Consider the following 57,671-nt stretch of genomic DNA (forward strand, 5'->3'; position numbering starts at 1 on the left):
CACGGTCGCTAATTTCCTGATTCAGCTGGGAAATATTGTCCTTGAGCTGGACGTTAAGCTTGAGGTCGCGTTCGCGCATTTCTTCAAGCTTCTCCACCAGTCGGGAGAGACGCTGTCGTGACTCTTCCAGCTGTTCCACCACCACCGACAGGAAGTAGACCGCCCAGGGGGTAATCAACAAACCGAAGAAGATAGAACGAATAACATCAATGCTTTCAACCTGGCCGTGCAGCACCATGGTCACCGCCATCTGTACCACAATGGCCAGTACCACCAGCGCCAGCGCCAACAGTAATGAGAAACGTACCAGACCCAGCTTCATCATCAGGTCGACGTAATACTGCGCCAGCATACGGATTTGCTTCATAAGGGATTCCTTCACGACAACGTCGTTCAATCATACCCAATTCTGAGCGTAGCGCGGTAGGTTGTGCGAAAAATGCGGGGATTATCTGCTAATTGGGCCACGGAGCCATTCCCGGCGGCGCCTCGCCTGGCCGGGCTACATTGCGCGCCGCCATCCGGCAATGCGCGCAAAAGTGCCAGATGGCGCTATGGCTGCACCCACGGCTGGCCCAACGCCGAGCCCTGTACGCCGTGCTCGTTCAGGTATTTATCCAGTTCCACCATCCCGGTCCAGCGGTTCTCACACCATAGCGGGGCCAGCAGCGTCGGGCGACGTGCGCTGGCGGAAATGCGGTGATAAATCACCTCCGGCGGCGTATGGCGAATCATCTCGCCTGCGGTGACCGTATAGTCATCCAGCTCAATACCGTTCAGACGCCCGGCTTCCCAGGCTTTCGCCATGATGCTGCCGGTGACAATATGTAGCGGATGCAGCTTAATGCCATCAACGCCCGTCTCGACGACCTGCTGAAGCGTCTCCAGACATTCGCGCTGCCCTTCGCCCGGCAGACCGACAATGAGGTGGCTGCACACCTTCAGGCCGCGTTCGCGCGCCAGACGGGTGGTATTCTGATAGCAGGCAAAATCATGGCCGCGGTTAATACGGTGCAGCGTTTTATCGTGTGCCGTTTGCAGGCCGAGCTCCAGCCACACTTCATAACCCTGCTCGTGATATTCACTCAACAGGTCAAGCACCGCCTCCGGTACGCAGTCCGGGCGCGTACCGACGCACAGCCCGACGATATTTGCCTGGCTGATGGCCTGCTGGTACATCGAACGCAGCACCTGTACTTCGGCAAAGGTGCTGGTATAGGCCTGAAAGTAAGCCAGGTAGCGTTTTGCGCGATTCACCAGATTCGCCTGATGCGCCAACTGCTCGGAAATCGACTTATGCTGCTGCTCTTCATCGGCGAACGAAGCCACGTTACAGAACGTGCAGCCGCCGCGGCCGATGGTGCCATCGCGGTTTGGACAGCTAAATCCACCATGCAGCGTCAGTTTATGAACCTTTTCGCCATAACGACGCGTAAGATCCCCACCAAACATATTGACTAATTTTTGTAACTGCATAATCTGATAGACCGGCCTGAAGAAAGGGGCCAAGCCTGCCACTTTTAGTCTCGATCGGCGATGACCTGGATCAATCGCCATGTAGACCCTTTACCTCATTGCATAATCAATCAAAATAACTGCAATTTCATTCACGGCCATATAGATTATATTTACTTATGTTCAGCGGCTAATTTGCAATAATCTATCTGTCGTTGAAAAACAGAGTGATCCTATACCCCCACACTCCATGCCAGCATTAAATGCTACTTATCGTGATATAAACAGTGCATGACGATTAAAACAGCGCTTTCAGATAGTGAGACAGATCACACTCGCTAATCCCATTCAGCACGCTTAACGTCAGCCAAAAATGACATATTTTTCTTATATATCATTACTTTAATTACTCCATAGCACATTTCTGTATAAATAAGATTGCCATTTGACCTATGTATCGATTCCCGATAAGTTGGGAATCCGCTGGAAGCTTTCTGGATGAGCAGTCTGCTCATCATATTTATGCAGTAATTGAGATTCCCTCTTAAGCAAGTCCTCAAACTTGTGCGACCTACGCGAAAAGGATAAAAGAGGGCGAATGCGAGGTTAGGCAGATGAATGCCATACCCCGTCGCCATGCTCTTGCTGTGCCTTGCGCGCAATCGATTAAGGGGGCGTCCCGTAGAGCCTGGGGAGGTTCACTGATATGTTGTACGATAAATCCCTTGAGAGGGATAACTGTGGTTTCGGCCTGATCGCCCACATAGAAGGCGAACCTAGCCACAAGGTAGTGCGTACCGCGATACACGCACTGGCCCGTATGCAGCACCGCGGCGCGATCCTCGCCGACGGGAAAACCGGTGACGGTTGTGGCCTGCTGTTGCAAAAACCTGACCGTTTCTTTCGCATCGTCGCCGAAGAGCGCGGCTGGCGTTTAGCGAAAAACTATGCCGTTGGGATGCTGTTCCTGAATAAGGATCCTGAACTGGCTGCGGCATCTCGCCGTGTTGTAGAAGAAGAACTGCAGCGTGAAACCCTGTCTATCGTCGGCTGGCGCGATGTGCCAACCAATGAAGGCGTATTGGGTGAGATCGCCCTCTCCTCTCTGCCTCGCATCGAACAAATTTTTGTTAACGCCCCTGCGGGCTGGCGTCCACGCGATATGGAGCGCCGCCTGTTTATCGCGCGTCGCCGTATCGAAAAACGCCTCCAGGAAGATAAAGACTTCTACGTTTGTAGCCTGTCGAACCTGGTCAACATCTATAAAGGTCTGTGTATGCCGGCGGATTTGCCGCGCTTTTACCTGGACCTTGCGGACCTGCGTCTGGAGTCGGCCATCTGCCTGTTCCACCAGCGCTTCTCCACTAACACCGTGCCACGCTGGCCGCTGGCTCAGCCGTTCCGCTATCTGGCGCACAACGGCGAAATCAACACCATCACCGGTAACCGCCAGTGGGCGCGCGCGCGTACCTATAAGTTCCAGACCCCGCTGATCCCGGATCTGCACGACGCTGCGCCGTTCGTTAACGAAACCGGCTCCGACTCCAGCTCCATGGATAACATGCTTGAGCTGCTGCTGGCTGGCGGGATGGACATCATCCGCGCCATGCGTCTGCTGGTTCCACCAGCCTGGCAGAACAACCCGGATATGGATCCGGACCTGCGTTCGTTCTTCGACTTTAACTCCATGCACATGGAGCCGTGGGACGGCCCGGCAGGTATCGTCATGTCTGATGGTCGCTACGCCGCCTGTAACCTCGACCGTAACGGTCTGCGTCCCGCGCGCTACGTCATCACCAAAGACAAGCTCATCACCTGCGCTTCTGAAGTCGGTATCTGGGATTACCAGCCTGACGAAGTGGTTGAAAAAGGCCGCGTAGGCCCGGGCGAGCTGATGGTTATCGACACCCGCAGCGGCCGCATTCTGCACTCGGCTGAAACCGACAACGATCTGAAAAGCCGCCACCCGTACAAAGAGTGGATGGAGAAGAACGTTCGCCGCCTGGTGCCGTTCGAAGATCTGGCTGACGACCGCGTTGGCAGCCGCGAGCTGGACGACGATACCCTCGCCAGCTACCAGAAGCAGTTTAACTACAGCGCCGAAGAGCTGGATTCCGTTATCCGCGTACTCGGTGAAAACGGCCAGGAAGCGGTCGGTTCAATGGGTGACGATACCCCGTTCGCCGTGCTCTCCAGCCAGCCGCGTATCATTTACGACTACTTCCGTCAGCAGTTTGCGCAGGTGACCAACCCGCCAATCGACCCGCTGCGTGAAGCACACGTGATGTCGCTGGCGACCAGCATCGGCCGCGAGATGAACGTCTTCTGCGAAGCGGAAGGCCAGGCGCACCGCCTGAGCTTCAAGTCACCGATTCTGCTGTACTCCGATTTCAATCAGCTCACCACGATGAAAGAGGAGCACTACCGCGCCGACACGCTGGATATCACCTTCGATGTGACGGAAACCAACCTCGAAGAGACGGTGAAAGCGCTGTGCGATAAAGCCGAGCAGATGGTCCGTAACGGTACCGTACTGCTGGTGCTCTCTGACCGTAACATCGCTAAAAATCGTCTGCCGGTACCGGCACCGATGGCGGTAGGCGCTATCCAGACCCGTCTGGTTGATAAGAGCCTGCGCTGCGATGCCAACATCATCGTCGAAACCGCCAGCGCCCGTGACCCGCACCACTTTGCGGTGCTGCTCGGCTTTGGCGCGACGGCTATCTACCCGTACCTGGCGTATGAAACCCTGGGCCGTCTCATCGATACACATGCTATCGAGAAAGACTACCGCACGGTGATGCTGAACTACCGTAACGGCATCAACAAAGGCCTGTACAAGATCATGTCCAAAATGGGCATCTCGACCATCGCATCTTACCGTTGCTCCAAGCTGTTTGAAGCGGTTGGCCTGCACGATGATGTGGTCGATAACTGCTTCCAGGGCGTGGTTAGCCGCATCGGCGGCGCGTCGTTCGACGACTTCCAGCAGGACCTGCTGAACCTGTCGAAACGTGCCTGGCTGGCGCGTAAACCGCTAGAGCAGGGCGGCCTGCTGAAATACGTTCACGGTGGCGAATACCACGCCTACAACCCGGACGTGGTGCGCACCCTGCAACAGGCGGTACAGAGCGGCGAATACAGCGATTACAAAGAATATGCAGAGCTGGTCAACAACCGCCCTGCGGCGACGCTGCGCGATCTGCTGGCAATTAGCCCGAACGGCGAAACCGTCAACCTGGCCGACGTTGAGCCAGCAAGCGACCTGTTCAAGCGTTTCGATACCGCTGCGATGTCTATCGGCGCACTGAGCCCGGAAGCACACGAAGCGCTGGCGGAAGCAATGAACAGCATCGGCGGCAACTCGAACTCCGGCGAAGGCGGCGAAGATCCGGCGCGCTACGGCACCAACAAAGTGTCACGCATCAAGCAGGTGGCTTCCGGTCGCTTTGGCGTAACGCCAGCGTATCTGGTTAACGCCGACGTGATTCAGATTAAAGTTGCTCAGGGCGCGAAGCCAGGTGAAGGCGGCCAGCTGCCGGGTGATAAAGTCACCCCGTACATCGCCAAACTGCGCTACTCCGTGCCAGGCGTGACGCTGATTTCGCCACCGCCACACCACGATATTTACTCTATCGAGGATCTGGCGCAGCTGATTTTCGACCTGAAACAGGTCAACCCGAAAGCGATGATCTCCGTGAAGCTGGTTTCCGAACCGGGCGTGGGCACCATCGCGACCGGTGTGGCAAAAGCCTATGCCGACCTTATCACCATCGCCGGCTACGATGGCGGCACCGGTGCGAGTCCGCTCTCCTCCGTGAAGTACGCGGGCTGTCCGTGGGAATTGGGTCTGGTTGAAACGCAGCAGGCGCTGGTCGCTAACGGCCTGCGTCACAAGATTCGTCTGCAGGTGGACGGCGGCCTGAAAACGGGCGTCGACATCATTAAAGCGGCGATCCTCGGCGCAGAAAGTTTCGGCTTCGGTACCGGACCAATGGTCGCGCTGGGCTGTAAATACCTGCGTATTTGTCACCTGAACAACTGCGCAACCGGCGTAGCAACTCAGGATGAGAAACTGCGTAAGAACCACTACCACGGCCTGCCGTTCAAAGTGACCAACTACTTTGAATTCATCGCCCGTGAAGTGCGTGAGCTGATGGCTGAACTGGGCGTAACCCGTCTCGTTGACCTGATTGGCCGTACCGACCTGCTTAAAGAGCTGGATGGCTTCACCGCCAAGCAGCAGAAGCTGAAGCTGTCTCGTCTGCTGGAAACCGCCGAGCCACATCCTGGCAAAGCGCTGTACTGCACCGAGAACAACCCGCCGTTTGATAACGGCGTGCTGAATGCACAGCTGCTGCAACAGGCGAAACCGTTTGTGGATGAGCGCCAGAGCAAAACCTTCTGGTTTGATATCCGCAACACCGACCGTTCCGTCGGCGCATCGCTGTCTGGCTATATTGCCCAGACCCACGGCGACCAGGGTCTGGCGGCAGATCCGATTAAAGCGCACTTCAGCGGTACCGCGGGCCAGAGCTTCGGCGTGTGGAACGCAGGCGGCGTAGAGCTGTACCTGACTGGCGATGCCAACGACTACGTTGGTAAAGGCATGGCGGGCGGTCTGCTGGCGATTCGTCCTCCGGTAGGCTCTTCCTTCCGTAGCTTTGAGGCGAGCATCATCGGCAACACCTGTCTGTACGGCGCGACCGGTGGTCGTCTGTACGCCGCAGGCCGTGCGGGTGAACGTTTCGGCGTGCGTAACTCCGGGGCGATTACCGTCGTAGAAGGCATCGGCGACAACGGTTGTGAATACATGACCGGCGGTATTGTCTGCGTGCTGGGCAAAACGGGCGTCAACTTCGGTGCCGGTATGACGGGCGGCTTCGCCTACGTACTGGACGAAGACGGCGATTTCCGCAAGCGCGTGAACCCGGAACTGGTGGAAGTGCTGGATGTCGACACACTGGCCATTCACGAAGAGCATCTGCGCGGCCTGATTACCGAGCACGTGCAGCTGACCGGTTCTTCCCGCGGCGAAGAGATCCTGGCGCACTGGGAGACTTACTCCGCGAAGTTCGCGCTGGTTAAGCCGAAGTCCAGTGATGTGAAAGCCCTGTTGGGTCACCGTAGTCGTAGCGCAGCTGAGCTGCGTGTGCAGGCGCAGTAAGAGGTCATCATGAGTCAGAACGTTTATCAATTTATCGACCTGCAGCGCGTTGATCCGCCAAAGAAACCGCTGAAGATCCGTAAGATCGAGTTTATTGAGATCTACGAGCCGTTTTCCGAAGGCCAGGCCAAAGCACAGGCAGACCGCTGCCTGTCCTGCGGTAACCCTTACTGCGAGTGGAAATGTCCGGTACATAACTACATCCCGAACTGGCTGAAGCTGGCCAACGAGGGGCGTATTTTTGAAGCCGCCGAGCTGTCACACCAGACCAACACCCTGCCGGAAGTCTGCGGGCGTGTTTGTCCACAGGACCGCTTGTGCGAAGGTTCCTGTACGCTGAACGACGAGTTCGGCGCGGTCACCATCGGCAACATCGAACGCTATATCAACGATAAAGCGTTCGAGATGGGCTGGCGTCCAGATATGACCGGTGTGAAGCAGACCGACAAGAAAGTCGCCATCATCGGCGCAGGCCCGGCAGGCCTGGCTTGCGCTGACGTGCTGACCCGTAACGGTGTGAAGGCCGTGGTCTTTGACCGTCACCCTGAAATCGGCGGTCTGCTGACCTTCGGTATCCCTGCTTTCAAGCTGGAAAAAGAGGTGATGACCCGCCGCCGTGAAATCTTCACCGGCATGGGTATTGAGTTCAAACTCAACGTTGAAGTAGGCCGCGACGTTCAGCTGGATGACCTGCTGAAGGATTACGATGCCGTCTTCCTCGGCGTGGGCACCTATCAGTCCATGCGCGGCGGCCTGGAGAACGAAGACGCTTCCGGCGTATTCGACGCTCTGCCGTTCCTGATTGCCAACACCAAGCAGATTATGGGCTTCGGCGAAACCGCCGAAGAGCCGTACGTCAGCATGGAAGGCAAGCGCGTAGTGGTACTTGGCGGCGGTGATACCGCGATGGACTGCGTACGCACCTCCATTCGCCAGGGCGCAACGCACGTGACCTGTGCCTACCGTCGCGATGAAGAAAACATGCCGGGCTCCAAACGCGAAGTGAAAAATGCGCGTGAAGAGGGCGTGGAATTCCAGTTCAACGTCCAGCCGCTGGGCGTGGAAGTGAATGCCAATGGCAAGGTCTGCGGCGTGAAAATGGCGCGTACCGAGATGGGCCAGCCGGATGCGAAAGGCCGCCGTCGCGCAGAGATCGTCGCTGGTTCCGAGCACGTGGTTCCAGCCGATGCCGTGGTGATGGCATTTGGCTTCCGTCCACACAGCATGGAATGGCTGGCGAAGCACAGCGTCGAGCTGGACTCGCAGGGCCGCGTCATTGCGCCTGAAGGTATTGATAACGCCTTCCAGACCAGCAACCCGAAAATCTTCGCCGGTGGTGACATCGTGCGTGGTTCGGACCTGGTGGTTACGGCGATTGCCGAAGGTCGTAAAGCGGCTGACGGGATTATGAACTACCTGGAAGTGTAATGCGGAATGCCGGAAGGAATATCCCCTTCCGGCATTTTAACGGTCTTAAAGATAGGCAATCGTAATGACCGCTTCACCATCCAACGTAATAGTTTGATTACTATTGATATCCGGCGCGACAGTAACACTGACCTGCAACGGCACGCTAGCCGTCATAATCGGCTGCGGCGTAGTGGTTCCTTTTTGAACAAAAGTATAAAAATAATCTTCATTTGTCGGCAAAGGCAGCAGGGTACTTGTTGACCACGGTCCACTCTTATCCGCAGCCCCAGCCATATCAACCTTCACTTCGGCATCAGCATCCGCCGCCACAACGGCACCAGTATTGATTTGCACCGCATAGCTGCCAATCTTTTTCCCTTCTGAAGTGACGCCAAGGCCGAACAGGTTAGAGGTATCACTGACGTACCCGCCGCCATTAACCTGGAATTTAGCCCCTGCCGTTCCGCCTTCATCTTTCCCGGTAGCCATCGAATCTGCACGCGCATCCCGGGCCGTAATTGCCACCCCGGTTGATGACTCACAAGTGATAGTCATCGTCAGATCGCGGGTACCCAGTTGAGTGAACGCTTTTTTCGATAAGCTGCCTGCATAGCGGGTACCGAAGTCAGCAATACCATTGTTACTCAGGACGGGAGTGCATGCCGCAGCGTCGGCGGTCACCTCAACGTTGATATCGACAACGTCGTTGGCGCTGACAAGCGCGGGGGCGAGCAGCATGATGAACAGAAAGGATTTTTTCATTGTGTCACCATCCTTACCCGAAGGTTTCCACGCCAGGTGGTTCTATCTGTGATAGCGCCGCTTTTGAATTCAGGTTTAATCGTTAAAGTAACCGACGCGGTTTTTCCCTTCAGCTCCTGACCGTTAACAAAAGCGATCCCCTGATTGACCCGAGCGGTAATTTGTTCTGCGCCATTGGTTTGTAGCGGAGCATCTCCAGCATGGACTGCCGCCAAACGAACGGGGTTATCATCAACGACGGCTTGCGAAGCGGTGACTAACATAGCGCCTTGGTCGCCGAAGCCAAACGCCCCTCCTTTTGGTGATGCCGTTCCGGTAAACAGGCGAATCTGCTGGGGCTCATCACAGGTGATGTTCAATACCACGACTTTCTCTGGGAGACTCATGTTCTCGCCCTGCGCCTGACGCTCCGCGGCGCTGATACGGCCATAGCTTAAATTTTGCTTATTCTGCAACAACTGGCATTCCGCCAGTGCCTGGGCAGTACACAGCATGAGCGTAATCGCTAATAAAAATCGCTTCATTTACACACCCCGTCGGCAGTTTCATAAAAGATTTCCGGACTGGCTTCTTCAGGTAGCGTCAACATAATCTGGCAGGTACCGTTATCCAGTTGCGCCGTCAGCGTTTGTTGTGCTTTCACGCTGTTGAGGAAAACGACACCATCATCAACTGAGGTTGTCAGATAATTGCCATTATCATCAGAAACGGCGACCCCTTTTGGCAACTTCCGTCCATCGGCTAACACGACGTTCAACAGCGCCCGTCGCTCAGTAACGGTACTAAAGCCAACCCGGCCGACCGCACCACGCCCCTGCTTCAGCATGCGAGTTCCATTGCCAATATCCATATTTTTAGGCAGTGTTTCAGTGTCAACTTCCACCCGCGACGTTCGCCAGGCACCCACGGCAGGAATGACTGCCATCCCTCGATAGTCGGTCCATACCGGCCCCTGTGGCGTATCAATTTTTACACCAGGCACCGGATTATCCAGAGAAGCAATGGCGAAGGTGTCGCGTATCGCCCACGGTGAGAAGGTCACACCCTGGCTGTGGGCAGCAATACCGCCCTGCAACGTTCCGGAATAACTACGGTTGTGTTCGCTACCAACGCTGGTATTGAGACCCAGTTGGGTATAGTGAAGATTGCTGTTGATCCCGGCGTTAAAGTTGTTCTCGTTCTGCGCTTCATCACGTTCAGCGCCAACGGTATAAGAGGTATTTTCGCTGACCATTCCCATCGCCGTGGAGCCATAACGCGTTTTATGGTTGTCCCGGCGGTTATAGGCATTCACGCTATGGTTACCAAATGGGATACTGATATTCACATAAAACAGATCGCCATCGTCTTCGTTATTATCATCCCCGCTCGACAACTGATGCTGCCAGTTCACCGACGTGGAGAAATATCGAAATGACTTGCTCCACCCGGCTGAAATATAACGCGAGTCATTGAGACGGTCATAGCCTCTCGTGGCGTAATAGCTCGTATTCAACCCACCAATAATCGGATGAGACCAGTTAACCCCAATCGAGTATTCATTTTTCATGGGTTCATCAAAGTCATCGTCAAGAGAATCGCTAAATTCACGATAATCCTGGGAGAGGTAGGAATAGGATGTTGTTAAGCCGAGCCCGAATGGAGCCGTATAACTCGATGCCAGCGTATATTTTTGCCCCTGCAAAGACTGCCGTAAGTCATTGGACTGATTGACCTGCGTACTCACGGTAAGGTCAGCCAAAGGAAGCGTATCAATGCTACCAGCAATCGCATGGTATTTTTCTGCCGCCAACACCCCTGCACGGGTATTCATACGGCTGTTAAGCTGCCAGCCGCCCGCGGCACTGATGACCCATGGTTTATGGTCATAGTCATCATTGACTCGTCCAAGAGAGACATAGACCCCTCCGGCATTGCCAACGGTCTGATTATACAGGCTGGCTGGGACAATATAGCTATGCTGACTGCCGTCCGTCTCCACCACCGTCACAGCCAAATCACTGTTCAGGTTGCGCATTGGAATATCGTTCAGGGTAAATGCACCTGCCGGAACCAGCGTCGAGTAGATCAGCACATTTTGCTGGCGCACTTCGACACGCGCCTGAGGAGTATTGGCAATCCCCTGAACCAGGACATTGCCGCCCCCGCCCATCAGCGCATTTTCTGGAGCAAACTCAGCACCGTAAATTCCCGTTCCCTGAAGCAGGGGGTTATTCAACCCTACCTCACCGAAGCGAGCGGTACTTTTTATACCGGTAAAGGTACGCTGCAAATACGTTGATGAGTTTTCACTGTTAAATCTGCCCTCGGAGCGGCTTAATAGTTGATGGCTACGCAACAGCCAGTCATTAAAATTCATGCCAGCATCCAGCAGTGCCTGAGAATAATCAGAATTCCCGCCAGAAAACTCATTACGAGATGACATTAACGAATAGTTGAGCAACGCTGCTGAACCACCGGAGTTATAGCCTGATATATCCGTATCATTGCGAACGACGGCTTCAGGGGGAACCACAACGGTTAACATCTCCTGGGCTGGCGATGAATCAACGGTCGTGCCCGGATAAGCGTCTGAATAAGGGTAACAACCGCTCCGATAATCGGACGGTATTTTAAGCCCTGCCTGCTGTAGAAATTCTTTATCAAAGCAAAGTTCACCATCGTCATTAAAACGAGCGATAACGCCACCTTTATCTACGCCATTAACATTGAGTGATACGGGCGAACTTCCCGGCAAATATCGAGATTTATGCGAAAAATAGTGAGCAACATTTGGGTTTAAACCAAGAGACTTCAACGTCTCCTGATCAAAATCAACCGCCGCCAGGTCAATTCCATCGGCCCTGGCATTATGGGCAACCAGCAGACTCACCAGACAGGCCAGAAGCGTTTTTCTATGCATTACCGCTCGTCCTTATGATGAGATTATTTTAATTCCGTAATTTGACTCTGGCCTTGATAGCCATAACGACTGGCAGGATAGAATTCAACCTGGGTATCTGCCGCTGCGGGTAGCTGCACCGTAGTACTGGTATGCGGCAGCATGTACGTCTTATTGAGTGAGCCGGCTTTATTTGACGGCAACGTTTTGAACGCCTGAGTCATACGCACCACATAATCACTGGGGTTGCTGACTTTTAGGGTATTGCCCTCTTTTTTCCACTCAAGGTATTTCCAGGGTTGCGTTTCCTCTGCCAGCCCTGCGGGATGAATAATGACCGGAAGGTCCTGGCGTACCGTCACGGCAACGCGATCTTTGCCTTTCTCTTTTGGTGGAATACCTTCAAAAGTGACGCGAGCGAATGCTTCGTATTTCAGCGGCGCGGTTGTTTGCAACATAAAGCGAATGCGTTGAATCTGGCCCGCCTCTACGCGCACCACTGGCTGAGAAACAATTAAGCGTACGGATTTATCGCTGTCGGGAAGCGCAACAATATTGGTGTATAACAATGAGGGTGAAGAATCGGTGTTAGTCACGTTCATACTGGCTTCGCCTTTTCCAGCATCAACCAGTAATACCGAAGTTTCTGGCACCATACCGGTGGCAAAACTATTGATTGAATAAAACATCGCTACGAGGAGAGTTAACCCTCTGGTTCCATTTGCAATATTCAAAGCATCCATTCCTTTAGATCGGTATTTAATCATGGGTTCAGCAGAAATATTTCCCTACCACCGAACCCATTCCCTCAACTATTTGTTATCAGAGATAAACCAAGCTGATGGTCGCATTACCATCCAGGGTAATGGTGTCGTCGGTACCCAGTACGCTGTTATCCTGTACCGCAGCAGTAATCAACAAAGGTGCAGTCAGCACTTTGAACGCTTTCGGCACCAGAGAACCTTTTGTGGCGACCGTAAGGGCACGTGCGGCATCGCTACAGCCACTCGTCAGAGAGCAGAATGCACCATCATAAGTCTCCCAGGTAACAGTTGATGCATTAACGTCTTCGGTACGCAGAACGTCAACAGCAGTGCTATCAGCGGTCACTGTAGCCACATCAATGGTAATAGCATACGCACCAATGTTAATCGAACCTGCCTTGCCTAACCCAAAGCCATTCGACGTATTCGCTGCATCAGTGCCATCTGTCCATGCGCCGTCAATGAAGGAAGTTGTACCGTTGAGGCCAACATTCGAGTCGCTACGATTATCGGTAGACGTGATGCCAACGGCGATTTCATTATCACAGGTTACCGTTAACGTAATACTTTTCTGGCCTAACTGAACCAGTTTATTTGTGACACCCGTTGGGGCAATGACCTCATTACGGATAGTACCGTAATCAATAGTGCCACCATTCGGCAATGTCGGAACACAGGCACCTGGCACAATACTGCCGATAACTTTCAGCGTAACATCACTGCCAGCGGTAGCATTAAATGAAGCAAACAGCGCGGCACTTAATGAGGTGGCAATAAGAAGTTTTTTCATGTGTTAATCCTTAACGTATGAAGCATAATACATGTCATTATTATTCCCTGAAATAATGCCCCATGCATTATCGAATCAAAATAATGATATAATCAATTTAGTAAAAATAAATTCGTCATAAAAAATGACTTAACCCGAAATTCGCCAAAGAGATCTATTTTGAAATTGCCGGGTTGTCACCGTCAGCCAACGCCAAGATAAAACATTAGGAATAGGCTGATGCCCTGACGACGATCGAATGAACAAGACTATTATCAGAGATAAACCAGGCTGATGGTCGCATTACCATCCAGGGTAATGGTGTCGTCGGTACCCAGTACGCTGTTATCCTGCACTGCCGCGGAAATCACCATCGGTGCAGTCAGCACTTTAAACGCTTTTGGTGTCAGAGAACCTTTTTCAGCAACCGTAAGGGCACGTGCTGCCGCACCACAGCCGCTTGTCAGAGAACAGAATGCGCCATTAGAGGCCGCCCAGGTAACAGTAGTTGCATTCACATCGTCGGTGGTAATGACGTCAACTGCCGTACTATCAGCCGTGGCAGCTGTCGTATCAAAGGCAATAGAATACGCGCCAATATTAACCGAGTTTGTCGTGGTGCCTAACCCAAAGCCATTTGAAGTCGCATGAACATCTGTGGCCCCATTATCATATCCATCTTCAATATAAGAGTTGGTGCTATTAAGGCCGACATTCGAGCTGCTACGGTTATCGCTGGAAGTCACCGCAACGGCGATCTCATTATCGCAGGTCACCGTTAAGGTCATGCTTTTCTGACCTAACTGAACCAGTTTATTCGTGACCCCCGTTGGAGCAATTGCTTCATTACGAAGAGTACCGTAATCAATAGTACCGCCATTCGGCAATGTAGGAACACAGGCCCCCGGAACAATACTACCGATGACTTTCAGCGTGACGTCACTCCCCGCGGAAGCATTAAATGAAGCAAACAGCGCGGCGCTTAATGAGGTGGCAATAAGAAGTTTTTTCATGTGTTAATCCTTAACGTATGAAGCATAATACATGTCATTATTATTCTCTGAAATAATGACCCCATGCATTATTGAATCAAAATAATAAAATAATCAATTTAGTAAAAATAAATTCGTCATAAAAAATGACTTAACCCGAAATTCACCAAAGAGATCTATTTTGAAATTGCCGGATTTTCACAGTCAGCCAATGCCGTGATAAACCATTCGAAATTGGCTGATGCCCTGACTACGACCAGGTGAACAAAACTATTATCAGAGGTAAACCAGGCTGATGGTCGCATTACCATCCAGAGTAATAGTGTCGTCGGTACCCAGTACGCTGTTATCCTGCACTGCCGCGGCAATCACCATCGGTGCAGTCAGCACTTTAAACGCTTTTGGCGTCAGAGATCCTTTTTCTGCAACCGTAAGAGCACGTGCTGCTACGCTACAGTTGCTCGTCAGAGAACAGAATGCGCCATTAGAAGCCGCCCAGGTAACAGTAGTCGCATTCACATCGTCGGTAGTAATGACGTCTACTGCCGTACTATCAGCAGTGGCAGCTGTCGTTTCAAAAGCAATAGAATACGCGCCTATTTTAACCGAGTTTGCCGTAGTACCTAACCCAAAGCCATTTGAAGTCGCATGAACATCTGTGGCCCCATTATCATATCCACCGTCAATATAAGAGGAGCCATTAAGAACGACATTCGAGCCGCTACGGTTATCGCTGGAAGTCACCGCAACGGCGATCTCTTTATCACAGGTCACCGTTAGGGTCATGCTTTTCTTACCTAACTGAACCTGTTTATTCGTAACCCCCGTTGGGGCAATTGCTTCATTACGAAGAGTACCGTAATCGATAGTACCGCCATCTGGTAACGTTGGGACACAGGCACCAGGCACAATATTGCCGATAACTTTCAGCGTGACGTCACTGCCAGCGGTCGCATTAAATGAGGTAAAAAGAGCGGCACTTAGTGAGGTTGCAATAAGGAGCTTTTTCATATGTTAATCCTTAAACATGAAATGAAACGTAATACATTTAATCAGGAATTAGTTATATCGTCTCCAAATAAAATGTTTGCCAATTATCGGATTAAAATAACAACGCATTCAAATTAGCAAAACTAAATACCTGTAAAAAACAGACTTAACTTATCAATATAAAAAATTATTTAATCATACACAAAATAAATAAAGAAAATTAATAGAGCATCAATTAATTAACTAAAAACATCACGTAAAAAAGATAGTAACGTCATGAAAAATTTAATTTTTTTCACATAACGAAAAGTAAAATCCAGAGGAAATAAATCACCGCAGAAATATATTATTTGATTTTTTTCATATCTGACTTTAATCGCAAATCCAAAAACACGAAGTAAACATAATATTATAACTATTTAGAATTCATTATTACGGTCCGTTTTCATATCTTTTTAGTCGTAAACGATAATATCTACTCGTCGAATAACCGCAGATCAGAAAAGAAAAAAGGCCCTTATCAAGGGCCTTTTTTTATCTTACTTCACTACACGTAGCGCCGGGCGCCCACCGCGAGGTGGTGGTGGAGTATCATCCGGGTCGTTGTCATCGCTGATATCCGGCTTATCGCCATCAATCACTGACATCACCGTTTCGCTTCCACCGTTATCCACGTCCTGGTCGTCGTTGAAACTGTCCACATTTTCATCGTATGCAGTTTCAGGTTCAAACATGGTTCCGGCGCCGTTCTCACGGGCGTAGATAGCCAGCACGGCGGCCAGCGGGACGGAAACCTGACGCGGTACGCCGCCAAAGCGCGCGTTAAAGCGCACTTCATCGTTGGCCAGCTCAAGGTTGCCCACCGCGCGCGGCGCGATGTTCAACACGATCTGCCCGTCACGCGCGTATTCCATTGGCACGTTCACGCCTGGCATCATGATATCGACGACCAAATGCGGCGTCAGCTGGTTATCCAGCAGCCACTCGTAGAACGCACGCAGCAGGTACGGACGGCGTGGAGAAAGCTGTGATACTTCCATTCAATTAACCCCGGCCAAGGCGCATTTCGCGCTCGGCTTCCGTTAAGGACGCGAGGAAAGAGTCACGTTCGAAGACACGAGTCATATAGCCTTTCAGCTCTTTCGCACCTGCGCCAACAAGCTCGATACCCATTACCGGCAAACGCCACAGCAGTGGAGCCAGGTAGCAATCGACGATGCTGAACTCATCGCTCAGGAAGAACGGCTTCTGGGTGAAGACCGGCGCAATGGCCAGCAGCTCTTCACGCAGCTGTTTACGCGCAGCGTCAGCCTGAGCTGCGGAGCCGTTCATCACCGTGTTCATCAGTGAGTACCAGTCTTTTTCGATGCGGTGCATGTACAGGCGGCTTTCACCACGTGCGACCGGGTAAACAGGCATCAGCGGCGGATGAGGGAAACGCTCATCCAGATATTCCATAATGATGCGTGACTCCCACAGAGTCAGTTCACGATCCACCAGTGTCGGTACGCTTTGATTCGGGTTGAGGTCAATCAGATCCTGCGGTGGATTGTCCTTTTCCACGTGCTCTATCTCAAAGCTGACGCCTTTCTCAGCCAGCACGATGCGGACCTGATGGCTATAGATGTCAGTAGGACCAGAAAACAGCGTCATTACCGAACGTTTGTTGGCAGCGACAGCCATGAAAACCTCCAGGTATATTCAGAATTTTTACTGCTACCAGCCACAACGGCGGCTAGCCAGATGATTAGCCCTATCTGCACGCTGAACAACATTCTCGTTCACGAATCAAACAAAAAATGAACAATCGCGCGCGTTTGGGCAGAAAATTGGATGATAGTCTACCAGATTTTGAACGGCTTGTGGTGAGGGGATTCCGGAAAAGCGGAAAAAGAGCCCAGCGGTCATCGAATTGCGGATATAAAAAAACCCGCCGGAGCGGGTTTTTTTCGCCAATTGTTGTCTGCCGAAGCAGAAACAAATTAACGCTTGGAGAACTGAGGACGACGACGTGCTTTACGCAGGCCGACTTTCTTACGTTCAACCTGACGAGCATCACGAGTAACGAAGCCAGCTTTACGCAGTTCGGAACGCAGGGACTCATCGTACTCCATCAGAGCGCGGGTGATACCGTGACGGATCGCACCAGCCTGACCAGAGATACCACCACCTTTAACAGTGATGTACAGATCCAGTTTCTCAACCATGTCGACCAGTTCCAGCGGCTGACGAACTACCATGCGGGCAGTTTCACGACCGAAGTACTGTTCCAGAGAACGTTGGTTGATAACGATTTTGCCGTTGCCCGGTTTGATGAAAACGCGAGCTGCGGAACTTTTGCGGCGACCAGTGCCGTAGTATTGATTTTCAGCCATTGCCTATAATCCCGATTAGATGTCAAGAACTTGCGGTTGCTGTGCCGCGTGGTTGTGCTCGTTACCCGCGTAAACTTTCAGTTTACGGAACATTGCACGACCCAGCGGGCCTTTTGGCAGCATGCCTTTAACCGCGATTTCAATCACACGCTCAGGATGGCGAGCAATCATCTCTTCAAAGGTCGCTTCTTTAAGACCACCGACGTAGCCAGTGTGACGATAGTACACTTTGTCAGTACGCTTGTTGCCGGTTACAGCAACTTTATCAGCGTTCAGAACGATGATGTAATCACCAGTATCTACGTGCGGAGTGTATTCCGCTTTGTGCTTACCGCGCAGGCGCAGAGCCAGTTCGGAAGCCAGACGGCCCAGAGTTTTACCGGTCGCGTCAACAACATACCAGTCGCGTTTTACGGTTTCTGGTTTAGCTGTAAAAGTTTTCATTAAAAGCTTACCCAAATAAATTAGTTACACGTTGGTGAACACCCAAACGTTTTGTCAGTTGAGGTTCACACGACATTGTCCAGCAAACCTACCCCTTCGAATAGCCTATGCCGGCGCAGAGAAAGTTTTGGGAAAAAAACTCTCTTGTAACGTGGGGTCGCAAGATTATAGAGAAGTCGGGGTCAAAGATCGACCCCTTTATGAGATTTGCCGCGGGTTTTTCGGGGTTTGGGGATATGCGGCCTGAGGCCCTCACCCCCAGCCCCTCTCCCACGGCGAGAGGGTGGCATTTATGGCATGTGCGGGCGCTTCAGGTACTCTTCGCTCTGCATCTCCTGTAAACGCGACAGGCAGCGCTGGAACTCAAACTTCAGGCGCTCGCCCTGATAGATGTTGTAAAGCTCCACCTCGGCGCTGACCACCAGTTTCACGTGGCGTTCATAGAACTCATCCACCAGCGCGATAAAGCGGCGGGCCTCGCTCTCCAGCAGCGGCGTCATCACCGGTACGTCGTAGAGCATCACGGTGTGGAACAGGCGCGAGAGCGCAATGTAGTCGTGCTGGCTGCGCGCATCGACGCACAACGTGGTGAACGACACCGCCAGCGTCTGGTTCTCAACGCCCAGCGTCGGCAACTGACGGTGGTTAATCTCCAGCGTCGTCTGGTTCTGCTGTGCGGTACCCGCCAACGCAAGCCACAACTTGTTCATCTGCTGACGCGTATCGGCATTCAGCGGTGATAGCCACAGGTGCGCCTGGGTTAACGTACGCAGACGATAGTCGATGCCCGCGTCAACGTTCATGATGTCGCAATGTTCTTTAATCGCCTCAATTGCCGGGAGGAAGCGCGCACGCTGCAGGCCGTTGCGGTAGAGCTCATCCGGCGGAATGTTGGAGGTTGCCACCAGCGTAATACCGCGGGCAAACAGCGCCTTCATCAAGCCGCCAAGCAGCATGGCATCGGTGATATCGGAAACAAAAAACTCATCGAAGCACAGCACGTCAGTTTCCGCTTTAAACCGTTCGGCGACGATTTCCAGCGGATCGCTATGCCCCTGTAACTCGCCCAGCTCTTCATGTACCCGCAGCATAAAGCGGTGGAAGTGCAGACGCTGTTTACGCGTGCCCGGCAGACTCTGATAGAACATATCCATCAGCCAGGTCTTGCCGCGCCCTACGCCGCCCCACATATAAAGGCCGCGCACCGCAGGCGGGGTGTCAGCCTCTTTCTTACCCAGCAGCTTGCCAAAACGCGCGCGCAGGCCACCGCCAGAGGCAGGCGCAGGTGCGGGCGTTTTGTTTTGCAGTTCCTGGTAAATGGTGTCGAGGCGGTTGACCGCCTCACGCTGAACGTCATCGGGTTGATGACTGCCCTCTTCAAGAGCCTGAAGATAGCGCGATGTGGGGGACTGGCTTTGCATGATCTAATTGTTATTCCTTTGAAAACCGGTATGTCTTACTTCACGATTGACTAAAAAAAGTCCGTTCTACACTACGCGATGATGCGTCAGGATTCCACTTCTACGGGATTAGCGGTTATAGTGGCACTATCGGGCGCTGGCATGGAGCTGCCGAAGCTGCCAATACCCTATGGAACTATAAAACAACGGGAGATGTTCATGACCTGGGAATACGCGCTAATTGGGTTAGTTGTCGGTATCATCATCGGTGCCGTGGCCATGCGTTTTGGTAATAGCAAATTACGTCAGCAGCAGGCGCTGCAGTACGAGCTGGAGAAAAACAAAGCCGAGCTGGAAGAGTATCGCGAAGAGCTGGTCAGCCATTTCGCCCGCAGTGCGGAACTGCTTGATAACATGGCAGACGATTACCGCCAGATTTATCAGCACATGGCGAAAAGCTCCAGCAACCTGCTGCCGGGCATGTCTCCAGACGCCAACCCGTTCCGTAACCGTCTGGCCGAATCCGAAGCGGGTAACGACCAGGCGCCGGTTCAGATGCCGCGCGACTATTCTGATGGCGCATCCGGCCTGCTGCGCGGGAGCGCAAAACGCGATTAATCTGCATTCCATAAATATTTCACGGGCGCATCATTTGCGCCCGTCCTCTTCTGCTCACGCCGACTATATTTACTTCAATAACATCAGTCTTTTCGGGAAGTATTGTCCTTGCATACAGGGTCATGAGGGCCAGCATCAATGAAGAAATCGACTTTACTGTTAAGTGCACTGGCGTTAAGCATCGGGTTATCACTCGCCGTACCGGCTCCGGTACTGGCCTCGCTGCCTACGCAGGTTCCGGGCCAGGGTGCTCTGCCGAGCCTCGCGCCGATGCTGGAGAAAGTGCTGCCCGCCGTGGTGAGCGTAAAGGTGGAGGGCACCGCACCGGTGAATCAACAGGTTCCGGATGAGCTGAAGAAATTCTTTGGCGATGACGGCAGTAACCCGGCAAATGAACCCACACAGCAGTTTGAAGGGCTGGGCTCCGGGGTCATCATTGATGCCATCAAAGGCTATGTGCTGACCAACAACCATGTGGTGAGCGACGCGCAGAAGATTAGCGTCCAGCTCAACGATGGTCGCGAATTTGAAGCCAAGCTTATCGGCAGCGATGACCAGAGCGACATCGCCCTGCTGCAAATCCAGAAAGCCAGCCACCTGACGCAAATCGCCATCGCCGACTCCGACAAGCTGCGCGTGGGCGATTTCGCCGTCGCGGTCGGTAACCCGTTTGGTCTCGGTCAGACCGTGACCTCCGGGATTGTCTCGGCGCTGGGCCGCAGTGGCCTGAATCTTGAAGGGCTGGAAAACTTTATTCAGACCGATGCCGCCATTAACCGCGGTAACTCCGGCGGCGCGCTGCTTAACCTCAACGGCGAGCTGATTGGCATCAACACCGCCATTCTGGCGCCCGGCGGCGGCAGCATCGGCATCGGCTTTGCCATCCCGAGCAATATGGCGCAAACCCTGGCGCAGCAGCTGATTCAGTTTGGTGAAATCAAACGTGGCCTGCTCGGCATCCGCGGTATGGAAATGACCGCCGATATCGCGAAAGCGTTTAATCTTGACGTACAGCGCGGCGCCTTCGTCAGCGAAGTGCTGCCAAACTCAGGCTCAGCCAAAGCCGGTATTAAGTCCGGTGACGTAATCACCAGCCTGAACGGTAAACCGCTGAACAGCTTCGCCGAACTGCGTTCCCGCATTGCCACGACCGAACCAGGTTCGAAGGTGAAGCTGGGCCTGTTGCGCGACGGCAAACCGCTTGAAGTTGAGGTCACGCTGGATAAGAGCACCTCATCCACTGCCAGCGCACAGCTGATTATCCCGGCGCTGGAAGGGGCAACCCTGAGCGATGGTCAGGCGAAAAGCGGCACCAAAGGGGTGGTGATTTCCAACGTTGAGAAAGGCAGTCCGGCCGCTCAGGTAGGTCTGCATAAAGATGATGTCATTATCGGCATCAACCGCCAGCAGACCGAATCGATTGCCGAGCTGCGTAAGGTGCTGGAAACCAAACCGGCGGTGATTGCACTCAACGTTATGCGCGGTAACGAGAGCATCTACCTGCTTATGCGCTAATACTCGGAAACCGGACATAGCATGCAATGTATGTCCGGTAAACTCGTGGTATGCTTCGCCCAGTTTTCTCATCAACGATGATGCTTGTATCATGCTTCTAAAGCTCTTACGTTCCGTCGCACTAGGTTTACTGGTTGGCGGCATATTGATTGTGACCGTTCCCTCTTTGCGCCAGTGGAATCCATTAGCCACTCAGCGCTTTAGCAGCACGGACGAAACGCCTGCCAGCTATAATCAGGCGGTGCGCCGCGCCGCGCCTGCGGTAGTTAACGTCTATAACCGCAGCCTGAACAGCAGCACCCATAGCCAGCTGGAGATTAAAACGCTCGGCTCCGGCGTGATTATGGATCAGCGCGGGTACATCATTACCAACAAGCATGTGATCAACGATGCGGACCAGATTATCGTCGCGCTGCAGGACGGCCGGGTGTTTGAAGCGCTGCTGGTTGGCTCCGATAGCTTGACCGACCTCGCGGTACTGAAAATTAACGCCACCGGTGGTCTGCCGGTGATCCCGATTAACCCCACGCGCATACCGCACATCGGCGATGTGGTGCTGGCTATCGGCAACCCGTATAACCTCGGTCAGACCATCACCCAGGGGATTATCAGCGCCACCGGTCGTATTGGCCTGAACCCAAGTGGCCGACAGAACTTCCTGCAAACCGATGCCTCCATCAACCACGGTAACTCCGGCGGCGCGCTGGTGAACTCGCTGGGCGAACTGATGGGTATCAACACCCTCTCTTTTGATAAGAGCAACGACGGCGAGACGCCAGAGGGGCTGAGCTTTGCGATCCCATTCCAGCTGGCGACCAAAATTATGGATAAGCTCATCCGTGACGGTCGCGTAATCCGTGGCTTTATCGGCATTAGCGGTCGTGAAATTGCGCCGCTGCGCGCGCAGGGTGGCGCTATCGATCAGATTCAGGGGATTGTGGTTAACGAAATCGCCCCGGATGGCCCGGCCGCGCAGGCTGGCATTCAGAACAACGACGTGATTATCTCAGTGAACGGTAAACCGGCGGTTTCCGCGCTGGAGACCATGGACCAGGTTGCGGAGATCCGCCCAGGTTCAGTGATCCCAGTGGTGGTAATGCGTGAAGATAAGAAGTTAACGATGCAGGTGACGATTCAGGAATATCCGGCGTCGAACTAAATCACCAAAAGCAAAGGGGCCATCGGCCCCTTTGTTCTATTCCACGCTCAGGTTTTATTTATTAATAAAATCTTCACCAAGCTGAATATCTTTTCTCAGCGTATCCAGCATCCCTTCCAGCGCTTGCTGCTCGTAAGCGCTCAGTTTGCCAATAGACTGACGTTCTTCAATCCCGTTTTTACCCAGCAGCAGCGGCTGCGAGAAGAAACGAGCGTATTCGCCATCGCCTTCAACATAGGCGCACTCAACCACCCCTTTCTCGCCCTGCAAAGCGCGAACCAGAGACAGCCCAAAGCGCGCTGCAGCCTGGCCCATGGACAGCGTAGCTGACCCGCCACCGGCTTTTGCTTCCACCACTTCGGTACCCGCATTCTGGATACGTTTGGTCAGGTCATTCACTTCCTGCTCGGAGAAACTGACCCCTGGGATTTGCGACAATAAAGGAAGAATCGTGACGCCAGAGTGGCCGCCGATAACCGGAACTTCAACGTCGCCGCATTTTTTACCTTTCAGTTCAGCGACGAAGGTATTGGAGCGGATGATATCCAGCGTGGTCACGCCGAACAGTTTATTTTTGTCGTACACGCCCGCCTTTTTCAGCACCTCAGCGGCGATCGCCACGGTGGTGTTAACCGGGTTGGTAATGATACCAATGCAGGCCTTAGGCGCGGTTTTTGCGATTTGTTGCACCAGGTTTTTGACAATCCCGGCGTTAACGTTGAACAGATCGGAGCGATCCATACCGGGCTTACGGGCCACCCCAGCAGAGATCAGGACAACATCCGCCCCTACCAGCGCAGGCGTCGCATCTTCACCGGAGAAACCTTTGATGTTCACATCAGTAGGAATATGGCTGAGATCGACAGCCACGCCAGGCGTGACGGGGGCAATATCATAGAGGGAGAGTTCTGAACCTGAAGGCAGTTGGGTCTTTAGTAGTAGGGCAAGCGCCTGGCCAATACCGCCGGCGGCACCAAGGACTGCGACTTTCATCCTAAACTCCTTATTATGGTTAATGACATTCAGGTAATAACCTGTCGTGGACCGCATAACCGACGCAAGAGATACCTGTTGTTACTCCGTTGCGGCGACCTTAATTCACAAGGTAAATAATTACAATATAATTGCTTACAGAATGCGGCGCCTCCAGCAGCATTGCTGGCGTTACCGCACTACTCCCAGAAAAAGGTCTATCTACGAAACCAAACTTTCATCAACTATCGATTACAATATACTCAGCACGTTGCGTAAAACAACAGCAATTTAATAACAATTCATTTACTTTTAACTTATTTGGATCCCGTGATATAGGCATGTTTCTTAGGTCTAATTTTTGCTAAAATCCCGCCTTTCTCTATTTGGCCTAGCCTCTTGGGATAAATTGTTTTGCATAAAAATTCACCTATATGCATAATAATGTTAATTTCACCACCATAGTCAGGTGACTTATGCGAAGTTCCACTAAACAAGAAGAATTAGTTAAAGCCTTTAAAGCCTTACTGAAGGAAGAAAAATTTAGCTCTCAGGGCGAAATTGTTCAGGCCTTACAGGAAGAAGGCTTCGATAATATCAACCAGTCCAAAGTCTCCCGTATGCTGACGAAGTTTGGCGCAGTGCGTACCCGCAACGCCAAAATGGAGATGGTTTACTGCCTGCCTGCTGAGCTGGGCGTGCCGACCACCTCCAGCCCGCTGAAGAACCTGGTTCTGGATATTGACTACAACGACGCCGTCGTCGTCATTCATACCAGCCCTGGTGCGGCGCAGCTAATCGCGCGTCTGCTGGATTCGCTCGGCAAAGCAGAAGGTATTCTCGGCAGCATTGCCGGTGATGACACGATCTTCACCACGCCTGCCCGGGGTTTCACTGTTAAAGATCTCTACGAGGCCATTCAGGTTCTGTTCGAACAGGAACTGTAATCCCTCGCAATACTCCTCTGGTTCCTCCGGAGGAGTCTGTTTTCCCGCCAACGCTCCGCCGTTTTCACTGCCGTTTCGTTAACATTTAGTGCGATTCTTCACGTCATTACATAGATACAGTGAATATATCCCGACTTAAGCGCACAAAACATCAAATTATCCTATCTTTTTGATTTTACGCATTATTGGCCGACAGCTTTGCCGAAATATGCGTTTTTTTATACGTATATGTTCTAAAAATGACGATTCCTGACAAGTAATTACACGAGAAACAATTAGCGGGGTATTAATATTTCATGTGATTAGTGTATACTTAATTTCGTGATGAGGGTCACAAAACAAAGGCCTTCCAAAAAAATTCGACGAGGTGAGTATCATGAAAATCAAAACTACCGTTGCCGCTCTGAGCATCCTATCCGTTATCTCGTTTGGCGCTTTCGCCGCTGATTCTATCAACAGCGACCAGGCACAAACCCGCCAGTCAATCGGCACCGTTTCCATTGGTTCCGTCGGTTCAACCCCGATGGATATGCATGAGATGCTGAACAAGAAAGCGGAAGAACAAGGTGCATCGTCTTACCGCATCATTGAAGCGCGTACCGGCGATCGCTGGCATGCAACGGCTGAACTGTATAAATAAGACATAGTACGTCGGTATTGAGTAAAAAATATCCCCAGCGGTCCCAGGAATAAGCATCAGCATCCTCTCACCGCTGCAAAATAAGGTGAGGAGTAAAGTATATGAAACGCGCAATTATCATCGCATCCCTTGGTCTGGCATCCGTACTCTCTTTCGGCGCAAGCGCCGCAGTACATCAGGTGAGCGCAGATCAGGCACAGAACCTTCAGTCCATCGGCACCGTTTCCGTTTCACAGATCGGTAGCGACCCAATGGATATGCGTAGCCAGTTAGCCGCAAAAGCAGAGAAAGAAGGCGCTAGCAGCTACCGCATTATCGAAGCCCGTACCGGCGACAGCTCGCACGCTACGGCTGAGCTTTACAAATAAACCCTCGTCGTCTTGTCCGACGACTTGCCCTCGCCTTTCGGCGAGGGCTTTTTTATCCGCGCTGAACGTTAAAGCGCAGCATGCCTTCCAGCTCCTCTTCCGCTTCATCAAACAGCAGAATCAGCGCGCCGTAGCGTCGTCGCTGCTTATCGTCCATGTGCAGGAATTCAATCTCCAGCGGTAGCGGTATTACATTGCCGGTCACCACGTTCCAGAGCGCATCCAGATCGCGAATCGACTCACGATCGAGGGCAAAAAGACGGGCGAACTCCCGATAAAAATCGCCCTGATCCTCTATCTCGTCAAAATCAAAAGTATAGATTTTCATCTTACGCCCTCTCCCCTATTCAACAGACTAAAGTCCCCCAATGTGCAGCGTTTTCACCTCGAGGTACTCTTCCAGCCCCAGCACTGAACCTTCGCGCCCAAGCCCCGACTCCTTCACACCGCCAAACGGCCCCAGCTCGGTTGAAACGGCACATTCGTTAATGCCAATCATACCGCTCTCCAGCGCCTGCGAGACGCGGAAGACGCGAGACAGGTTCTGGGTGTAGAAATAGGCCGCCAGGCCGTAAGGCGTATTATTCGCGCGCTGAATAACTTCATCTTCATCGCTAAAACGGAAGCAGGCTGCCAGCGGACCAAACGTCTCCTCCTGCGCCAGCAGCATTTTTTCCTGACAGTCGCCCAGCACCGTCGGCTGCCAGAAGTTACCGCCCAGCGCATGCGGCTGCCCACCAGCCAGCACTTTGGCTCCTTTCGCTACGGCATCCTCAACGTGTTCACGCACTTTTTTAACCGCCGCGGCCTCAATCAATGGCCCCACGATCACGCCGTCATCCAGCCCGTTCCCTATCTTCAGCGCCTTCACGGCAGTGGCAAGCTGGCTGACGAAGCGCTCATATACGCTGTCGTGAATATAAAAACGGTTTACGCTCACGCACACCTGCCCGGCGTTGCGGAACTTATTGGCGATTGCCCCCTGTACGGCGGCATCAATATCCGCATCTTCAAAGACGATATACGGCGCGTTGCCGCCGAGCTCCATAGAGACTTTCTTCATGGTTTCCGCAGCGTTACGCACCAGCGTTTTGCCTACTGAGGTTGAGCCGGTAAAGGAGATTTTGCGCACATCATGGCTTGCCATAATCGCGTCGCTAATTTCCAGCGTATTCCCCGCCACGGCGTTCAGCACCCCGTCCGGAATCCCCGCCTTCTTCGCCAGCGCCAGCAGCGCGAACGCGCACAGTGGGGTGTTATTGGCGGGTTTAATCACCCCGGTACAGCCAGCCGCCAGCGCTGGACCAAGCTTACGGGTGAGCATCGCCATCGGGAAGTTCCACGGCGTAATCGCCGCCACCACCCCGATAGGCTCACGGGTTGCCAGAATGCGAGAACCGGGTTTCGCCGGCGGAATGATCTCGCCGTTAGCCCGTTTCCCCTGTTCGGCAAACCACTGGATAAAGCTCGCCGCGTAGTCCACCTCGCCCTCCGCCTCTCTCAGCGGTTTGCCCTGTTCGATGGTCATCAGCTTCGCCAGCCAGCTTTTATGTTCGATGATGAGCTGGTACCAGCGATACAGCAGCTCCGATCGCGCCTTCGCCGTTTTCGCCCGCCAGAGTGGGAACGCACGGGCGGCGGCGGCAATCGCCTGCTCCGTCTCCTGTTTCCCGGCCTTCGCGACTTTAGCGACGACTTCACCCGTCGCAGGATTAAGCACATCAAAGGTGGTGTCGAGCTGATGCCATTCACCGTTCACCAGATAGCCTGTCTGAAAGAGATCGTTGTCCTGCCATGCTTGCGTGGTCATTACACCCTCCTGAAAAGTGTTTCCGTTTAAGTATAGCTATCGCTTTCGGCGTAATAGTTGTCAGAATAACGATAGTCTTATTAACGGAAAGGAGCCTGCGGTGAAACGTGAATATCCTGTTTTTGATAAGCTGTGCCACGAGCTTGGGCTGGCACATCTGGCGAGCGATCGCGTGACGTTCACCGGTACAGAACCGGTCTATCCGACGCCGTTTGCCATCGGAGAAGCGGCCGCTTCCACGCTAGCGCTACAAGGGCTGATGCTCGATGTGCTGCGAGGTAAGCAGCAGAAAATTACCGTCGATTACCATAGCGCTGCGGCTTCAACCCACGCGGTCACCTTCCAGCAGCAGAACGGCTATAACTGGCAGTACAACGACCCGGACTACCCCACCACCGATTTCTACCTCACCGCCGACAACCGCTGGATTTTCCTGCACGGCGGCTATCCGCGTTTGCGCGATGGCATTCTGGATATTCTCGACGTGCCTAATAACCGTAGCCGCGTGGCGCAGGCCGTGGCGAAGTGGGAAGCGCAAAAGCTGGAGCAGACCATTGCCGACGCTGGGCTGTGCGCCGCCATTGCCCGCAGTCGTGAAGAGTGGCTGGCGCATCCGCAGGGGCTGGCGGTAAGCCAGGAGCCGCTGATTCGCCTGACGCGGATGACCGATAGCGCACCGAAAGCCCGCCGTTACGGCACGCCACGGGTGCTGAAGTCACTGCGCGTACTGGACGTTACCCACGTGATCGCTGGGCCAACGGCGACTCGCGGCCTGGCGCAGATGGGTGCCGATGTACTGCACCTTTCGTCCCCTTATCGCCCACGAATTTTGCCGTTCGACGTTGATACCAACCACGGTAAGCGGAACGCGTATCTTGAACTCTCCACTGCCGAAGGTCGCGAGACGGCGGCGAAACGGGTCCGCGAAGGTGATGTGTTTGTGCAAAGCTACCGTCCCGGCGCGCTCGCCCGCTATGGCCTGAGTGATGAAGAGATGGCGCAGATCAATCCCCAAATCATTACGGTTAACCTGAACTGCTACGGCCATCGTGGGCCGTGGAAAACACGGCCGGGCTTCGAGCAGCTTGCTCAGACCGTGACCGGTATGGCAGTAGCACAGGGCGGCGCGGGCCAGCCGGTGCTGGGGCCAACCTATCCGAATGATTATCTGAGCGGCTATCTCGCCACGCTTGGCGTGTTGATGGCGCTGGAACGTCAGCGTAATGAAGGCGGTGCATGGCGGGTAGATGTGTCATTGTGCCGGACGGCGACGTGGCTGCAACAGTTGGGCAAGCAGGCGGATTATCAGACGATTGCGCCACCAGGCGAAGCGGCGATTACCCGTTGTATGGTGACCGAGCAGGGACCATTCGGCGAGTTACGTTACTTCAACAGCGCGCTGGAACTGGGAGAAACGCCGATGGCATTTGCGCTACCGGCCATGCCGCTAGGTGCACATCCCCCGACGTGGTGATAGGCTTCCCCGGAGTCGCAGCGACTCCGGGGAAAACGCTTAACTGCTCGTCAGTGCACCCTGATATTTATGCAGCATCGACACCAGCCGTTCGACCGGCTGGGTGACCTGTTCAGGCGCTTCCCAGACCCGCAGTTTTTCCTGATAAACCCCCAATTCTTCCAGCAAGCGCGTGAAGTAGTATCGGCGTTTGTCATCGCTGCTGGCCGAGATCACCTTGTCAGCCGTGCGGCGCAGCTGCCGGTGAAACGCCGACAGATCGTCATTCACCGGAATAGGCGCATCGCGCAGACGCTGGTGCGCAATAATCAGCGTCAGCGCCAGACGGAACTTGGCGATATCACCAGGGAACTTGTTCAGCAGTAAGAACAGCTGCTGGTAGAGCCCCGGTAGATGGTTCTCTTTCCGCCGCGCCATATTGGTGGTCATCGCCGATACCGCCGCAAACACAAACTGGTTCAGCAGCACGCGTCCGGTACGCAGGCGGGAATTATCGCGGATCAGCAGAATGACAATAAACGCCATGAAGCAGCCGACAATCTGCCCTAACGCGCTATCAAGGAACTGGCTGAAGTGGAAGGTCATCGGGTTATCCAGTACCAGAATGTTGATGGTACTGGCCAGCGCCCCCATCGAGCCCAGCCGCCGTTTTTGCACTTCAATACCGATAAAGAAGCACATCACCGCCAGGCTGATACACAGCAGCAGCATGCTTTGCTGGGTCGCGGGAATGATGATCAGGAAATAGAGCGCCCCCAGCGGTAGCGCCGCAATGGTGCCGTAAATAAAGTCTATCGCCACCATGCGCGGGTTCGGCAGGCGCATCGCCAGTGAGGTGACCACGGCGATCATTACCATCGCCCCGCTACCGGATGTCCAGCCGGTCCACAGCCAGAACAGAATGCCCAGCGCACAGGAGAGCGTGGTGCGCCAGAAGTTAATCATCGCGTGGTGACGCTCGGCGGATTCCGGACGCACCACTACTTCACTTTGCAGGATCTCTTCTTCGCGGGCGCTGATTTTGGCATTGCCAATCACCCCGCGTTTGAGCAGCAGATAACGCGTCGCGGCCCCTACCCAGCTGTAAATTGTGACCGGCGTATCGTGCTCGCCCGTCCACGCCAGCACGCGGCGCATCCGTTTAAGCTGACGATGAACATCCTGCACCGTCTCAACCGGCTCTTCGAACAGCTCGCGATAGGCGTCAGTGACCAGCTCAGGCCGCGAGTTTTGCATGATGAAGGTTTCACAGGCCTGAGTCACCATAGTCAGCGAAACGGTGTTCAGCGCCTTCAGGCGGCGGTTGGCCCACGCCCAGCGTGAGGACTCCATATTCAGGTTGCCGCGCATCCCTTCCAGCGCCGCCGTGCGACGCAGCAGCGCCAGCCAGGCCTTGTCCATTTCATCGCTGTCGCCGTGCTTAATACACAGCTGCATCAGGCGATATTGATCGATGAGAATGCCGTCGAGTTCGTTATCGATCTCTTTTTTGATCGATCGCGGCGAAAACAGGAGATCGGCGACGATCGCACAGATAATCCCCAGCACAATCTCGCTGCAGCGCTCAACGGCAAACTGCGGCGTCAGCAGCGGTTCGGCCTGAATGGTGATGACGATAATCAGCGCCGTGTAGCCGGAGAGCCCCCAGGCATAGGAGTTCTCCACGCGCACCAGCGACGAAACCCAGGTACAAAAGCCGGCCCAGATACTGCAAACCAACAGCATCAGCAGCGGCGCGCGAATCATGGTGATGATAATCACCAGCGCCGCAATACAACCGATAAAGGTGCCGACAATACGCAGCATCCCACGATAGCGAATCGCCCCTGCATAGGGTTCCCCACCTGCAGCAAAGGCCGGACCAGCCGCCACGATGGCGGCGGTCAGTACCGCCCAGCGGGGCGTTTCAAGCTGAAAGTGAAAGCCGACAAACAGCGCCAGCACCACCGCGCATGCCAGTTTGACGGCAAAGCGGATGTGCTGGTTGGCAATACTAAAAATGCCCATGGCGATTAACCGAACTCACGCAGGCGCAGCGCTAACTTCTGGAAGAAGCCCATGCGGCTGGCATCGCGATCTTTCTCACCGGTAATGACCACCGTGGCGGTAGTACCCGCAGGCCACAGGTTCCCCGTCTCTTCATCCAGACGAATACGCACCGGCACACGCTGGGCCAGACGAACCCATTCGAGGTTGGAGTCGATGGTCGCCATCCCCTTGCTATCAACACTGCTGCTGGCGTTAGTCACGCCCGCCGCGACGCTATCAACGGTGCCTTTAATTACGTGGTTGCTGCCCAGCGGGGTAATTTCGGCACGGTAGCCCGGACGGACGCTTGAGAGCTTGGTCTCTTCAAGGTAGGCCATCACGTAGAAGGAGTGCTGTTTGACCAGCGCCACCGCCGTCGAACCGCGGGTGATAAACTCACCGGCATAGACGTTAAGGTTAGTCACCCAACCATCTGCTGGAGCGCGAATCACCGTTCGATCAAGGTCGAGGCGCGCCAGGTCGCGGGTCGCCTGCGCTTTAGCAAGCTGGTGCAGCACGGTTTGCAGAACGTTATTGGATTGGTCAATCTCTTCGCGCGACATCGCGATGACGCCCAGCTTATTACGGCGCCCGGCTTCACGACTTTTTTCATCGGCCAGCGCTTTGTAATAGGCCACGTCAGCGTCGGCCTCTTCCAGCGCCTTCTTGTAGCGCGGCTGGTCAATGATAAACAGCACCTGATTTTTGCTAACCAGTTGGTTATCCTTGACCTGTACGTCGGTAATCAGGCCGGAAACGTCAGGGGCAATGGCGACAACGTCCGCGCTGAAACGCGCATCGCGCGTCCACGGAGATTCGGTGTAATAGACCCAGGCGCGGAAAATAGCGATGAACGCCAGGATAACCAGTATCACCGTAATAGCGGTGCGGGAGATTTTTCTTGTTAGTGTTTTCACATCTACCTCAGACGAACAAACGTGATATTAGATAAAACAGGCAGCAGTACAGTGCGGTGTTGAACAACGCAGGATGCCAGACAAAGTCGTAGATCCCGGTCGGCGTCAGCACGCGACGCACCAACCAAAAAATGGCGAGCGATAAGAGCAGCTCAAAGAAAATCGGCGGGAATGAGAGACCGAAAATCACGATGACAGGAAACAGGCTCATGTTGACCTTACTAGACTAGCGTGCAGGTGAGATTGGAACTTTAATTATTCAGCTAACAGTATTTTAACGTAACTGTTATAGCCTTATCTACATAGTGTGATGCAAATCACTTTTAAGCCAGAGTGAACAATGGAACGACTAAAACGGATGTCGGTGTTTGCCAAAGTGGTCGAGCAAGGCTCCTTTACCGCCGCGGCGCGCCAGCTACAAATGAGCGTTTCGTCCATCAGCCAGACTGTCTCTAAACTGGAAGATGAGCTACAGGTCAAACTGCTTAACCGCAGTACTCGCAGCATTGGCTTAACCGAAGCCGGTAAAATTTACTACCAAGGTTGCCGCCGCATGCTGTTCGAAGTTCAGGATGTTCACGAGCAGCTTTACGCCTTTAACAACACGCCAATTGGTACGCTGCGCATTGGTTGTTCTTCAACTATGGCACAAAATGTCCTCGCTGCCATGACGGCGGAGATGCTGAAAGAGTATCCCGGATTAACCGTCAATCTGGTGACGGGCATTCCGGCGCCGGATCTGATTGCCGACGGCCTGGATGTGGTGATCCGCGTGGGCGCGCTGCAGGATTCAAGCCTCTTCTCCCGACGCCTAGGCAGCATGCCGATGGTCGTCTGCGCGTCGAAGAAATACCTCGCGCAGTATGGCGTGCCCGAAAAGCCGGCGGACCTGAGCAACCATTCGTGGCTGGAATATAGCGTGCGTCCCGATAACGAATTTGAGCTGATTGCCCCCGAAGGGTTGTCGACCAGGCTGCTGCCGGAGGGCCGATTCGTTACTAACGATCCGATGACCATCTCTCGCTGGCTGGTGGCCGGTGCGGGCATTGCCTACGTACCGCTGATGTGGGTGATCAATGAGATCAACAGCGGTGAGCTGGAGATCTTATTCCCACGCTATCAGTCCGATCCTCGCCCGGTCTACGCGCTGTATACCGAAAAGGACAAGCTGCCGCTGAAGGTGCAGGTCTGTATTAACTATCTGACCGACTATTTTGTCGAAGTGGCGAGGCTATTTCAGGGAATGCGGGGAAGAAGGAAGGAATAATCGTAGGCCGGATAAGCAAAGCGCCATCCGGCCTACAAACGGACATCAATGCACCTCTCGATGAGGTGCATTTTTTCAGATCAGGCGGTACCGCCCACCGTCAGATTATCCACTTTCAGGGTTGGCTGGCCAACGCCGACTGGCAGGCTCTGACCTTCTTTGCCACAGACGCCCACGCCGTTATCCAGCTTCAGATCGTTACCGACCATGGAAACCTGCTGCATGGTTTCGATACCGGAACCGATAAGCGTCGCCCCTTTCACCGGCTTGGTCACCTTACCGTTTTCAATCAGGTAGGCTTCCGAGGTGGAGAAGACGAACTTACCGGAGGTGATATCCACCTGGCCGCCGCCAAAGTTTGGCGCGTAGAGGCCGTACTCGACGGATTCAATGATTTCCTGCGGCGTGGATTTCCCGGCCAGCATGTAGGTGTTGGTCATACGCGGCATCGGCAGATGTGCGTAGGATTCGCGGCGGCCGTTACCGGTAGGCGCAACGCCCATCAGACGCGCGTTAAGCTTGTCCTGCATATAGCCTTTGAGGATCCCGTTTTCGATCAGCACGTTGTACTGGCCCGGCGTCCCTTCATCGTCGATCGCTACGGAGCCGCGACGATCGGACATCGTGCCATCATCCACGATAGTGCAGAGTTCAGAAGCTACCAGCTGGCCCATCTGGCCGCTGAAGACCGAGGTGCCGCGACGGTTGAAGTCGCCTTCCAGACCGTGACCGACCGCTTCGTGCAGCAGTACGCCCGGCCAGCCCGCGCCCAGCACAACCGGCAGCGTGCCGGCAGGTGCAGCCACCGCAGAGAGATTCACCAGCGCCATGCGCACCGCTTCTTTCGCCCAGGCGTCAGCGCGCACTTCGCCGTCGAGGTCAGCAAGGAAGTAGTCATAGCCAAAACGACCGCCACCACCGCTGGCGCCGCGCTCGCGTTTACCGTCATCTTCCACCTGCACGCTAACTGACAGGCGTACCAGCGGACGTACATCGGCGGCCAGTGTGCCGTCGGTCGCGGCAACCAGAATCAGTTCATAGACGCCGGTCAGGCTCGCCGTCACTTCCTGCACGCGGTTGTCCGCCGCGCGCGCGACGCTGTCAACGCGGCGCAGGATATCCAGCTTCTCTTCGCGGGTCATGCTTTGCAGCGGATCCAGCGAGGTATAGAGCGCAGGGTGTTCTACCGCACCCAACGTCTGCACTTTACCGTTGCCCGCATCGCGCACGATGGTACGCGCTGCCTGCGCACTCTGCTCCAGCGCCAGCAGGCTAATCTGGTCGGCGTAGGCGAAGCCGGTTTTCTCACCGCTCACCGCACGTACCCCAACGCCCTGGTCGATATTGTAAGAACCATCTTTAATGATGCGATCTTCTAAAACCCAGGATTCGTGGTAGCTGGACTGAAAATAGAGATCGCCATAGTCCAGACGACGCTCCGTGAGTTGACCAAGAATGGCGAACAGATCCTGATGGTTCAGGCCGTTCGCTGCCAGCAATTGTTCACTTACCAGGTTTAGACTCATTATTTCGCTACTCGTTAATGGCCCGCGCGCCTCACGCATTTCGAGCCGGTATTCCGGGTGTTTGTCTTATGAGATTGAGGCAATTCAAGACTTGCGTCAAATCATGGCTTTTTGTCGCTGCGCGCCTGGCGCAGCACTTCGTTAATTTGTGGCTTATCAATCGGGCCGGTGATGCGATAGCGCAGTATCGATACTTTGTTCCACAGCGGCCCCAGCACTTTGGTCGCGGCAAACACCGCTGCGCCGATAATCGGGTTCACTGCGAAAGCCGTTGCCACGCTGACCGTCGCCGAAATTTCCGGCGCAACGATGGCTTCCATGTCCAGCTCGCGGCGCACCAGGTTAACCGACCCTTTCATGGCGATGTCCGCCTCCAGGCCGTCCACCAGCGTATCATCCGTGTTCAGTACGCCGTCTTTGATCCACGCGGTGCTGCGGATGGAATCAAAGTAGAATCCTTCGCTGAAGGTGTCGCTAAAGTCAAAACGCAGCTTACGCAGCAGAGCATCAACGCTCAGCAGGCGCAGCAGCTGCCCGGCATGTCCGGTCGAGAGATCGGTGAACTGCCCTTTGCCAACGTGCGATTTCAGGATGCCGTTAAGCGAAGCAACGTCCGGCTGCCACGGTTTATCGCGCCAATGTAAATCGTAGTCTACATCAACGGAAGAATCGCGAATCGGCGTCGAAACCCCGAAGAAAGCCGTAGCATCATCAATCTTATTGCCATGAATTTTGCCTTTCAGCGAGGTACGCTGCCCGGACGGTGAGTTTACCCAGACGCCATCGGCGGTTAAGCGGCCAAAGCCGGTATCCACCAACCCGTTGGCCAACGTTAAGGTGTCGCCCTTCACGTTGAAATCACCGTCGATACGCCCATATTTCTGTCCCCACAGCCAGCATTCGGCGCAGCGCAGCTGTAGATCAGGCCAGCCGCGGAAATCGATGGCGCTGCTGGTCGCAGTGCTGCTGAGCATCTCGCTTGAGGTTGCCTGCGCCAGCGGGTTCGCTGATGGGTTGTAGTAGAGATAGCGCACGGCGGCCTGCCACGGCGCGTGATTTTTCATCGTCAGGCTGGCGTTAATTTCACGCCCCTGCGCTTCCACACGGGTGCCATCTACTGTCGGCTGAGACACCACGCTCAGGTTATTCCACTGCTGACCCGCAAAGGTCAGTGACGGGGTGCGCAGCGTGACGTTCTCCGGGAACGCGGCCGCAGAGCTCACGCCATCGGCCGCGCCGCGCTGGAACAGCGCCAGCCACTGCGCACCGTCCATTGGCGGCATATTCAATTCCACGCCCGGCGTTTGCGGTAGCGGCGGAATCGTCCGGCTATCCGAAGCCCAGATAGCGCTCTCCAGCGTCAGCTTTTTCCCCAGCAGCCAGCGGCTATTGAGATGGTTTTCTGGCCCGACGTTACCCGTCAGATCAAAGCTGTGCAGGTTCCCGTCGACGCTAAGCTTCACGGGCAACGATTTACCCGCCACTTTATCTGCCGGGGACGGTAAGCTACTGCTCACATTTTGCAGATCGCTGGTGATGCCCACCTTGTAGCTCGCACTGCCGTGATACGGTAGTTCAATCGCGACGTTACCTTTCCACGGCACGCTGCCTTTAAGCGCGTCGTTAAGCTGTTTTGGCAACACGCCCGTTTTCGCTGGCTGCCAGTCCGCCTGCATGTTGACGCCCACCTGATAAGATTTCTCACCCTCTTTGGTGGTGAAATCGACGTTCAGTGGCTGATTGAACCAGGTGGCGGTTAGCGGTTCGCTCGTCAGGTTGCCGTTATCAAAGCTAAAGCGGCCTTTAAGGTTATGCAGCGTGCTGTCGAGCGGTTTGATAAACAGGCTGTTGTTGTTCAGCGCGACGTTACCGGTCGCTTTTACCAGCTCGCCGTCCAGCGGAATATCAAGATGTAAGCGGGCGCTCACATCGCCATCAAGCTGGAGTTCTTCAAGGGTGGCACCAAGAGATTTGTCGAGCGGCGTCTGCTGGAAATACGGGCCGACGGCGTTGCCTGGGCCATTGATATCAGCATCAATCAGCAGCTTCTCTTTGGCATAGTCCGGAATCGCCGCGTCCAGATTGCTGGCGGTTACGCCGCCAAGCGTCGCTTTATCCGCCTTCATCCACAGGCCGGCATTGATAAAGTTCAGCTCGATATTCAGGTTGGTCAGCGCTGGCCAGTCCGGCTGGAAGGCGAAGGTCGCATCGTGCAGCGGCACATAGACCTGGAACTGGCCTTCGTTATGCTCGTACGGGAACAGATGTGGGTTGCCGCCGTAGACCAGGGTAGCGTTCTCTGCCTTACCGGCTTTGATGGCACCGCTGAGGTAGTCGACCAGCTTCGTCCCCATCAGGTTTTCCGGGAAGTAGCGCCAGGCCTGCCCGCCGTCGTCGGTGCTGATACCGGCCAGAATGCCCAGCCACGGCTGATCGTCCTTCGGCTGCAGATAGCGGAAACCACCGGCGGCGCGAACGCCCGTCGCCGTCACGTCAATGTCACGCCCATCGAGCATGAAACCTCTATCGTCATTGACCCAGTTGAGGGTCGCGGCACCTTTGGCAATCTCCAGCGGCGCGCGGAAGACGTGTTCGTACGGCATCTTCGCGTCTTTCATCGCCACATGCAGCGAACCATTCTCTACGCCGCCGGTAATGTACCCGGAGACATTCTCGGCGCCGGGCAGCAGCTTCCACTGCTTCCAGCCGAGGTTATTCCAGCTCGCGTTAAAACGCGTTTTACCGGTGTCCTGCAGCGGAATATCAATTGCCAGCGTATCGACCATGCCCGCAGGCTGGGCTGTGCGCCAGATATCGGCAACCTCAGGCGAGAGTTTTTCAGCAATCGGCAGCAGGCCGTTCAGCCCGGCGGGTGAAAGATGGCTGGCGCGAATGCGCAATTCGTCACTACGCTGATGATTCGGGCCACCCACCTCTTGCGCCGGGATCCACGCCAGCGCCAGCGCGCCGCGTGGCCACGGCGTATCGTCGATAGTGATGCGGGTATCAGGGATACGGAACTCCCAGCCCTCTTTTTCACGCGACAAGTGCGCGGTGAGGTTATCTACCGCCAGACGATGTTCCTGCTGGTCGCCCTGCCAGCTGGCACCGCCCTGCTTAAGCAGAACGTCGCCGCTGGCGATTTCGCCTTTATCCAGCGAAGCCCAGCCTTCAAGGCTGAAGCGGGCGCTGGTCAGCGCAATGTTGTCCTGCATCCACTGCCCGAGCCACGGCTTCACGTCGATATCGTCGGCCTGAAGCCATAAGCGCCCTTTGTTCAGCAGGCCGTTTTCATCACGCAGGTCCATTCGAACCTTCATCACCCCGTGCTGCCCGGTAAGGCTGGAGAGGCTCAGCTCACCTTCGGCACGGTGGCGGTTATCATCGTTCACCCAGGTCAGTTGGGGAATGGCCAACTCGGCGCGTTGCCCGGAGAGGGTCAGGAAGCTTAAGTGGCTGTCGCGAAGGATGAAGTGGTCAAACTGGCGCAGGAACAGATCGCCGAGGCGATCGCTCTTAAGGCTATCGCCACCGTCGTTATTTTGCAGCGGGGTATTGGTATGGATTTGCAGCTGCCAGAAGGTCAGCTCACGAAACTGCCAGCGCATGTGCAGCAGGCTTTGCCAGACATCCAGCGCCATGGAAGCGCGTTTGATATCCAGCGTGCCGCCATCGTGCATGGCGACATGAATATCGCGCACGTCCAGCGTCGGGCCAAAGTTTTGCCAGCTGGCGTGTAGCTGTGAAGCGGACACCGGCAGCCCGGTCACCGCTTCAATTTTGGTCAGCAGTTCAGGGCGCCATTTATCCAGATGCGGCAAGGCGAGACGCAGGCCGCTCACCAGCAGCGCGACAACGACAATCAGTGTGGCTACGGTGAGCAGTAAAATCCCCGGCAATCGCCTCACGCATCTCTCCTTGGGTCGCAGCAGGCTGCGTAATTACATCATAACCACATCAAACTGCTCCGGGTTATAGAGCGGTTCAATCTGGACTTTAACCTGCTTACCGACAAAAATTTCCACTTCTGCCAGCGCATGGGACTCTTCGCCCTTCAGCGTTTCGGCCACGGAAGGAGAAGCGTACACCAGGAAGCGATCGGAATCATAAGCGTGATGCACGCGGACGATTTCGCGCATAATTTCATAGCATACCGTCTCAACGGTTTTCACCGTACCGCGACCGCTACAGGTCGGACATTCGGTGCACAGTACGTGCTCGACGCTTTCACGCGTGCGCTTACGCGTCATCTCCACCAGCCCCAGCGGTGAGAAGCCGTTCACGCTGGTTTTGACGCGGTCTTTGCTTAGCGCCTGTTCCAGCGAGTGCAGCACACGGCGGCGATGGTCTTCATTGTTCATATCGATAAAGTCGATGATGATAATGCCGCCAAGGTTACGCAGGCGCAGCTGACGCGCAATCGCCTGAGTGGCTTCGATGTTGGTATTGAAAATCGTATCATCAAGGTTGCGGTGGCCGACAAAGGCCCCGGTATTGATGTCAACGGTGGTCATTGCTTCGGTCTGGTCAATCACCAGATAGCCACCAGACTTGAGTTCAACTTTACGCTCCAGCGCACGCTGGATTTCATTCTCAACGTCGAAGAGATCAAAGATAGGCTGACGACCGCTATAGTGCTCAAGCTTACTGGTCATTTCAGGCATATATTCAGCCGTGAATTCCATTAACGCTTCGTAGGTCAAACGGGAGTCAACGCGAATTTTATCCAGCTGGGCGTCAGCAAAGTCACGGAGCACACGCTGTGCCAGCGCCAGTTCACCGTACATCTGGTAGCGGGTTTGCGGGCGCTTCTTACGCTCCATGACCTTGGTCCAGACGCGTTTAAGGTAAGCGGCGTCAGAGGCTAAATCCTCTTCACACACCCCTTCTGCTGCGGTACGAATGATAAAGCCGCCCTGCTCATCGCAATAATCCGCGACCACTTTCTTTAAGCGTTCACGCTCGGCTTCACTTTCGATACGCTGCGACACGCCGACGTGCGAGGCGCCGGGCATAAAGACCAGATAGCGGGAAGGTAAGGTGATGTCGGTGGTCAGACGCGCGCCTTTGGTTCCCAGCGGATCTTTCACCACCTGAACCATCAGGTCCTGGCCCTGACGCACCAGTTCAGAAATATCGCGGACGGTGAACTGCTTTTGCTCTTCACCCGCCACGCATTCGGTATGCGGCATGATATCGGAGGCGTGAAGGAACGCCGCCTTATCGAGACCAATATCTACAAAAGCCGCCTGCATACCCGGTAAGACACGACTAACACGACCTTTGTAGATATTGCCTACTATTCCGCGTCGCGCTTCACGCTCAATATGAATTTCCTGCAAAATGCCGCCATCGATATACGCCACTCGCGTCTCCGATGGCGTCACGTTCACTAATAGTTCAGCCGTCATGTGTATCCCTTTTTTCACGTAGCGAGTTAAAGTTACTCAGCAACTCATACGTTTCCACCAGCGGTAAGCCGACTACGGCGTGATAGCTGCCATTTATCTTCCTGACGAAACAGCCACCCAGCCCTTGAATACCGTATGCACCTGCTTTATCTAAAGGTTCGCCGCTCGCAACATAGTCTGCAATGTCTTCTTCGGAAAGCGTCCGGAAGGTCACTTCAGTCATCACCAGACAGTCGAGCGTGTGCTGGCTATCAGCCAGCGCAACGGCGGTCATCACCTGATGGGTTTTCCCTGATAGCTTACGCAGCATCGCTGCCGCATGAGCCGTATCGCGCGGTTTCTCCAGCACTTCACCGTTGAGGACAACAATCGTATCAGCCCCGAGAACAGGAAGGTCGTGGCGAGTTAACGCAACGCCTGCCTGCGCTTTCTCTCGCGCCAGGCGCGCCACGTACTGCTGCGCCGGCTCTTGTGGACGACGCTGCTCTTCAATGCCGGGAACCACTTTCTCAAACGTCATGCCTAGCTGAGTGAGAAGTTCCTGACGACGCGGGGAACCTGAAGCAAGATAGAGAGATACCATAACGACCTTATTGAACGGCAAATTGCTGGCGAACTTTCCGCATCAGAAGAAATATCCACGGCCAGAGCACGCCGTTTACTACACTACTCCAGAACACTTCAGGTCGGAAAGAGACGTTGATCACTAAAAACTCTGCCCAGAAAACAATAATATCCGTCGCGAGCGAGAGCAGCATAACCACCAGCGCCTGTTGCCAGAGCGCCAGGTTACGGAACAGCTGATACTTCAGCGCCACCAGATACGCCACAATGCTCAACGACAGCGCACGCACGCCAAGCGTTGAACCACTGATGAGATCCAGTATGGCACCCATCACGAGGCCCGTGCCAACATTCACGCGGTGCGGCAGCGCCAGTGACCAGTAAAGCAGGATAAGCAGCACCCAGTTTGGCCGGAAAACGATAAGGTCGTCCGGCCAGGGCATAACCTGTAGCAACAGTGCGATAAGAAACGAGAGCCAGATTACCCAGCGTCCCTGGCTACGGTAACTTGCCACTATTGCCCCCCTGCGGAGGGTTGCGGTGGCGGCGTACCCGCAGGCGGCGTGGTTAACCCGGTTGCTGGCGCGGGAAGCTGCGGCCCCATGGTTTCAGGAGACGGCAGCACCTGAGGCATCATCTGCATCAGACGTTCGTTGGCGACGCGATGCACCTCTTCCGGCGTCATCGGGTTGGTCCCGTTTCGATCCGCGCCCCACAGCAGCAGCAGATAGCGTAAACGCTGCAGGCCTGCCGTTGGACGAGCCTGAATCACCGTGTACGCGCGCTGCGTATCCAGCTTAACAGACGAGACAACGCCAACCGGATAGCCTTCCGGGAAACGTCCGCCCAGGCCGGATGTTACCAGTACATCACCCACACGAATGTCGGTGTTGGCCGGCAGATGCTCCAGCTGCAGATCGTCCGTGCAGCCGTTACCGGCGGCGATCACACGAATATCGTTACGCAGAACCTGGATCGGCAGCGCATGGGTGGCATCGCAAATCAGCAGCACGCGGCTGGTGAGCTTAGCGACGGCCACAACCTGACCCACAACGCCTTTATCGCTGATCACCGGCTGGCCTTCGTAAACACCGTTCACGCTGCCTTTGTCGATAACCACCTGGTCGCTGTAGGGATCGTTAACCGTTGAGATCACCTGCGTCACCATTTTCTGTTCGTCCTGGCGCAGCGGTGAACCCAACAGTTCACGTAAACGGGCATTTTCTTGCTTGTACTGACCGAGCATCAGCAGGTCGCTGTTTTTCAGCAGCAGTTCCTGGCGCAGCGCACGGTTTTCGAGTTCGAGCTGATCGCGTGAAGCCAGCGTTTGCGAGACGCTATCGAGCAGTTCACGAGGACCATTGGAAACAAAGTAGAAAGGACTGACGGCAGTATCCATGTACGTTCGGATTTGACTGAACATACCGAGACGGCTGTCGGCAATAATGATACCCAGCGCCACCAGCACCGCCAGAATAAGGCGAATCTGCAGCGACGGGCCACGGCTAAAAATGGGCTTCATAGGCTATGCGTATTCTCGTGTCAGTGAAATTGAGGGTAGCCTTCTGGCTACCCTGAACCTCATGCTGACTACTCTTCGCTGAACAAGTCGCCGCCGTGCATGTCGATCATTTCCAGCGCCTTGCCGCCGCCACGCGCTACGCAGGTCAGCGGATCTTCAGCAACGACAACTGGAATACCGGTTTCTTCCATTAACAGACGGTCGAGGTTGCGCAGCAGTGCGCCACCACCGGTCAGAACCATACCGCGCTCGGAGATGTCGGAAGCCAGCTCTGGTGGGCACTGTTCCAGTGCAACCATCACTGCGCTCACGATGCCGGTCAGCGGCTCCTGCAGCGCTTCGAGAATTTCGTTGGAGTTCAGCGTGAAGCCACGCGGAACGCCTTCTGCCAGGTTACGGCCACGAACTTCGATTTCACGCACTTCGTCGCCCGGATAAGCGGAACCGATTTCGTGCTTGATACGTTCTGCGGTTGCTTCACCGATCAGAGAGCCGTAGTTACGACGAACGTAGTTGATGATCGCTTCGTCGAAGCGGTCGCCACCGATACGTACGGAGGAGGAGTAAACCACGCCGTTCAGGGAGATAACGGCCACTTCAGTGGTACCACCACCGATATCCACAACCATGGAGCCGGTTGCTTCAGAAACCGGCAGGCCTGCACCAATTGCGGCAGCCATCGGTTCTTCAATCAGGAACACTTCACGAGCGCCAGCGCCCTGAGCAGATTCACGGATCGCACGACGTTCAACCTGCGTTGCGCCAACCGGTACACAGACCAGTACGCGCGGGCTTGGGCGCATAAAGCTGTTGCTGTGAACCTGTTTGATGAAGTGCTGGAGCATTTTTTCGGTCACGAAAAAGTCAGCGATAACGCCGTCTTTCATCGGGCGAATAGCCGCGATGTTACCTGGCGTACGGCCCAGCATCTGTTTTGCGTCATGTCCCACGGCGGCTACGCTTTTCGGCGAACCGGCACGATCCTGACGAATGGCGACCACGGAAGGCTCATTCAATACGATGCCTTGTCCTTTTACATAAATCAGGGTATTCGCGGTACCCAGGTCAATGGACAGGTCATTGGAAAACATGCCACGAAATTTTTTCAACATACTAAGGGATAATCCTGAAAGCTGGGGCGGAAAAATAAAATCCGCTTACTTTACCAACCACACGCAGCAGCGACAAGGCGCAAAAATCATCTGCAACGGTGAAAATTAGTGCAGTTCGTTACCTCTGTTACAAATCCAACCTGAGTCCTTCAGTGCAGGAAGACTCACTGCCGCTCCATCCTGGATTTGTACCTGTCAAAGGTCGCCACATGCATGGTGCGTCTTTTTTCCCGGCGAGCAGACATGCACACTCCCGGAAAAAACCGCGCGCGTTATTCTACGTGATAAACACGTTAAACAGCAGGTCAAACCGAATATCTTTGCGAATATTTTTTCACATTTGAGTCAAGTGGCTGGGAAGCAGCAAAAAAATCGCCCTGACCGCCGAAAACTCCGCATTTGGTCAGCTCCTGCCATTCGCCCCGACTGCGCACGCCCGCCGCGAAAACCTGTATCGATGTTCCTTTACAGGCCTCTACCAGACTTTGTACCAACAGCTGGTTTTGACTGCGTTTTTCAATATTTCGCACCAGCACCGGATCTATCTTAATCAGCTCAACGTCGAGCTGCTTAATCCAGGTGGTACTGACTAAAGCTAAACCGGCCTGCGTTACCGCGACCCGAACGCCTAATGCATGGATTAAACGGACGACTGGCTGTAAACGCGTCATATGTTGACAGACATCTACCTCTGCAAGTTCAAAAATAATCCGTCGGCGATGCGATTTTTCACACTGCATCAAGGTATCGCGCAGCCAGCGCTGGAAACGCGGGCGGATCAGCGACTCGACCGTCACCTGAATGGCCAGGTTTTCCTCCGGCCAGAAGCCAAGAAATGGAATCAGGCGGGTGATCTGCTGGCGGTCGTACTCTTCGCCGAGGCCAAACTCCAGCACCATCGGCAGGTATTCTGCGGCAATCACCTCTTCTTTACCGTCAAAGATACGGCACATCAGTTCACGGTGGTGAACGCTGCCGTCGAGGTTGACCGCCGGTTTTTGATACAGGCGTGGGCCGCCACGGCTGAGCATCTGCTCAATCAGGGTGCGCCAGCGGACGTTGCCGCGCCCTTTCTCCGGTAATGAATCATCGTAAATCGCCCAGCTGTTGCTGCCCTGCAGCACGGCATTGCGTACGGCGGCCTCCGCGTGTTCCATCACCTGTTCGGTCGTCTGCCCACTGCGCCAGGCGCAAATGCCGATGTGCATCATGTCATCACGATCGAGGATTTTCGCTAGCGGCAGCCCATCAATGGCTTTGAGTAACTGCCCGGCGATGCTGTCAGCTTCTTTTAACGTGCGGTGCGGCAGCAGAACGGTAAAGTCGCTGCGGCGATAGCGTGCCAGCAGCGCGCCGGGGTAGCGCATAATAAAGGTAGAGAGCAGATTGATAAGGGTAAAGACATGCTCTTCCGCTGCGGCGCGGCCCCAGTTGTCGCGCAGGAAGTCAAAGTCCGGCAGACGGATCATCATCACGATACCGTGGGAGCCGACGTTTTCCTGGTCATCAAGCAGCGTCGCCAGCTGATTATCAAAGAACAAACGGTTGCTGAGGCCGGTTTTAGAATCCTGGGCCGCATAGGAGCGGATCAGCGTATCCAGGCGGCTGCGCTGCTCGCCGGCAAACTGGATTTCCGAAAGCAGCATATCCAGCGCCGAACTGGTACGGGCGGGCCATTCATGAATATTACCTTTGGCTTTCGGCCCGCGCTCACCGTTAAGAATGCGAATTGAGCGCAGCTCCAGCAGCTCTTCACCGGCCAGCTGTCGCCGTAGCCAGCGTACGGCGATAAATACCACCAGCACCATAAAGGCAATGGTGATAGTCAGCGGCGCGGTAGTCATGAGTGAGCGAAAGTAGTTGGCCATCGGGTCCTGATAGACCAGGTGAATCATCATGCCGGGGTGTTTAAGCGACGGGACTTCCATTTCGCGGAATTGATAGTGGCTGCCAGCTGGCTGATAGCTGCTGCCGCGGCTATGGTGGAACAGCGCTTTTCCGTTGAGCGTGAAATCGACGCGAACAATATCGAGCGGCACCATGATCTCATCAAGCTGATAGTCGAGCTTGTCGAACGGCGTATTAACCAGGCGGTTATCCAGCACGGTCGCGACGGCCTGCACACGATTGGCTATCTTGTACTGTATGCCGTTATAAAAACTCAGCGAGGAGCCGATTAACGTCACAAAGATGGTAAGCCCGGTTAAGAGCGTAAAAAAGGCTGAGAACTTCGTCGTTAATCGCATCCCTGTGTTAACTCCGTAGGTTAATCGTCCCCGATGAGTGTCGGGCGCCTGCGTCCGTACATTACTATTAGAAGTAAGCACTAACATATCAAACCAGGGCGGCATACTACCAAACCTGGAGGATCTGGCAATTTATTGCGCCAAATCGCCAACAAATAATGATAAACGAGTATAGTCCCCGGTAACTTTTTTCACTATCAGTCCATGTAAGGAAGGGTTATGCAGGCACTCATCTTAGAACAGCAGGATGGCAAAACTATCGCCGCAGTGAAGGCCGTCGACGACAGCCTGCTGCCGCAGGGTAACGTCACCGTCGATATCCAGTGGTCCAGCCTGAACTATAAAGACGCGCTCGCTATCACCGGGAAAGGGAAAATTATCCGTAACTTCCCAATGGTGCCGGGCATCGACTTCGCCGGTACGGTTCATACCAGCGATGACGCGCGCTTTACCCCAGGCCAGCAGGTGCTGCTGACCGGCTGGGGCGTGGGCGAAAATCATTGGGGCGGTTTGTCCGAGCGCGCACGCGTCAACGGTGACTGGCTGGTTCCGCTGCCGGCAGGCCTTGATGGCCGTAAAGCCATGATCATCGGTACCGCAGGCTTCACCGCTATGCTGTGCGTGATGGCGCTGGAAGACGCAGGCATACGTCCTGAAGAGGGTGAAATCGTGGTAACCGGCGCCAGTGGCGGCGTGGGCAGTACCGCTATTGCCCTGCTGCACAAGCTCGGTTACCAGGTGGCAGCAGTGTCAGGCCGTGAAAGCACCCATAGCTATCTGCGCGCGCTGGGCGCGAGCCGTATTCTGGGCCGTGATGAGTTCGCGGAAACCCGCCCGCTGGAAAAACAGATTTGGGCAGGTGCGGTCGATACCGTGGGTGATAAAGTGCTGGCCAAAGTGCTGGCGCAGATGAACTACGGCGGCTGCGTGGCAGCCTGCGGTCTGGCCGGCGGTTTTGCGTTGCCGACCACCGTGATGCCGTTCATCCTGCGTAACGTTCGCTTGCAGGGTGTGGATTCGGTCATGACCCCGGCAGCACGTCGCGCCGAGGCCTGGAAACGTCTGGTTACCGATTTGCCTGAGTCCTTCTTCGCACAGAGCGCAACCGAGATCAGTCTTTCTCAAGCTCCTGAATTTGCGGATAAAATCATCAGCAATCAGATCCAGGGCCGTACCCTGGTCAAAATTGACTAAGCACTTATTTTTCAAGGCGCACTCGCGTTAATTTGACTCCTCCGCCATGCTTATCAAAAGCCTGCCGGAGGTAGTCATGAAAGCCCGTAAATTAACTGAAGCAGACGTCACCGCCGAGTCTGTTTTTATGCTCCAGCGCCGCCAGGTGCTGAAGATGCTTGGTATCAGCACCGCTGCCGCCTCACTTCCACTGCACGCCTCCAGCCTGACGGACTGGTTTAAAGGAAACGATCGCCCACCAGCCCCTTCCGGGCAACCGCTGACCTTCAATAAGCCCGATGAATGGCAGAACAAGCTGACGCTGACGCCAGAAAACAAAGTCACCGGATACAACAACTTCTATGAGTTTGGCCTTGATAAAGCCGACCCTGCCGCGAACGCCGGAAGCCTGCCCATTAATCCATGGAAGCTGACCATCGGCGGCGAGGTGGCGAAGCCGCTGACGCTCGATCATGACGATTTAACCAAACGCTTCCCGCTGGAACAGCGTATTTACCGCATGCGCTGCGTGGAGGCCTGGTCCATGGTGGTACCGTGGATTGGTTTCCCACTGCATAAACTGCTCGCCGCCGTCGAGCCCACCAGCAACGCGAAGTACGTGGCCTTTAAAACGCTCTACTCCCCAGAGAACATGCCTGGACAGAAGGACCGGTTTATCGGCGGCGGCCTTGCCTATCCTTATATAGAAGGGTTGCGTCTGGACGAAGCCATGAACCCACTTACGCTCCTGACCGTCGGCGTTTACGGCAAAGCGCTGCCGCCGCAAAACGGTGCGCCGATTCGTCTAACCGTGCCGTGGAAATACGGGTTTAAGGGAATCAAGTCGATTGTCAGTATTATGCTGACCCGCGAGCGCCCGGACTCCACCTGGAATCTGGCCGCGCCGGATGAATACGGCTTCTTTGCCAACGTGAATCCACACGTCGATCACCCGCGCTGGTCTCAGGCGACGGAGCGTTTTATCGGTTCTGGCGGTATTCTCGACGTACAGCGTCAACCGACGCTGCTGTTTAACGGCTATGCCGATGAAGTGGCTTCGCTCTATCGTGGGATGAATTTGCGGGAGAATTTTTAATGCGTTTAACGGCAACACAGGTCACCTGGCTGAAGGTTTTCCTGCATCTTGCGGCATTTTTACCATTTGTCTGGTTGTTCTGGGCCGTCTCTCAGGGACAGTTAAGCGCCGATCCAGTGAAGGACATTCAACATTTTACCGGTAGGATGGCTCTGAAATTGTTGCTGGCAACCTTGTTGGTCTCCCCGCTGGCGCGCTACGCTAAACAACCGTTGTTGATTCGCACCCGTCGATTACTGGGACTGTGGTGCTTTGCCTGGGCGAGCATTCACCTCACCAGCTATAGCGTTCTGGAACTGGGTATTCACAATCTGTCGCTATTAGGTCAGGAAATTGTTACTCGCCCCTATCTTCTGCTGGGATTTGCCTGCTGGCTGATTTTATTGGCCCTGGCGGTGACATCTACCCAGGCTATGCAGCGAAAATTAGGCCGACGCTGGCAGCTTTTGCATAACTTCGTCTATCTTGTGGCGATCCTCGCGCCGATACATTTCCTCTGGTCGGTAAAGATTATTTCACCACAACCGGTTATCTACGCGGCCATCGCGATCGTGCTTTTAGCCTGCCGTTATAAGAAGTTTCGCCAGTGGTGGCGCTAGTTTCGTGATATGTGCGGTTTACCGCAATTCTCTTATAGTCAGACGTTCTTTACACGATAGCAGTTGATAATCTTCCCTGATAAGACCAGTATTTAGCTGCCAAATGCTACGAAATAGTTATAATGTGCGACCTTGGTTTTCCTGACAGGGTTTTTACCCCCCTGAAAAGGTGACAATCGCGCATCGAAGGTATATTTTGTTTTTTACCCGAGAATTGCAGGAGATAGCAGCACAATGACTGACAAGTTTCGCATTTTGCTTTTGAACGGTCCGAACCTGAATATGTTAGGCACCCGTGAGCCAGAGAAGTACGGCACGCTGACGCTTTCCCAGATCGTAAGCCGCTTAACCGCGGAAGCTGAAACCCTGAACGTCACGCTCGACAGCCTGCAATCCAACGCCGAGTACGTCCTCATCGACCGTATTCATCAGGCTAAAGACAATATTGACTATATCCTGATTAATCCGGCCGCGTTCACGCACACGAGCGTTGCCCTTCGCGATGCGTTGCTGGCGGTGAGTATCCCGTTTATCGAGATCCACCTGAGCAACGTTCATGCGCGCGAACCATTCCGCCATCATTCGTATCTGTCTGATATCGCCTCTGGCGTTATCTGCGGACTCGGCGCTGACGGCTATTCATACGCTTTACAGACGGCGGTAAAACGCCTGTCACAATCAAACTAAACAAAGAGTACGGAACCCACTCATGGATATTCGTAAGATTAAAAAACTGATCGAGCTGGTCGAAGAGTCTGGCATCAACGAACTGGAAATTTCTGAAGGTGAAGAGTCAGTGCGCATCAGCCGCTCTGCTCCAAACACCGGTATTCCAGTGATGCAGCAGGCCTACGCAGCGCCTGTAATGCAAGCGCAAGCACCTGTTGCAGCAGCACCAGCTGCAGCTGAAGCTCCGGCTAAAGCTGAAATCAGTGGTCACATCGTACGTTCCCCGATGGTTGGTACTTTCTATCGCACACCAGGCCCGGATGCTAAAGCATTCGTGGAAGTTGGTCAGAAAGTTAACGTGGGCGACACCCTGTGCATCGTTGAAGCGATGAAAATGATGAACCAGATCGAAGCTGACAAAGCAGGGACTGTGAAAGCAATCCTGGTAGAAAGCGGTCAGCCAGTTGAATTTGACGAGCCTCTGGTCGTCATCGAGTAACGAGGCGAAGATGCTGGATAAAATTGTCATCGCCAACCGCGGCGAGATTGCACTGCGTATTCTTCGTGCCTGTAAAGAACTGGGCATCAAGACCGTGGCTGTGCACTCCACTGCGGACCGCGATTTAAAACACGTACTGCTGGCGGATGAAACGGTCTGTATTGGCCCGGCTCAGTCCGTAAAAAGCTATCTGAATATCCCGGCTATCATCAGCGCTGCTGAGATCACCGGGGCTGTTGCGATTCACCCAGGCTATGGCTTCCTCTCCGAGAACGCCAACTTTGCCGAGCAGGTTGAACGTTCCGGCTTTATCTTCATCGGCCCGAAAGCCGACACTATCCGCCTGATGGGCGACAAAGTGTCCGCGATCACCGCGATGAAGAAAGCGGGCGTACCAACCGTTCCGGGTTCTGACGGCCCGCTGGGCGAAGATATGGATGTTAACCGCGCTCATGCTAAACGCATCGGCTACCCGGTTATCATCAAAGCCTCTGGCGGCGGCGGCGGTCGCGGCATGCGCGTCGTGCGCAGCGACGCAGACCTGGCGCAGTCCATTGCCATGACCAAAGCGGAAGCCAAAGCGGCTTTCAGCAACGACATGGTTTACATGGAAAAATACCTGGAAAATCCTCGTCACGTCGAGATTCAGGTACTGGCTGACGGTCAGGGCAACGCTATCTATCTGGCTGAACGTGACTGCTCCATGCAGCGTCGTCACCAGAAAGTTGTCGAAGAAGCACCTGCACCGGGCATTACCCCGGAACTGCGTCGCTACATCGGCGAACGCTGCGCGAAAGCGTGTGTGGATATCGGCTACCGCGGCGCAGGGACTTTCGAGTTCTTGTTCGAAAACGGCGAGTTCTACTTCATTGAAATGAACACCCGTATCCAGGTAGAGCACCCGGTTACCGAGATGATCACCGGCGTTGACCTTATCAAAGAGCAGCTGCGTATCGCTGCCGGTCAGCCGCTGTCCATCAAGCAAGAAGAAGTCCATGTCCGTGGCCATGCGGTAGAATGCCGTATCAACGCCGAAGACCCAGACACCTTCCTGCCAAGCCCGGGTAAAATTACCCGTTTCCACGCGCCGGGCGGCTTTGGCGTTCGTTGGGAATCTCATATCTACGCTGGCTACACCGTACCACCGTACTATGACTCAATGATCGGCAAACTCATCTGCTACGGTGAGACCCGTGACGTGGCAATTGCTCGCATGAAGAACGCGCTGCAGGAACTGATCATCGACGGTATCAAAACCAACGTTGATCTGCAGATGCGTATCATGGCCGACGAGAACTTCCAGCATGGTGGTACCAACATCCACTACCTGGAGAAAAAACTCGGATTACAGGAAAAATAATCCTGTTATCGCAGCAAAAGGCCGGATTTTCCGGCCTTTTTTCTTTTTCTCTCCCCTCATCTTTTCCTTGCGGTACAATCCCCGCTTTCTTCATCCACAAGGGACAAAAAATGGACAAGCGTTTTGTTCAGGCCCATAAAGAGGCGCGATGGGCGCTGTGGCTAACCCTTCTCTATCTTGCTGCGTGGTTAGCGTGTGCTTACTTACCTGACTCCACGCAGGGTATCACCGGCCTGCCGCACTGGTTTGAAATGGCCTGCCTGCTGATGCCGTTGGTTTTTATTTTGCTGTGCTGGCTGATGGTCCGCTTTGTCTTCCGCGACATCCCTCTGGAGGATAAAGATGCAAACTGAGATTATCGTGGTTCTCGTGCTTTACCTGTTCGTGGTGTTCGGCCTGTCGCTGTACGCCATGCGTAAACGCAGCACCGGTTCCTTCCTCAGCGAATATTTCCTCGGCAGCCGCTCGATGGGTGGCTTTGTGCTGGCCATGACGTTGACCACGACCTACATCAGCGCCAGTTCGTTTATCGGTGGGCCGGGAGCCGCCTATAAATACGGGCTGGGTTGGGTGCTGCTGGCGCTGATCCAGGTGCCGACGATTTGGCTGTCGCTGGGGGTACTCGGTAAGAAGTTCGCTATTCTGGCGCGACGCTATAACGCCATTACCCTCAATGACATGCTGCAGGCGCGCTACCAAAACCGCGCGGTGGTGTGGATTGCCAGCATCAGTCTGTTGGTGGCTTTCGTCGGGGCGATTGCGGTGCAGTTTATCGGCGGTGCGCGTCTGCTGGAGACGGCTGCGGGCATTAAGTATGAGAACGGTCTACTGATCTTCGGCATTACCATTGCCCTGTACACCGCATTCGGCGGCTTCCGCGCCAGCGTGCTCAACGACACGATGCAGGGCATGGTGATGCTGATTGGCACCATCGTGCTGCTGGTTGGCGTGGTGCACGCCGCAGGCGGGCTGCATAACGCGGTGGATACGCTGGAGCAGATTAACCCGCAGCTGGTCTCGCCACACGGCGCAGATGACATCCTGACGCCGACCTTTATGACCTCCTTCTGGGTGCTGGTCTGCTTCGGGGTGATTGGCCTACCGCATACCGCCGTCCGCTGTATCTCCTATAAAGACAGCAAGGCGGTGCATCGTGGGATTATCATCGGCACTGTCGTTGTGGCGGTGCTGATGCTGGGGATGCATCTGGCGGGGGCGCTAGGCCGTGCCGTGCTGCCGCACCTGACCGTGCCAGATCTGGTGATCCCAACGCTGATGGTGCAAGTATTACCGCCGTGGGCCGCCGGTCTGTTCCTTGCCGCGCCGATGGCCGCTATTATGTCGAACGTAAACGCCCACTTACTGCAAGCGTCGGCGACCATCATTAAAGATCTGTGGCTTAGCGCAAGCCCGACTAAAATTCGTAATGAACACCGCATTAAGCGCATCTCCACCTGGACAACGCTGGTGCTCGGTATTCTGATGATGCTTGCCGCCTGGCGTCCGCCAGAGATGATTATCTGGCTGAACCTGCTCGCCTTTGGCGGGCTGGAAGCGGTATTCCTGTGGCCATTAGTGCTCGGTCTGTACTGGGAGCGTGCAAACGCTGCCGGGGCGCTGAGTGCGATGATTGTCGGCGGTGTGCTGTACGCCGTGCTGGCCACATTTAACGTTCAGTACCTGGGCTTCCATCCAATTGTGCCCTCGTTACTGCTAAGTTTGCTGGCGTTTGTCGTCGGGAACCGTTTTGGTCAACCCGTCATACAGGCTGCCGTCATTTCTTCTGATAAATAAAGAGTTTTGCCATGCCGTGGATCCAACTGAAACTGAACACAACCGGCGCCAATGCCGAAGATCTTAGTGATGCGCTGATGGAAGCCGGTTCGGTCTCCATTACCTTCCAGGATACGCATGACACGCCGGTCTTTGAGCCGCTGCCGGGTGAAACGCGTCTGTGGGGTGATACCGACGTTATCGGCCTGTTCGACGCAGAAACCGACATGAAAGAGGTGGTTGCCATCCTGGAACAGCATCCGCTGCTGGGCGAAGGTTTTGCCCACAAGATTGAGCAGCTGGAAGATAAAGACTGGGAGCGCGAGTGGATGGATAACTTCCACCCGATGCGTTTTGGCGAGCGTCTGTGGATCTGCCCAAGCTGGCGCGATGTACCGGATCCAAATGCGGTTAACGTGATGCTCGATCCAGGCCTGGCCTTCGGTACCGGGACTCACCCAACCACCTCTCTGTGCCTGCAGTGGCTGGACGGGCTGGATTTAACCGGTAAGACGGTGATCGACTTCGGCTGTGGCTCCGGGATCCTCGCGATCGCCGCGCTGAAGCTGGGCGCCGCCAAAGCGATCGGGATCGATATCGATCCGCAGGCCATTCAGGCCAGCCGCGACAACGCCCAGCGCAACGGCGTTTCCGAACGTCTGGAGCTGTATCTGCCGCAGGACCAGCCAGAAGCCATGAAAGCCGACGTGGTGGTCGCTAACATCCTGGCTGGCCCATTACGCGAGCTGGCACCGTTAATCAGCGTGCTGCCGGTTACAGGCGGTCTGCTGGGACTTTCCGGTATCCTGGCAAGCCAGGCAGAGAGCGTCTGCGAAGCCTATACCGATCTCTTTGACCTCGACGCCGTCGTGGAGAAAGAAGAGTGGTGCCGTATTACCGGCCGTAAGCACTAATCCCCTCCTTGTGGCCTCTTTGCAGGCCACATTTTTCCCTCTTTTTGTACACTACCGTCCCATGCCTCGCGTTAAAATAAAGACTTAACTTATTGAAGCTAAACAATAAAAATATATTAACTATTCATTGGACGAATTGTATGAAAACAACGTTTGGCAAGGCGGCGATCCTGGCCCTCAGCATCATGCCCATCACGGTCTTTGCTTCCCACTGGAGCTACGAAGGAGAAGGCTCCCCCGAGCACTGGGGTGCCCTCAGCGAAGAGTACAAAACCTGCCAGACCGGCATGACCCAATCCCCTATTAACATCGACACCGCGCTGGCGGCGCATATCTCGCCGCTGGACGTCCGCTATACCGACGGCCCTGTCACGCTCATCAATAACGGACATACCGTCCAGGCTGGCCTGAAGAGCACCACTAGCGATACCATCACGATTGACGGCACGCCGTTTATCCTCCAGCAGGTCCACTTCCATGCGCCAAGCGAAAACACCGTTCACGGCAAACACTTCGCCATGGAGGCTCATCTGGTGCACAAAGATGCGAAGGGCAATACCGCGGTCGTGGCGGTGATGTTTGACGTAGGAGCAGAAAATACAGCGCTGAAGGCGTTGTGGGCCGCTGTGCCGGAGAAAACAGAGCAGGAAGTCAGTATCCCTGCGCAGTTAGACCTCAATACGCTCTTGCCTACCGATAAGCACTACTGGCGATTCAGCGGTTCCCTGACCACGCCACCATGCTCTGAAGGCGTGACCTGGATTGTCCTCAAGCAGTCGATGACCCTTTCCGACGCGCAGCTGAAAAAATTCGCCCAGACGATGCATCATGACAACAACCGGCCGACCCAGCCGCTTAACGGCCGCGTCGTCGTTGAGTAGCCTGAAAAAGCATCACGATCATATTCTGAATATGGGAGCATAGTCACACTATGTCACAACAATCTGCTGATTTAATCAGCAGATTATCTTGCCAAATCTCCTGCGGATGAAGAAAAAATGAGAAGTTACGCAAAAATATGCGCGTAGATAAAATAATCATATATTTCTAATATAATGATTTATATGACTAATTCCCAATTACCGTTTACGCTTACTACGATTCTTTGATCCACCTCAGGGGATTGGTTAAAGTTTGGCCTTTCATCTCGTGCAAAAAATGCGTAATATACGCCGCCTTGCAGTCACAGTATGGTCATTTCTTAACTCATGCGTATCGGACAACACCAGCTCAGAAATCGACTGATCGCAGCGCCTATGGCAGGTATTACCGACCGGCCGTTCAGGACGTTGTGCTACGAGATGGGAGCAGGTTTAACCGTTTCCGAGATGATGTCGTCTAACCCGCAGGTCTGGGAAAGCGACAAGTCCCGCCTTCGGATGGTGCACATTGATGAGCCAGGTATTCGCACCGTGCAAATTGCCGGAAGCGTGCCTGAAGAGATGGCGGATGCCGCGCGTATCAACGTGGAAAGTGGCGCCCAGATTATTGATATCAATATGGGTTGCCCGGCCAAAAAAGTGAATCGCAAGCTTGCAGGTTCAGCCCTTCTGCAATACCCCGATCAGGTGAAGTCAATCCTGACGGCGGTTGTCAGCGCAGTGGACGTTCCTGTTACGTTAAAGATTCGCACGGGTTGGTCGCCGGAACACCGTAACTGTGTAGAGATTGCCCAACTGGCCGAAGACTGTGGCATTCAGGCCCTGACCATTCATGGACGCACCCGCGCCTGTTTGTTCAATGGTGAAGCTGAATACGACAGCATTCGGGCAGTTAAGCAGAAAGTTTCCATTCCGGTTATCGCGAATGGTGACATTACTGACCCGCTTAAAGCCAGAGCTGTACTCGACTATACGGGGGCTGATGCCCTGATGATAGGACGTGCCGCTCAGGGAAGACCCTGGATCTTTCGGGAAATCCAGCATTATCTGGACACTGGGGAGCTGCTTGCCCCGCTGCCATTGGCAGAGGTTAAGCGCTTGCTTTGTTCGCATGTTCGGGAACTGCATGACTTTTATGGTCAGGCAAAAGGGTACCGAATTGCGCGTAAACACGTATCCTGGTATCTCCAGGAGCACGCTCCAAATGACCAGTTTCGGCGCACATTCAACGCCATAGAGGATGCCAGCGTACAGCTGGAGGCGTTGGAGGCATACTTCGAAAATCTTGCGTAATGAAATAAAGAGCTGACAGAACTATGTTCGAACAACGCGTAAATTCTGACGTACTGACCGTTTCTACCGTTAACTCTCAGGATCAGGTAACCCAAAAACCCCTGCGTGACTCGGTTAAACAGGCACTGAAGAACTATTTTGCTCAACTGAACGGTCAGGACGTTAATGACCTGTATGAGCTGGTACTGGCTGAAGTAGAACAGCCCCTGTTGGACATGGTGATGCAATACACCCGTGGTAACCAGACCCGCGCAGCCCTGATGATGGGCATCAACCGCGGTACTCTGCGTAAGAAACTGAAAAAATACGGCATGAACTGATTGATTCTTATATATCAATGAGTTAAATCATATTTGTAAGATATAAACCCGGAATAAAACCCGGGTTTATTTATTGCCTATTTTTTGACCACATCAAAAGACACACATCATTACTCGGCCCTTACCAGCATGTTATCGACAAAAATCCACTCAGGGTGAGAGGTGGGCGCTGGCATTTTTGTTTTACGTTCGCGCCGTGGATCTGCGATTTCAAATGCTGTCGTCATAAAGCGATAAGTCGCCGCCTCAGCCCATGCCTGGGTAAAGCCATACCGTCGTAGCTCATGTATTAGCGCCTCTTCATCAAGTTCCAGTCCGTACACCTCTTCAGCAATAGCGGCGGCAATCTGTAGGCGGGTGCTGTTGGGCAAGCGGTTCACATTCAGCATGACAGGCTCCATCAGGTCAAAAGAAACCGCCTTTCGGCGGCGCTTGGCAGTGAGGGAAGGTTACGGGCAGATAAGCATCAGGTAGCAGTACAGCATCACACAGAGCGCATATGCCTCAGTCATGATTTCCCCGCATAGAACCGGGCATTAAATGCCTTTTGGTTCATCGGCTCGTTACTGTCGGTTTTGCTGACCCCATCTGTTTTGGTGACGCGGCCAGCGTAAAAATTTTTGTTAAATTCGGCCTGACCAGTACCGCCAAAGATATTGCCTTCACGCGCTTCACGCGCCTTTCTCAATGCCGCCATTACAGATTCTTTGCTCATCGTGCGAACCCTCGTGTAATACTGGTGTAACCTCGACCGGCTGCTTTGCTCAGTTCATTCAGGCCATTGGTCACAACATTCGATTCCCAACCGATAACCCCATTAATAGAGCGCGGCAACGGGAAGTTCCCGTCCCTGCTCCATTCCTTCAATTTGTCAGTGGTGAGTGCTTTGCCATATTGGCGCTGATATCTCACACAAACATCATCAGGGCTTACCAGAACCACCTTACTGAGACCCAGCGGGGAGTGAAGCTCTTCGATTCGCTCCACATACCACCCATCACCCGCATAGTACAGGCCGGATGGATGGCGCTTCTTCTCATTAGCCAAGCGGCGTTGTTCTGCGGCTCTTTTCTGCTCGGCCAGAATTGAATCTACTTCGTTCATCGCTATCACCATCATTTTGAAGAATTGACGGCTTATTGTACTATCGTACTGGTTCATGAGTACATAAAGAGATAGTATATATTTGTCGGCCATCCTTCCGACCATCAAGCGCAGAATGACGAAACGGCCCCTACAGAAATGTGGGGGCTTTTTCGTTTTAGGAATTAACTTTGAGAAGTTTTGATTTGAGTAGACTGCTAACTATTGCTAACTAAAATAGTCATAAAATGTAAGCATCACCCTGACATTACCCTGACCAGAACGAAGGCTTTCTCTATCGAGCGACGATTAATCTGACGTCAGTAGGGCATCAAAAAACGTTGATTCTCACTCCATGCTGAACGCCTGTATCAGGATCATTCCGGCCCGCTGGTTCCGAATGGGAATGCGATTGTTAAATACATGTTATGAAAACCCCTTTCCCTGCCTAGCGACGGCGTAGCCGTGTTGTTTGTCTTTCACCCTGCCAAATCTCAAAAGAAGTT

At 54.2% G+C, this 57,671-nt stretch carries 53 protein-coding genes (1 of these 53 running past the window's edge); 22 read left to right on the top strand and 31 right to left on the bottom strand.

The window, feature by feature from the left end:
- A protein-coding gene (gene arcB / locus V6940_RS13980) for an aerobic respiration two-component sensor histidine kinase ArcB (protein ID WP_333496265.1) crosses the window boundary here: on the bottom strand, positions 1–367 show its 5' end (the start). Its footprint begins 1,973 nt before the window's first position; only the first 367 of its 2,340 coding nucleotides appear in the window; the start codon lies at positions 365–367; the stop codon falls past the left edge of the window.
- Between the two features lie 185 nt (positions 368–552).
- Positions 553–1,476, bottom strand: a complete 924-nt coding sequence (locus V6940_RS13985; RefSeq protein WP_333496266.1) for a TIGR01212 family radical SAM protein — start codon at positions 1,474–1,476, stop codon at positions 553–555.
- A gap of 685 nt (positions 1,477–2,161) precedes the next feature.
- On the opposite strand from V6940_RS13985, the gene gltB reads away from it, so the two are divergent.
- Together gltB and gltD are read left to right on the top strand one after the other, a co-directional pair.
- A complete protein-coding gene (gltB, locus tag V6940_RS13990) occupies positions 2,162–6,622 on the top strand; it encodes a glutamate synthase large subunit (protein WP_333496267.1) in 4,461 nt (1,486 codons plus the stop codon).
- 9 nt (positions 6,623–6,631) lie between these two features.
- Positions 6,632–8,050 (top strand): glutamate synthase subunit GltD, encoded by a 1,419-nt coding sequence (gene gltD / locus V6940_RS13995; RefSeq protein ID WP_185667787.1) that lies wholly within the window; start codon positions 6,632–6,634, stop codon positions 8,048–8,050.
- A gap of 45 nt (positions 8,051–8,095) precedes the next feature.
- Here gltD and V6940_RS14000 read toward each other — a convergent pair whose 3' ends face one another.
- From V6940_RS14000 to zapE, 12 genes are all read right to left on the bottom strand, one after another.
- Positions 8,096–8,794, bottom strand: coding sequence for a DUF1120 domain-containing protein (locus tag V6940_RS14000; protein ID WP_333496268.1), 699 nt, complete (start codon positions 8,792–8,794; stop codon positions 8,096–8,098).
- Positions 8,791–9,318, bottom strand: a complete 528-nt coding sequence (locus V6940_RS14005) for a hypothetical protein (RefSeq protein WP_333496269.1) — start codon at positions 9,316–9,318, stop codon at positions 8,791–8,793. The genes V6940_RS14000 and V6940_RS14005 overlap by 4 nt, the downstream gene beginning before the upstream one ends.
- Positions 9,315–11,696 (bottom strand): fimbrial biogenesis usher protein, encoded by a 2,382-nt coding sequence (locus V6940_RS14010; RefSeq protein ID WP_333496270.1) that lies wholly within the window; start codon positions 11,694–11,696, stop codon positions 9,315–9,317. Before V6940_RS14010 ends, V6940_RS14005 begins: the two co-directional genes overlap by 4 nt.
- Before the next feature lie 23 nt (positions 11,697–11,719).
- The gene (locus V6940_RS14015) at positions 11,720–12,409 is read right to left on the bottom strand and encodes a fimbria/pilus chaperone family protein (RefSeq protein ID WP_442910821.1); all 690 of its coding nucleotides are present in this window, start codon (positions 12,407–12,409) and stop codon (positions 11,720–11,722) included.
- Between the two features lie 88 nt (positions 12,410–12,497).
- Positions 12,498–13,229: a DUF1120 domain-containing protein gene (locus V6940_RS14020; RefSeq protein ID WP_333496271.1), complete on the bottom strand. Its 732-nt coding sequence runs from the start codon at positions 13,227–13,229 to the stop codon at positions 12,498–12,500.
- A gap of 254 nt (positions 13,230–13,483) precedes the next feature.
- Positions 13,484–14,221, bottom strand: coding sequence for a DUF1120 domain-containing protein (locus V6940_RS14025; RefSeq protein WP_333496272.1), 738 nt, complete (start codon positions 14,219–14,221; stop codon positions 13,484–13,486).
- A gap of 255 nt (positions 14,222–14,476) precedes the next feature.
- Positions 14,477–15,211 carry a DUF1120 domain-containing protein gene (locus V6940_RS14030; RefSeq protein ID WP_333496273.1) on the bottom strand — a complete coding sequence of 245 codons (735 nt, stop codon included), beginning with the start codon at positions 15,209–15,211 and terminating at the stop codon, positions 14,477–14,479.
- 518 nt (positions 15,212–15,729) lie between these two features.
- Positions 15,730–16,230 (bottom strand): ClpXP protease specificity-enhancing factor, encoded by a 501-nt coding sequence (gene sspB, locus V6940_RS14035; RefSeq protein ID WP_333496274.1) that lies wholly within the window; start codon positions 16,228–16,230, stop codon positions 15,730–15,732.
- Positions 16,231–16,234: 4 nt separating this feature from the next.
- Positions 16,235–16,873, bottom strand: a complete 639-nt coding sequence (gene sspA / locus V6940_RS14040; protein WP_185667785.1) for a stringent starvation protein SspA — start codon at positions 16,871–16,873, stop codon at positions 16,235–16,237.
- A 299-nt stretch (positions 16,874–17,172) separates the two neighbouring features.
- Complete coding sequence (gene rpsI / locus V6940_RS14045) at positions 17,173–17,565, bottom strand: 30S ribosomal protein S9 (protein WP_000829818.1); 393 nt, start codon at positions 17,563–17,565, stop codon at positions 17,173–17,175.
- A 15-nt stretch (positions 17,566–17,580) separates the two neighbouring features.
- Positions 17,581–18,009, bottom strand: a complete 429-nt coding sequence (rplM, locus tag V6940_RS14050; protein WP_185667784.1) for a 50S ribosomal protein L13 — start codon at positions 18,007–18,009, stop codon at positions 17,581–17,583.
- A 290-nt stretch (positions 18,010–18,299) separates the two neighbouring features.
- Positions 18,300–19,430, bottom strand: a complete 1,131-nt coding sequence (zapE, locus tag V6940_RS14055; protein ID WP_185667783.1) for a cell division protein ZapE — start codon at positions 19,428–19,430, stop codon at positions 18,300–18,302.
- A gap of 198 nt (positions 19,431–19,628) precedes the next feature.
- Between zapE and zapG the strand changes: the two genes are divergently transcribed.
- From zapG to degS, 3 genes are all read left to right on the top strand, one after another.
- Positions 19,629–20,027: a Z-ring associated protein ZapG gene (zapG, locus tag V6940_RS14060; RefSeq protein ID WP_035891191.1), complete on the top strand. Its 399-nt coding sequence runs from the start codon at positions 19,629–19,631 to the stop codon at positions 20,025–20,027.
- A 138-nt stretch (positions 20,028–20,165) separates the two neighbouring features.
- The gene (gene degQ, locus V6940_RS14065) at positions 20,166–21,542 is read left to right on the top strand and encodes a serine endoprotease DegQ (RefSeq protein ID WP_333496275.1); all 1,377 of its coding nucleotides are present in this window, start codon (positions 20,166–20,168) and stop codon (positions 21,540–21,542) included.
- A gap of 91 nt (positions 21,543–21,633) precedes the next feature.
- Positions 21,634–22,701: an outer membrane-stress sensor serine endopeptidase DegS gene (degS, locus tag V6940_RS14070; protein ID WP_333496276.1), complete on the top strand. Its 1,068-nt coding sequence runs from the start codon at positions 21,634–21,636 to the stop codon at positions 22,699–22,701.
- A 54-nt stretch (positions 22,702–22,755) separates the two neighbouring features.
- On the opposite strand, the gene mdh is transcribed toward degS, so the two are convergent.
- Positions 22,756–23,694 carry a malate dehydrogenase gene (gene mdh / locus V6940_RS14075; protein ID WP_185669808.1) on the bottom strand — a complete coding sequence of 313 codons (939 nt, stop codon included), beginning with the start codon at positions 23,692–23,694 and terminating at the stop codon, positions 22,756–22,758.
- 455 nt (positions 23,695–24,149) lie between these two features.
- Between mdh and argR the strand changes: the two genes are divergently transcribed.
- The 3 genes from argR to yhcN (V6940_RS14090) all read left to right on the top strand — a co-directional run bounded on the left by argR (position 24,150) and on the right by yhcN (V6940_RS14090) (position 25,628).
- The gene (argR, locus tag V6940_RS14080; protein WP_185669807.1) at positions 24,150–24,620 is read left to right on the top strand and encodes a transcriptional regulator ArgR; all 471 of its coding nucleotides are present in this window, start codon (positions 24,150–24,152) and stop codon (positions 24,618–24,620) included.
- A 376-nt stretch (positions 24,621–24,996) separates the two neighbouring features.
- Positions 24,997–25,260 carry a peroxide/acid stress response protein YhcN gene (yhcN, locus tag V6940_RS14085; RefSeq protein WP_185669806.1) on the top strand — a complete coding sequence of 88 codons (264 nt, stop codon included), beginning with the start codon at positions 24,997–24,999 and terminating at the stop codon, positions 25,258–25,260.
- Positions 25,261–25,361: 101 nt separating this feature from the next.
- Complete coding sequence (yhcN, locus tag V6940_RS14090) at positions 25,362–25,628, top strand: peroxide/acid stress response protein YhcN (RefSeq protein ID WP_333496277.1); 267 nt, start codon at positions 25,362–25,364, stop codon at positions 25,626–25,628.
- A gap of 52 nt (positions 25,629–25,680) precedes the next feature.
- On the opposite strand, the gene V6940_RS14095 is transcribed toward yhcN (V6940_RS14090), so the two are convergent.
- Together V6940_RS14095 and V6940_RS14100 are read right to left on the bottom strand one after the other, a co-directional pair.
- The gene (locus tag V6940_RS14095) at positions 25,681–25,956 is read right to left on the bottom strand and encodes a barstar family protein (RefSeq protein WP_333496278.1); all 276 of its coding nucleotides are present in this window, start codon (positions 25,954–25,956) and stop codon (positions 25,681–25,683) included.
- A 27-nt stretch (positions 25,957–25,983) separates the two neighbouring features.
- Positions 25,984–27,438 carry an NAD-dependent succinate-semialdehyde dehydrogenase gene (locus tag V6940_RS14100; RefSeq protein WP_333496279.1) on the bottom strand — a complete coding sequence of 485 codons (1,455 nt, stop codon included), beginning with the start codon at positions 27,436–27,438 and terminating at the stop codon, positions 25,984–25,986.
- A gap of 100 nt (positions 27,439–27,538) precedes the next feature.
- Here V6940_RS14100 and V6940_RS14105 point away from each other — a divergent pair, with 100 nt between their 5' ends.
- A complete protein-coding gene (locus V6940_RS14105; RefSeq protein WP_333496280.1) occupies positions 27,539–28,912 on the top strand; it encodes a CoA transferase in 1,374 nt (457 codons plus the stop codon).
- 39 nt (positions 28,913–28,951) lie between these two features.
- Here V6940_RS14105 and aaeB read toward each other — a convergent pair whose 3' ends face one another.
- From aaeB to aaeX, 3 genes are read right to left on the bottom strand one after another with little or no spacing between them, the layout of a single operon-like run.
- Entirely contained in the window at positions 28,952–30,919 is a 1,968-nt protein-coding gene (aaeB, locus tag V6940_RS14110) for a p-hydroxybenzoic acid efflux pump subunit AaeB (RefSeq protein WP_333496281.1), read from the bottom strand.
- A gap of 5 nt (positions 30,920–30,924) precedes the next feature.
- A complete protein-coding gene (gene aaeA / locus V6940_RS14115) occupies positions 30,925–31,857 on the bottom strand; it encodes a p-hydroxybenzoic acid efflux pump subunit AaeA (protein ID WP_333496282.1) in 933 nt (310 codons plus the stop codon).
- A 7-nt stretch (positions 31,858–31,864) separates the two neighbouring features.
- Positions 31,865–32,068 (bottom strand): p-hydroxybenzoic acid efflux pump operon protein AaeX, encoded by a 204-nt coding sequence (gene aaeX / locus V6940_RS14120; protein ID WP_035891204.1) that lies wholly within the window; start codon positions 32,066–32,068, stop codon positions 31,865–31,867.
- A gap of 129 nt (positions 32,069–32,197) precedes the next feature.
- Between aaeX and aaeR the strand changes: the two genes are divergently transcribed.
- A complete protein-coding gene (aaeR, locus tag V6940_RS14125; protein WP_333012155.1) occupies positions 32,198–33,124 on the top strand; it encodes an HTH-type transcriptional activator AaeR in 927 nt (308 codons plus the stop codon).
- Positions 33,125–33,204: 80 nt separating this feature from the next.
- On the opposite strand, the gene tldD is transcribed toward aaeR, so the two are convergent.
- From tldD to csrD, 8 genes are all read right to left on the bottom strand, one after another.
- Positions 33,205–34,650, bottom strand: a complete 1,446-nt coding sequence (gene tldD, locus V6940_RS14130; protein WP_333496283.1) for a metalloprotease TldD — start codon at positions 34,648–34,650, stop codon at positions 33,205–33,207.
- Positions 34,651–34,751: 101 nt separating this feature from the next.
- Entirely contained in the window at positions 34,752–38,558 is a 3,807-nt protein-coding gene (gene yhdP / locus V6940_RS14135) for an AsmA2 domain-containing protein YhdP (protein ID WP_333496284.1), read from the bottom strand.
- A gap of 33 nt (positions 38,559–38,591) precedes the next feature.
- Positions 38,592–40,061: a ribonuclease G gene (gene rng / locus V6940_RS14140; protein ID WP_185669796.1), complete on the bottom strand. Its 1,470-nt coding sequence runs from the start codon at positions 40,059–40,061 to the stop codon at positions 38,592–38,594.
- Positions 40,051–40,644 (bottom strand): Maf family protein, encoded by a 594-nt coding sequence (locus V6940_RS14145; RefSeq protein WP_185669795.1) that lies wholly within the window; start codon positions 40,642–40,644, stop codon positions 40,051–40,053. Before V6940_RS14145 ends, rng begins: the two co-directional genes overlap by 11 nt.
- Before the next feature lie 7 nt (positions 40,645–40,651).
- Positions 40,652–41,140: a rod shape-determining protein MreD gene (mreD, locus tag V6940_RS14150; RefSeq protein ID WP_185669794.1), complete on the bottom strand. Its 489-nt coding sequence runs from the start codon at positions 41,138–41,140 to the stop codon at positions 40,652–40,654.
- Positions 41,140–42,147, bottom strand: a complete 1,008-nt coding sequence (mreC, locus tag V6940_RS14155; protein ID WP_185669793.1) for a rod shape-determining protein MreC — start codon at positions 42,145–42,147, stop codon at positions 41,140–41,142. Before mreC ends, mreD begins: the two co-directional genes overlap by 1 nt.
- Positions 42,148–42,215: 68 nt before the next feature.
- Positions 42,216–43,259, bottom strand: coding sequence for a rod shape-determining protein MreB (gene mreB / locus V6940_RS14160; RefSeq protein WP_000913396.1), 1,044 nt, complete (start codon positions 43,257–43,259; stop codon positions 42,216–42,218).
- 305 nt (positions 43,260–43,564) lie between these two features.
- Positions 43,565–45,505, bottom strand: coding sequence for an RNase E specificity factor CsrD (csrD, locus tag V6940_RS14165; protein ID WP_333496285.1), 1,941 nt, complete (start codon positions 45,503–45,505; stop codon positions 43,565–43,567).
- 219 nt (positions 45,506–45,724) lie between these two features.
- On the opposite strand from csrD, the gene acuI reads away from it, so the two are divergent.
- The 12 genes from acuI to fis all read left to right on the top strand — a co-directional run bounded on the left by acuI (position 45,725) and on the right by fis (position 56,082).
- Positions 45,725–46,699, top strand: a complete 975-nt coding sequence (acuI, locus tag V6940_RS14170) for an acrylyl-CoA reductase (NADPH) (protein WP_333496286.1) — start codon at positions 45,725–45,727, stop codon at positions 46,697–46,699.
- Positions 46,700–46,775: 76 nt separating this feature from the next.
- Positions 46,776–47,774, top strand: coding sequence for a protein-methionine-sulfoxide reductase catalytic subunit MsrP (msrP, locus tag V6940_RS14175; RefSeq protein ID WP_333496287.1), 999 nt, complete (start codon positions 46,776–46,778; stop codon positions 47,772–47,774).
- Positions 47,774–48,373: a protein-methionine-sulfoxide reductase heme-binding subunit MsrQ gene (gene msrQ / locus V6940_RS14180; RefSeq protein ID WP_333496288.1), complete on the top strand. Its 600-nt coding sequence runs from the start codon at positions 47,774–47,776 to the stop codon at positions 48,371–48,373. The genes msrP and msrQ overlap by 1 nt, the downstream gene beginning before the upstream one ends.
- A gap of 234 nt (positions 48,374–48,607) precedes the next feature.
- Positions 48,608–49,060: a type II 3-dehydroquinate dehydratase gene (aroQ, locus tag V6940_RS14185; RefSeq protein WP_035891225.1), complete on the top strand. Its 453-nt coding sequence runs from the start codon at positions 48,608–48,610 to the stop codon at positions 49,058–49,060.
- 22 nt (positions 49,061–49,082) lie between these two features.
- Positions 49,083–49,541, top strand: a complete 459-nt coding sequence (gene accB, locus V6940_RS14190; protein WP_035891227.1) for an acetyl-CoA carboxylase biotin carboxyl carrier protein — start codon at positions 49,083–49,085, stop codon at positions 49,539–49,541.
- A gap of 10 nt (positions 49,542–49,551) precedes the next feature.
- On the top strand, positions 49,552–50,901 hold the full coding sequence (accC, locus tag V6940_RS14195) for an acetyl-CoA carboxylase biotin carboxylase subunit (RefSeq protein ID WP_185669787.1): 1,350 nt from the start codon (positions 49,552–49,554) through the stop codon (positions 50,899–50,901).
- 110 nt (positions 50,902–51,011) lie between these two features.
- Positions 51,012–51,254: a YhdT family protein gene (locus V6940_RS14200; RefSeq protein WP_333012142.1), complete on the top strand. Its 243-nt coding sequence runs from the start codon at positions 51,012–51,014 to the stop codon at positions 51,252–51,254.
- A complete protein-coding gene (gene panF, locus V6940_RS14205) occupies positions 51,244–52,695 on the top strand; it encodes a sodium/pantothenate symporter (RefSeq protein ID WP_333496289.1) in 1,452 nt (483 codons plus the stop codon). Before V6940_RS14200 ends, panF begins: the two co-directional genes overlap by 11 nt.
- Before the next feature lie 11 nt (positions 52,696–52,706).
- Entirely contained in the window at positions 52,707–53,588 is an 882-nt protein-coding gene (gene prmA, locus V6940_RS14210; protein ID WP_333496290.1) for a 50S ribosomal protein L11 methyltransferase, read from the top strand.
- 140 nt (positions 53,589–53,728) lie between these two features.
- Positions 53,729–54,469 carry a carbonic anhydrase gene (locus V6940_RS14215; protein WP_333496291.1) on the top strand — a complete coding sequence of 247 codons (741 nt, stop codon included), beginning with the start codon at positions 53,729–53,731 and terminating at the stop codon, positions 54,467–54,469.
- 327 nt (positions 54,470–54,796) lie between these two features.
- Positions 54,797–55,762: a tRNA dihydrouridine synthase DusB gene (dusB, locus tag V6940_RS14220; protein WP_333496292.1), complete on the top strand. Its 966-nt coding sequence runs from the start codon at positions 54,797–54,799 to the stop codon at positions 55,760–55,762.
- A 23-nt stretch (positions 55,763–55,785) separates the two neighbouring features.
- Positions 55,786–56,082, top strand: coding sequence for a DNA-binding transcriptional regulator Fis (gene fis / locus V6940_RS14225; protein ID WP_000462905.1), 297 nt, complete (start codon positions 55,786–55,788; stop codon positions 56,080–56,082).
- A gap of 110 nt (positions 56,083–56,192) precedes the next feature.
- Here fis and V6940_RS14230 read toward each other — a convergent pair whose 3' ends face one another.
- From V6940_RS14230 to V6940_RS14240, 3 genes are all read right to left on the bottom strand, one after another.
- Positions 56,193–56,471: a hypothetical protein gene (locus V6940_RS14230; protein ID WP_333496293.1), complete on the bottom strand. Its 279-nt coding sequence runs from the start codon at positions 56,469–56,471 to the stop codon at positions 56,193–56,195.
- A gap of 119 nt (positions 56,472–56,590) precedes the next feature.
- Positions 56,591–56,797 carry a hypothetical protein gene (locus tag V6940_RS14235; RefSeq protein ID WP_044071072.1) on the bottom strand — a complete coding sequence of 69 codons (207 nt, stop codon included), beginning with the start codon at positions 56,795–56,797 and terminating at the stop codon, positions 56,591–56,593.
- Positions 56,794–57,279 carry a hypothetical protein gene (locus V6940_RS14240; protein ID WP_225622919.1) on the bottom strand — a complete coding sequence of 162 codons (486 nt, stop codon included), beginning with the start codon at positions 57,277–57,279 and terminating at the stop codon, positions 56,794–56,796. The genes V6940_RS14235 and V6940_RS14240 overlap by 4 nt, the downstream gene beginning before the upstream one ends.
- Between the last annotated feature and the right edge of the window lie 392 nt (positions 57,280–57,671).

Origin of the sequence: Kluyvera sp. CHPC 1.251, assembly GCF_036759945.1 — a bacterium.
Lineage (GTDB): Bacteria > Pseudomonadota > Gammaproteobacteria > Enterobacterales > Enterobacteriaceae > Kluyvera > Kluyvera sichuanensis.

Coding starts and splice junctions, on each gene's coding strand:
- V6940_RS14145 (WP_185669795.1), bottom strand. CDS start 40,644: ATGGTATCTCTCTATCTTGCTTCAGGTTCCCCGCGTCGTCAGGAACTT.
- yhcN (WP_333496277.1), top strand. CDS start 25,362: ATGAAACGCGCAATTATCATCGCATCCCTTGGTCTGGCATCCGTACTC.
- V6940_RS14200 (WP_333012142.1), top strand. CDS start 51,012: ATGGACAAGCGTTTTGTTCAGGCCCATAAAGAGGCGCGATGGGCGCTG.
- mreC (WP_185669793.1), bottom strand. CDS start 42,147: ATGAAGCCCATTTTTAGCCGTGGCCCGTCGCTGCAGATTCGCCTTATT.
- gltD (WP_185667787.1), top strand. CDS start 6,632: ATGAGTCAGAACGTTTATCAATTTATCGACCTGCAGCGCGTTGATCCG.
- V6940_RS14100 (WP_333496279.1), bottom strand. CDS start 27,438: ATGACCACGCAAGCATGGCAGGACAACGATCTCTTTCAGACAGGCTAT.
- zapE (WP_185667783.1), bottom strand. CDS start 19,430: ATGCAAAGCCAGTCCCCCACATCGCGCTATCTTCAGGCTCTTGAAGAG.
- msrQ (WP_333496288.1), top strand. CDS start 47,774: ATGCGTTTAACGGCAACACAGGTCACCTGGCTGAAGGTTTTCCTGCAT.
- mdh (WP_185669808.1), bottom strand. CDS start 23,694: ATGAAAGTCGCAGTCCTTGGTGCCGCCGGCGGTATTGGCCAGGCGCTT.
- aaeB (WP_333496281.1), bottom strand. CDS start 30,919: ATGGGCATTTTTAGTATTGCCAACCAGCACATCCGCTTTGCCGTCAAA.
- V6940_RS14235 (WP_044071072.1), bottom strand. CDS start 56,797: ATGAGCAAAGAATCTGTAATGGCGGCATTGAGAAAGGCGCGTGAAGCG.
- zapG (WP_035891191.1), top strand. CDS start 19,629: ATGACCTGGGAATACGCGCTAATTGGGTTAGTTGTCGGTATCATCATC.
- sspB (WP_333496274.1), bottom strand. CDS start 16,230: ATGGAAGTATCACAGCTTTCTCCACGCCGTCCGTACCTGCTGCGTGCG.
- rng (WP_185669796.1), bottom strand. CDS start 40,061: ATGACGGCTGAACTATTAGTGAACGTGACGCCATCGGAGACGCGAGTG.
- sspA (WP_185667785.1), bottom strand. CDS start 16,873: ATGGCTGTCGCTGCCAACAAACGTTCGGTAATGACGCTGTTTTCTGGT.
- aroQ (WP_035891225.1), top strand. CDS start 48,608: ATGACTGACAAGTTTCGCATTTTGCTTTTGAACGGTCCGAACCTGAAT.
- mreB (WP_000913396.1), bottom strand. CDS start 43,259: ATGTTGAAAAAATTTCGTGGCATGTTTTCCAATGACCTGTCCATTGAC.
- V6940_RS13985 (WP_333496266.1), bottom strand. CDS start 1,476: ATGCAGTTACAAAAATTAGTCAATATGTTTGGTGGGGATCTTACGCGT.
- V6940_RS14000 (WP_333496268.1), bottom strand. CDS start 8,794: ATGAAAAAATCCTTTCTGTTCATCATGCTGCTCGCCCCCGCGCTTGTC.
- degQ (WP_333496275.1), top strand. CDS start 20,166: ATGAAGAAATCGACTTTACTGTTAAGTGCACTGGCGTTAAGCATCGGG.
- aaeR (WP_333012155.1), top strand. CDS start 32,198: ATGGAACGACTAAAACGGATGTCGGTGTTTGCCAAAGTGGTCGAGCAA.
- V6940_RS14030 (WP_333496273.1), bottom strand. CDS start 15,211: ATGAAAAAGCTCCTTATTGCAACCTCACTAAGTGCCGCTCTTTTTACC.
- tldD (WP_333496283.1), bottom strand. CDS start 34,650: ATGAGTCTAAACCTGGTAAGTGAACAATTGCTGGCAGCGAACGGCCTG.
- rplM (WP_185667784.1), bottom strand. CDS start 18,009: ATGAAAACTTTTACAGCTAAACCAGAAACCGTAAAACGCGACTGGTAT.
- V6940_RS14215 (WP_333496291.1), top strand. CDS start 53,729: ATGAAAACAACGTTTGGCAAGGCGGCGATCCTGGCCCTCAGCATCATG.
- V6940_RS14020 (WP_333496271.1), bottom strand. CDS start 13,229: ATGAAAAAACTTCTTATTGCCACCTCATTAAGTGCCGCGCTGTTTGCT.
- V6940_RS14230 (WP_333496293.1), bottom strand. CDS start 56,471: ATGCTGAATGTGAACCGCTTGCCCAACAGCACCCGCCTACAGATTGCC.
- accC (WP_185669787.1), top strand. CDS start 49,552: ATGCTGGATAAAATTGTCATCGCCAACCGCGGCGAGATTGCACTGCGT.
- V6940_RS14095 (WP_333496278.1), bottom strand. CDS start 25,956: ATGAAAATCTATACTTTTGATTTTGACGAGATAGAGGATCAGGGCGAT.
- panF (WP_333496289.1), top strand. CDS start 51,244: ATGCAAACTGAGATTATCGTGGTTCTCGTGCTTTACCTGTTCGTGGTG.
- csrD (WP_333496285.1), bottom strand. CDS start 45,505: ATGCGATTAACGACGAAGTTCTCAGCCTTTTTTACGCTCTTAACCGGG.
- prmA (WP_333496290.1), top strand. CDS start 52,707: ATGCCGTGGATCCAACTGAAACTGAACACAACCGGCGCCAATGCCGAA.
- V6940_RS14025 (WP_333496272.1), bottom strand. CDS start 14,221: ATGAAAAAACTTCTTATTGCCACCTCATTAAGCGCCGCGCTGTTTGCT.
- msrP (WP_333496287.1), top strand. CDS start 46,776: ATGAAAGCCCGTAAATTAACTGAAGCAGACGTCACCGCCGAGTCTGTT.
- V6940_RS14005 (WP_333496269.1), bottom strand. CDS start 9,318: ATGAAGCGATTTTTATTAGCGATTACGCTCATGCTGTGTACTGCCCAG.
- degS (WP_333496276.1), top strand. CDS start 21,634: ATGCTTCTAAAGCTCTTACGTTCCGTCGCACTAGGTTTACTGGTTGGC.
- acuI (WP_333496286.1), top strand. CDS start 45,725: ATGCAGGCACTCATCTTAGAACAGCAGGATGGCAAAACTATCGCCGCA.
- gltB (WP_333496267.1), top strand. CDS start 2,162: ATGTTGTACGATAAATCCCTTGAGAGGGATAACTGTGGTTTCGGCCTG.
- dusB (WP_333496292.1), top strand. CDS start 54,797: ATGCGTATCGGACAACACCAGCTCAGAAATCGACTGATCGCAGCGCCT.
- rpsI (WP_000829818.1), bottom strand. CDS start 17,565: ATGGCTGAAAATCAATACTACGGCACTGGTCGCCGCAAAAGTTCCGCA.
- V6940_RS14240 (WP_225622919.1), bottom strand. CDS start 57,279: ATGGCCGACAAATATATACTATCTCTTTATGTACTCATGAACCAGTAC.
- accB (WP_035891227.1), top strand. CDS start 49,083: ATGGATATTCGTAAGATTAAAAAACTGATCGAGCTGGTCGAAGAGTCT.
- argR (WP_185669807.1), top strand. CDS start 24,150: ATGCGAAGTTCCACTAAACAAGAAGAATTAGTTAAAGCCTTTAAAGCC.
- aaeX (WP_035891204.1), bottom strand. CDS start 32,068: ATGAGCCTGTTTCCTGTCATCGTGATTTTCGGTCTCTCATTCCCGCCG.
- yhcN (WP_185669806.1), top strand. CDS start 24,997: ATGAAAATCAAAACTACCGTTGCCGCTCTGAGCATCCTATCCGTTATC.
- V6940_RS14010 (WP_333496270.1), bottom strand. CDS start 11,696: ATGCATAGAAAAACGCTTCTGGCCTGTCTGGTGAGTCTGCTGGTTGCC.
- fis (WP_000462905.1), top strand. CDS start 55,786: ATGTTCGAACAACGCGTAAATTCTGACGTACTGACCGTTTCTACCGTT.